Genomic DNA, 57671 nt, shown 5'->3' with positions numbered 1-57671 from the left:
TGAGATTCGCACCCCGATGAACGGGGTCCTTGGCATGCTTCAGTTACTGCAGGATACCCGGCTGGATAACCAGCAGCGCTTCTACATCGACACAATCAGCAAGTCAGGCCACACCCTGCTCACCGTCATCAATGACATTCTTGACTTCGCTCGCCTGGAGTCCGGGCGGGTCAAACTGGAAACAATCGCCTTTGATCCTGAGGAACTGGTGTCCGAAACAGCCAGCCTGTTCACCGCTCAGACGCTGGAAAAGCACCTTGGTCTGTACTGCACCATCTCCCCAGACCTGCCCGAACACCTGATCGGTGACCCCACCCGGCTGAAGCAGGTGCTGATGAACCTGCTCAGCAATGCATTCAAGTTCACCGCAAAGGGGCACGTCAGCGTGTTCGTAACAGGAGTGCCTCGCAATCAGGCACGAGACAGCTGGGATATTCGATTTGAGGTGAGGGACACGGGCATCGGTATCGCCCGGGACGCCCAGACCAGCCTGTTTGACTCCTTTACCCAGGCCGACAGCAGTACAACCCGGCGCTACGGCGGCACCGGCTTAGGGCTGGCAATCAGCCAGGAGCTGGTGCGCTTGATGGGGGGCTCTATCAGTCTGGACAGTGATGCAGAAAAAGGCACCTGCATGTATTTCTCGGTGCCGCTGGGCAGTTCAAGCAGCGCCCTGCCAAGCGCCCAGTCCAAACGGGCCCTGGTGATCACCAGGCAAACCGAGGCGCGCCAGCACTACCAGTCACAGCTTGAGCGACTCGGGTTCAGCGTTCAGCACAGCGACGCCAGCTCTACCGAGGCGCCGGCCCAGCCGGCAGACTTGGTCATGCTCGACACCCAGGACATCCCCACCGACCGCCTCCAGCAGTTACTGCACCAGTGCGCACAGGAAGCGATCCCGGTGCTGCTGTTGCGCAACGCCGACGATAGTCGCCAGTTGGTCTGGCAAGGGCAGGTAGTGGAGCAGAGCCTTCCGCTGCTACCGAGTCAGTTGCGCAAGACGCTGATACGCTTGAACAATAGCGCCGAGCAGCACACTCCGCCAGCAGCGCAACCCAGCAAGGAACAACGGCGTGGGCGCGGTCACTTGCTGGTAGCAGAAGACAATCAGGTCAACCAACTGGTGGTCAAAACCCTGCTGGAGAAAGCGGGATACAGCGTCGAAATCACCGAAAACGGCCAAGAGGCACTAAGCAGCTACCGCGACGATCCCGATCACTACGACCTGATATTGATGGATTGCGAAATGCCTGAGATGGATGGTTTTGAAGCAACTCGACGCATCCGTGCCCACGAGCAGCGAGAACACCTGCCACGCACGCCGATCGTTGCCCTGACCGCGCATGTGCTCGACACCCACCGCCTAGAAGGCATGGCTGCCGGCATGGACGACTACCTATCCAAGCCAGTAGACAGCGAACAACTGTATGCCAGTCTGCAGCGGCTAATCAGGAGCCGAGCAACCCACTGAGCCCCTCAACCAGCAGCTTGCCACCAGTCAGCAACAAAAACACATAGCACAGACGGTAGATCAGTTGCTCGTTGCTACGCTGCAGCATCCAGAACCCGAGCCGGACCCCAATCGGAGCCAGCGGCATCAATACCAGCGAGGTCAGCAAGTTCTCGCTGGAAAACTGCCCCAGGTAGACATAAGCAGGCACCTTTGCCCAGTTGACCAGGGTAAAGAACACCGCCAACGTCCCCATCAGCAGGGTTTTCTCCAACCGCTGAGGCAGCATGTAGACGTTAATCGGTGGACCGCCGGCATGAATACCAAAACTGGTAAAGCCGGAAAGCAGCCCCCAAAACCGCCCTCGCCAGACACCAGCAGGACGCGCCTCTGACTGTCCCCGCCGAAACCAGGCGTTGAGTACAAAAAGCACGGCAATAGTACCGATAAGCAGCCGAATATGCTCCTCGTTGAGAACCCGGAACGACAGTGCGCCCAAGGCAACGCCGACCATTGCCGCCGGCAATATAATGCGCAGATTGGTCTTGTCCCAGCGCCCGCGGAACGTGCGTATTGCGACCAGATCCATAGCACAGAGAATCGGTAGGAGAATACCGGCCGCCTGCTGTGGAGAAACCACCATTGCCATCAACGGCACCGACAGGATTGCGATATTGCCGCCAAAGCCGCCCTTGGCGATGCCGTAGAGCAGCACCGCCGGAACAGCACAAAGATAGAACAGCGGATCGTCAATCATTATCCAGTTGATACCCTCGTAAAGGGCGCGAGTGTACCATTGCCCCACCTGTCAGCAGAGAAACCAGCGTATGTTGATTCCCTACGAGTTGTTGGAACCAGAAACCCTTGACGCCCTGCTCGAAGATTTTGTGACCCGGGACGGAACCGATAACGGCGACGACAGCAGCCTGCAGCAGCGGGTTGCCCAGGTACGTCGACTGCTGGAACGCAAGGACATCCTGATCGTTTTTCACCCGGATACCGGCGACACCAGCCTGGCCCACCGCCACAGTGTGCCAGCCGAGCTGCTGCAAGCCTTTCTTGCCGATCAGTCCTGAACCAGCCAAACGCCCGCTCGCAGGGCTCCCCAGCCCTGCCAGGCCTGTGACATATCAGCGCATAGCGGCTTGGTACGCAAAGCAGTCAAAACGGCCTTGAGCCAAATCATTCCGCGCATTCCAGCCCGGTTCCGCGCCGCTAATGAGCCTACCCCCCACGCGTGCAAGCGCTTGGAGCTTGGCCCGCGAGCGGCTACCATAGGCGTTTTCTCCTGCAGGTTTGCGAGGTAGTGATGAAACAATATGTAGCCTTGGCCCTGACCGGCCTGCTCGGCTTGGGCAGTTTCTCTGCGCAAGCCTGTACCCCGGAAGAATCCATTGCCAAGGGTGAGTTACTGGCACAACTGATCTATGACCGTACCAAGGATCAACCGGGCAAAGCCGATGAGCTGAACGCTCGCCTGAAGGCGCTGCAGGAACAGGATCCTGCTAATGGCCGCTACGATTCCTGCCAGGGCTACCAGCGCATTATCGACGAGCTGGAAGGCCGCGTGACAACCGATACTCCCGCCGAAAACAATCAGTAAATTCGATATAAAAAACGCATTTTTTGCGTTATAAAATCGATTTTTACCGCCATACAATGGCGCATAGCCTCAACCAAGGAGATGCGCCATGAGCCAATACCGTGACCTGACCGAAGCTGTCGTCGGCCAACCTGCCTCCGATGGTGCAGGCGTGCGCCTGACCCGCGTCTTCGGCGGACGTGATGCCGCGCGCTTTGATCCATTCCTGATGCTGGACGAGTTCGACTCAGACAGCGCCGAAGATTACATCGGCGGTTTTCCTTCGCACCCGCACCGAGGCTTTGAAACAGTCACCTACATGCTGGAAGGCCGTATGCTGCACGAAGACCACTTGGGTAATCAGGGCCTGCTCGGCCCCGGTGATGTCCAATGGATGACAGCAGGCCGCGGCATCATTCACTCTGAAATGCCGCAACAGGACCACGGCACCATGCGCGGCTTTCAGCTCTGGCTGAATCTGCCCGCTGCCGACAAGATGCAGCCTGCGCACTACCGCGACCTGCCTGCTACGGCAATGCCGGAGTGTGAACTCAGCGGTGGCGGCCAGCTCAAGCTGATAGCTGGCCGGCTGGAGCACCAAGGTCAGTCATTGACAGGTCCGATTACCGGCGGCGCCACCGAGCCGCTGTATATCGATCTGCAACTGCCCGAAAATACACGCGTGACGCTGCCCGTGCCCGCAACCCATCGAGTGCTCAGTTATGTTTACGAAGGCAACGTGACAGTGCATGGCGCCGCACGCGCAGCAAACCTGCGAAAGGGACAGCTCGGACGATACGGCGAAGGAGACAGCGTACGTTTAGAGGCAGGGCAGGCAGGGGCACGCCTGCTGCTGCTGGCAGGCCGCCCTATCGGCGAACCGATTGTTCAGTACGGACCATTCGTGATGAACACCGAAGCCGAAATTCACCAGGCAATCAAAGATTATCAGCTCGGCCAGTTGACTGCCTGAGACGCCAGAGCACCGGGCTCAGAGAATCTGGGTTCGGCCTGCCAAGGCATGAGCCAGGGTACCGCCGTCTATGTATTCCAACTCACCACCCAGAGGAACACCGTGGGCGATCCGTGACACTCGGATTCCGCGCGGGCGCAGCAGCTCAGCGATGTAATGGGCTGTCGCTTCGCCTTCCACGGTCGGGTTGGTCGCCAGAATGACTTCGTCCACCGGCCGTCCCTCCAGACAGTCAAGCAACGCCGGCACGCCGATTTCATCAGGGCCCATGCCGTCGATCGGCGACAGGTGCCCCTTGAGCACAAAGTAGCGACCATTGAAGCCACCGGCCTGCTCGACCGCCCAGACGTCAGCCGGACTCTGCAACACGCAAACCAACCGATCATCCCGGCGAGGATCGCTACATAGCGAGCAAATCTCAGTCTCGCTCAACGTACGGCAGCGTTGGCAGTAGCCAACGCCGTCAACCGCCGCCTGCAGGGCATGCGCCAGATGCGCGGCAGCGGCGCGATCACGCTCAAGCAGATGCAATGCCATACGTTGCGCGGTTTTCGGCCCAACGCCCGGCAAGCCGCGCAGGGCGTCGACCATCTGACGAATCAGCGGACTGAAGCTCATCGATCAGAACGGCATCTTGAAGCCATCAGGCAAGTTCATGCCCGAGGTGAGGCCAGACATCTTGTCCTTGTTTGCCTGCTCCAGCTTGCGCACAGCGTCGTTCACCGCGGCTGCAATCAGGTCTTCCAGCACTTCCTTGTCTTCCTGCATCAGGCTGTCATCAAGGTTGACCCGACGCACATCGTGACGCCCGGTCATCACGACGGACACCAAGCCCGCACCGGACTGTCCGGTGACTTCCATATTGGCCAGCTCTTCCTGCATCTTGGCCATCTTTTCCTGCATCTGCTGGGCCTGCTTCATCAGGCCTGCCATGCCACCTTTCATCATGACGCTATCCTCCAGTTTCAGCTCGCGGGTTCGTCAATTGGACGAATGGTATCCGCACAAATTTCCGCGGAAAACTCCGCGCACAATCGTTGGACCATCGGGTCGCTTTGAATACTCAGCTCAGCCGCCTTCTGGCGTGCGGCCTTGCGGCGTGCAGCTGCCACTGCCGGCGTCTCCTGGGTGGGCGCATTGACCTCAACCACCAGTTCCACCGTAGCCTGCGTCGCGCCGGCAATTGCCTGCTCCAGGCGCTTGCGATGGTTTTCGTTATAGAGCGCACTATGGCCGGGGTCCAGATGCAGCGTCCAGCGTCCAGCGTCCCGAGCGATCAGCTGGCAGTGTGCCGCGATACTCTGGGTCAAACCACTCAACCCCAGGCGTTCAAACAACCCAAGCCACTCCGCAGCCAACCCCGTAGCCGGCGGCAGATCACTCAGGTTGTCACTGTCGTCTTCCGCGGGCGCCGCAACGGCTTCCGGCTGCCAATCCGCGATGTACTGGCTGACATCGAGTTCTTCATCGTCTTCCTGATCAATACCGCTGTCATCCGGCGGAGGCCCATCCAGCCAGTCTGCCGGCGGCTCATCCTGCGGTGGACGATAGGGCGTCTTCGGACTCAATGGATGAGTGACCGAGCCTGGCGCAGCATCGGGTCCAGCCGCTATCGCAGACGACTCGACGCTCGCGGGGTCAGCAGCAGACGTATCAGTAGCGGCAACCTCCACCTCGCTCCGCTCCGCAGCCGGTTCGACCACAGGTCCTTTCGGCGCGCTGACCGACGCCGAAGAGTCTGCCTGCTCCGCTGCAGGTGCAGGTGCAGGTGCAGGTGCAGGTGCAGGTGCAGGTGCAGGTGCAGGTGCAGCAGGTTGCGCATCAGCAGCAGGAGCGGCAACCGGCTCAGCGGTTGGCGCCTTGGTGTGTGCGGGCTCAGTGCTGGCTGAACTGGGCCCTGTCGACTTTTCCGGCTCTGGCGGCGCTGACCCACTCGGTGGTGCCGCCGGAGTCACTGTGATGCCACTGGAAGCGGCATCACCGAGAGTGCCAGGGCGAAACGCCAACATCCGCAGCAACGCCATCTCGAATCCGCCGCGCGGCTCTGGCGCCAACGGCAGGTCCCGTCGCCCATGCAGTGCCAATTGGTAGAACAGCTGCACATCCTCGGCACTGACCTTGCCGGCCAGCTCCAGCACTCGCTGCTGATCACCAAGGCTATTATCCGTTGCTTCAGGCACGACCTGAGCCATTGCCAGGCGCTGCAAGGTTGAAATCAATTCCGCAAGCACACCCGCAAAGTCGACGCCCTGCTCTGCCAACTGCGCCGCAGCGGCCATCAGGGCCCGCGCATCACCAGCGATCAGCGCTTCCAGCACGCCAAATACCTGACCGTGGTCGATCGTGCCAAGCATGCTGCGCACCTGCTCAACCCGCAGTTGACCGTTGCCAAAGGCAATGGCCTGATCGGTCAGACTAAGCGCATCCCGCATCGAACCATCAGCGGCGCGACCAAGCAGCCAGAGGGACTCTTCATCGAAACCGATCTGCTCCTCGCCCAGAACGTAGCGCAGGTGCTCAACCACCTTCTCCGGCGGCATGTTCTTCAACGAGAATTGCAGACAGCGCGAGAGGATAGTGACCGGCAGTTTCTGCGGATCTGTGGTCGCCAACAGGAACTTGACGTGTTCTGGCGGCTCCTCCAGCGTCTTCAACAGCGCATTGAAACTGTGACTGGAGAGCATGTGCACTTCGTCAATCAGGTAGACCTTGAACCGTCCACGGGACGGCGCGTACTGCACGTTCTCGAGCAGTTCGCGGGTATCCTCGACCTTCGTTCGGCTGGCAGCATCGACCTCGATAAGATCGACAAAGCGCCCCTGGTCAATCTCCTGGCATGCGGAGCACTGACCACAAGGTTCGGAGCTGATGCCGGTCTCACAGTTCAGGCACTTGGCGAGAATTCGGGCAATGGTGGTTTTACCAACACCGCGAGTGCCGGTGAACAGATAGGCATGATGCAGGCGGTTGTTATCCAGCGCATTGATCATTGCCTGCAGCACGTGGGTCTGTCCGACCATCTCACGAAACAGGCGGGGACGCCATTTGCGGGCTAGTACCTGATAACTCATTGGCTCTGTTCGTTTCCGTTGATCGAATGCAAGCGGGTAATGTACCCAAGCAAAGACTACAATGCGAGTGAAAGACGCCATTTCCCGCCCCGCAGGCGGCAGTTGGCGACAGTCCGCAGGACTGGGGCGAAGGCATGCCCGCTAACCCTGTTCGCAGTTGCGAAACAGTTTCCAGCATGCCAGAGGAAGTCCCTGCACTATGCCAGCTCTGAAAAACCTCACCATCAAACTACGGCTTACCATCCTGACCGCGTTTGCCCTGCTGCTGCTGGTCATCCTGAGCGTCATCTCGGTCAGTGCGATCAACAAAGCCGCGCAGTCACTGGATACGGTCTACCATGACCGCCTAATCCCGACCGGCCAGCTCGGACGCATTCAGCAAGAACTGCAAAATGTCCGAGCCGAACTGCTGCTATCGTTTCAGCACGACCCCAGCCAGCCGATGAGCAACAGCCACGACCACCCTGTCAACCAACACCTTGAGGAAGTCAACGGCTCACTCAAGCGCGTCGACACCGACTGGAAGGCCTACCTGTCGACATATCTTACTCCGGATGAAAAACAACTTGCGGACAAGGCCAGTCAGCAGTTGAGCACGCTACTGAATCAGGGCGTCAACCCGACACTAACCGCCCTGCAGCGTCAGGATTACGCCAACGCAAACCGCACCTTGCTAACATCCCTGCAGCCTGCAGCCAGCGCACTGGACGGAACACTGGAGCGCATGCTCGCCCTGCAGGTCGGTATTGCCGAGCAGGAGTATCAAAAGGCAGAGCAGAGCTACCATCACACCCTGATGATCGACATCGCTACCACACTGGTAGCACTGGCAGTATTGACGCTGCTCTCCTGGAGCATCATTCACGGCATCAGCGCCGCCGTTACCAAACTGGAGCAAGCCAGCACCAGGCTTGCCGACGGCGACCTGTCGGCCCGTACCCACGATCGTAGCAGCGATGAACTGGGCCGCATCAGCAACGCATTCGACCGCATGGCTGAGCGCTTTCAACAGACCATCAACCAAGTCGCCGGCTCCAGCAGCCAACTGGCCGCTGCGGCCGAAGAAACCTCCGCCATCAGTGTGCAAACCGGTACTGGGGTGCGTCAGCAGCAGCACGAGATCGAGCAGGTCGCAACGGCAATGCACGAGATGACTACCACCGTGCAGGACGTTGCACGCAATGCCTCGTCCGCAGCCGAATCCTCACGCCAGGCCGAGCAGGAAGCGCAACAGGGGCGGCAGCTGGCGACACGCACCATCGACGCCATCCAGTCACTGGCCGAAGAAGTTGAGCGCGCCGCTCAGGTGATTCAGCGACTGGAGCAGGAAAGTGACAGCATCAGCTCCGTGCTGACCGTGATTCAGGGGATTGCCGAACAGACCAACCTGCTGGCACTGAATGCCGCCATCGAAGCCGCACGAGCCGGCGAACAAGGCAGAGGCTTCGCCGTCGTGGCCGACGAAGTCCGGGCGCTGGCTTCACGCACTCAGCAGTCCACCTCGGAAATTCAGAACATGATAACCCGCCTGCAGGACGGGACCGGAGAAGCCGTCAGCGTCATGCAGGTCAGCAGAGAGAAGGCACGACAAGGTGTTGACGCCGTCGGCCTGGCCGGTGACCGCCTGCTGGCGATTACCGACGCAGTAACCCACATCAGCGACATCAACGCCCAGATTGCATCAGCAGCCGAAGAGCAGTCCTCTGTCGCGGAGGAAATCAACCGCAACATTACCAACGTCAGCGATATTGGCCGCCAGACCAGCACCGCATCGGAACAGAGCGCCGTTACCAGCCAGGAACTCGCGCGTCTGGCCGCTGATCTGCAGGAACTGATCAGTCACTTCAAGGTTTGACCTGTGCCTGCGGTGTCGGCCTCGTTGCAGGCAGACACCGCACTCCCCTCACCCACCATTACCTGCCTGCCGGCGACACGAACAACGGGCCGCCACCAAAGGTGCGTGCCCAGCGGCGCCAGACACACCAATTTAAACTCCGCAAATAACACACGCGCAAAAAATCACCGCCGCGGCTAAAGGCAGAGCAGTATGCAAGGAAGAGAAGAGAAGAGAAGAGAAGAGAAGAGAAGAGAAGAGAAGAGAAGAGAAGAGAATATTGAGGGAGAGAGATTTGGAGGCAACCCCACCAGCCACACCCCGGCACACGATATGACCGCTGCGGCTGCTCCCTTCCGGGCCTGACCGGGTTCACTGCAACCCTTGATTTAGAGCCTTCTGCCACTTCAGGCAGGAACGAAAACAAGTTATCAGTTAATAGTAGAAAGATTACCAACAGACGATTACTTGTACCACTGTTTGTACCACCTCTTGTGCCACCAACGCGGCTAGCCAACCTCACCAACAGACGATAGACTCAGCGACGAATAATGTTTGCTGGGAGCCTTATTCATGCCTGAGGCCTTGACCTCAAACGGCAGAACACATACCTCTCCGAGATTTGAAAAACATCTCTTCCCCCACCAGCATAAAAACCGCTCCGCTTCCGAGATTACCTTCCGACTTGTCGCAATATGTTCGGAACCGTATCCACTTTGTGCAGCCACCTCTGCAGCTGAAAGTCGTCTCCGACTGCTTCTGAACAGACTTCCCTTCCAATGGTCCCCCGACCAGGCGTGCGCGTGGGCGAGTCTCAAGCAGTTCCTGAGAGTAGCGGAGCTTACCCCCAAAAGCCGGAGGCAAAAGCTGTGACAAAGAAAGCCAATAAAACCCTGCAAGAAATCTTTGACGAGTACATCGCTTTACGTCGTCCGAAGCTGTCGACAGCGGCAGACTATCAAGCTCTGCTCAACCGCTACGCCAAGGATTGGCTACCAAAGCCATGGTCAGCACTGACTTCGGACGTCTTTGAAAAGCGCTTCGCTGAAGTCAGTTTGAAGTCACCCGCACAAGCGAACTATTTCGTACGCGTGATGGGCGCTATTTGGAAGTTCGCCACAATCAAATACGAAGTGAACAAGAGGAATCCGACAGATCGTATAAAGGCTCTCGGAGCACTGAACAAAATCAAGCCGAGAGACAACATAATCCACGACATAATCCAGCCAAAGTGGTGGTCTGCTGTCCAAAAACTGGACAACCAACACCTTACTGCAGCCCTGATTTTTCTGGCGCTCACAGGCTGCCGCAAAAGCGAAGCCCTAAAGCTGCGTTGCTCAGATATTGAGTGGCAAGCACGTGTCGTCACTTTTAGTGAAACCAAGAATGGAACGATTCACAGACTTCCACTTTCAGACCGCCTGCACTCCTATCTATATCAGCATTGTAAAGGCAGAAGCGGGTCAGTCTTCGCGGTATCTGACCGAAGTATCAACTACGTAGCAGCAGACATATCAAAGCGAATAGGCTTCAAGTGGACTTTGCATGATTTGAGGCGGACCTTCGTCACCGTAGCTCAGCGCACACTCAACGACCTAGCCACAGTGAAACGCCTCGTAAACCACTCAACTGGCGGGGACGTGACAACGAAACACTACCTGAAGCTGACCGTTGATGACCTGCGAAAGCCAATGCAGCAAGTTGAGGATGCCTTCGGGAACTTGGCTAAAGAGCGCCCTCTCGACTTGCCCCCGGCCGACTGAACGAGAAATACGAGCATCGACAAGCGCGCCTAAATAGAAACCTGAGAACGTCGCTGCCCCTCAAGCGAAGGGCAGGACGTCACCGCATATTAACTGGTATGGCAGAGGGGACTGCAGAATGCGCAGCCATTTGATTGCGTGTAGTACCGTTTGGCCGCTTGCACTGCGGAGAAGCACCCGGAATGGTAGCCAAGCGCGATTGGGCTTATGGGCATCCAGCGGCAACCACGCTTGTGAACCTCATGGTCGCCATTGGGCTGTGCGTTGGTATTAACGAAATACTCTTCCATTGCTGATTACCTCATCGTCTCTCGGTTTGAGTGGTACGCGGATGTTTCCGCGCATACTTCTCGGTCACGAATTTCCCGGAGATAGAACTCCGATGAAGGACTCGCTTGCTGCTACGTTTGGTACTCATAAACACCTCGGTGTCATCAAAGCTGAGCGCAGCGCATCGACCGACAGACACTTCTAAAACCGGGACGAACGGCCTTGTACATCAATCAGCCTCCGGCTATATTCCGTCAACCAATGCGCACGACAGCGTTTTGGAATGTCTAACGGCACCGTTTCCAGGCGACAGCCAGTCAGACGAACGCAGCTCCATTCTCTCCATTGGAGGGTCTGGAGCTTTTTTATGGGCAAACCGCACCCATAGCTGCTTTTTTATACAGTATAACCAGCCACGTCAAGCGCAAAAAACACTATATCTAGTGATAATTTAAAAAAACAAACACTACTAAACTCCTATTACCTCTGCCTACCCACTTTCGCTACCGTCGTCACACCAACACCAAGCCCCAATTCCGCAAAAAATCTGTGGGCCTTTAATAGATAATGGCTTCCAACCTGTTCCCCCCGTACCGGGTGGGGGTCACGTTTTTCGCCAACCTCTCCCGCAAACTTGAGCGCACCAAGCAAACCCACCGCCCACTCTCCTCGGCCTCAGGCCAGCGCTCTTCCGCCGTTTCGTTTGGGTATACCTTCACTACAACACCCACCGACCCTGAAAGTGTTGTCATCTTCTCGCCCTTGACCACTTAAAATACAACACGCATGATTACAACACTTTGACGACAACAGAGAGCAGCTGCCCATGTTCATCCGTGCATACCTCAGGGCATCCACCTCCGAGCAGGACGCTAACCGAGCGCGCTCCGCCCTAGACACCTTTGTCCAAAGCCATGGCCAACATATCGCCAGCTACTACACCGAGAATGAGAGCGGCGCGTCTCTGCAGCGCCCTGAGCTGTTTCGCCTGCTGACCGATGCCAAGCCGGGAGACGTTCTCTTAGTCGAACAGGTCGACCGCCTGAGCCGTCTAACCGATGGAGGCTGGCAGCAGCTCCGGGCAACCATAAAGACGAAGGAAGTGCGCGTCGTTGCTCTCGACTTGCCCACCTCCCACCAGTTCATAGCCAGCACCAGCAACACGGCAGCTGACGCCTTCACCTCTCGGATGTTGGCAGCCATCAATGACATGCTCCTCGACATGCTCGCAGCCGTCGCACGGAAAGACTACGAAGACAGACGCAGGAGACAGAACGAAGGCATTGCCAAGGCCAAGGCGCAGGGGGCTTACAAGGGGAGAGGCGTCGACAAGGAAAAACACGCCAAAATTCGCGCACTGCTGAACAAAGGGGCAGGCATCAGGGAGACAGCCAAGCTCTTGGGCGTCAGCACCAGCACTGTGCTAAGAGCGAGGGACAGCGGCAAAGAGGACGCTACATTACAGCGGGCCAAGAATAGAGCGGCAGAGTCAGCGGCAGGCTGACACCAACATCATCACCCGCGAATACAACAGCAACGTCTTCCACTTCCGCGAGGACGGCTACTTCAACATGACCAGGGCCGCGAAGGCATCAACGCCTCAGAGCACTGCTCTTCGGTTGGGATATCAGCGCCGAGCATGCTGAGCTATTCTGACATCCTTGATGTTGAGAGGAAACACAAATGACGCTGGACAAGGACGACTACAAGGCGAGCATACTAGAGCAAGTTGCAGCTCATCCGACGGTCACTGCTGCTGCGACAGCTGTGGCTGCTGGGGCATCTTTTGGCGCAGCCATATTCCTTCCTGTCCTGACTGGCACGCTCGCAGCGCGGCGACATGAAGAGCGTTTAGCCAAATTCATCAATGATGTCAGCGAGGAGCTGAGGCTTCAGGAGCGAAGACTCGATGAGCTGAGTGATGCCCAGTACCAACTGATCGGGGACGCTGTTGCATGCGCTCTTCAGACTGTCAATCAAGAGAAGCTTGATTACCTTCGGCACGTCATCAGGAATAGCCTGAGCGTGGATATTAACTCGGTCAATCATGCCCATCTGGCTCGAGTTATCCGGGATATTTCAGGAGATGAGGCTGGCTTGCTGATGCAGACCAGTGTCAAACCGAAGGTGATGACTCTGAGTGCCCTTAAACCAAAACGTATGTTTACGCTGGATTCTAGACACCATAGCTACGCTCTTTTGAGTGGGCTTATATCGCTTGGTTTGGTAGAGAAGTACACCGACGGTGACGCCAATGCGCATGGAGGCGTGTACGCCTGGACCCCTCTTGCCGAGGTCCTGCATAAGTTGCTTTCGGCATAGCTGTTTTGAAATTACTTTGTCATAGCGCAACAACTTGTTCAGCTGCAAAAATGGCGCACGCGTCCGCCACATATTGCGGGGCGCTACAACTACCGTTGCACAATTTCCCCCAGAGCGCCGCACCACCCAGAGCCCCCCACACACATCCACCACCAACACCCTCACCATGTCCAGCCGCGAGATTGCCGAGCTGCTGGGATGCCGCCACGACAGCGTGAAGCGGACCATGGACACACTGGCAGCCAAGGGTTTGGTGGCTTTTACACAGACTGTGGAAAAGGGTCTGGGACGCCCGGTCACCCTCTACCACGTCGGCAAACGAGACAGCTACGTCATCGTTGCCCAGCTCAGCCCGGAGTTCACCGCTCGACTGGTCGACCGCTGGCAGGAACTGGAAGAACAGGTCGCACAGAAGCCTGCGCTGCCGTGGTGGACCCGAAGGACGGCTCAGGCATTCTGACATGGTATAACACCTATCACGTTCTCAAGGATATGCATGCAAGGAGCACTCAAATGGCACTCAGATTCCAGCGCCGAATAAAGATTGCACCCGGCCTCAGACTCAACATCAGCGGCAGCGGTATCAGCACCACAGTCGGTGGTCGTGGACTATCTGTGACCACCGGCCGGAGAGGCACATACGCAAACTTCGGACTACCCGGAACAGGTATCAGCACTCGCCAAAAGCTAAGCGGCGGGAAGACTGCAAAGCGTAGGGCAACCAAACCAACGCCATCCACAGTCCGCTTTGTCGCTGATGATGAAGGCAACTGTTTCCTACTGAATGCCGAAGGCCAGCAGCTAAGCACTTCAGAAGCGGCAGCAGTCAGAAAAGCGCATGGCGAGCGCCTGAGAGAGTCGCTGCAAAAAGCCTGTGACGAGAAGAACACCCTCCTCCATGCAATTACTTCAGCGCACCTTGAGACGCCCTCACCCTCGACAACACCAAGCTACGCGGTCGAAGCCTTCCCCATAGCGGAGCCACGCCAGAGCATGTTCCAGAAATTCCTGTCCGCTCTGCTAAAGAGTCACAAGGCCAAGCATGAGCAACTTGTGCAGGACTGGCGCTCGGAAAAAGCAGAGTGGGATAAGGCCGAACAGGAGCGATTCGAGGAAGAAACTCAGCTTGTCTTCACGTCCATACCTGCAATCGACTCCACACTGTCACGCTACTTGTCCGCCATAGAATGGCCGTCACCACCAGCTGTCAGCTACGACGTAGGCGACAACATCCACACGATAGCCTTAGACGTCCAACTACCAGAAGAACAGGAGATGCCTGAGACTGAATGGACTGTTCCTGCTCGACAGTACCGCTTATCCGCAAAGAAGCTGACAGCGACCAAGCAACGTCAGCTGTATCGAGACTACATCCACGGCATTGTCTTCCGACTGGCTGGCGAAGTGTTCGCAAGACTGCCAACCATCGACAAAGCTGCTCTCTCCGCATACCGGGAGATACCCAGTCCTGCGACTGGAAGCACGACAGAACAATATGTCTTGTCAGTCATCATCACTCGGTCAGCCTGGGAGCAGATCAACTTTGCAGCTGTTGAGCACATCAAGCCTGCAGAGGCTCTCGACCGCTTCCTACTCCGGCGCAAGATGACTTCCACCGGGATATTCAAAGAGGTTGTTCCATTCACGTCCGAAGAGCTGGAAGACGCCTAGATTACCCATACTTTCTCAAGGGGTTCTTTGCGGACACAGCATCATTGTGCTATCACAAAGACTCCAACAGGAATGATGCGACAGGAGTCATCATGAAAGCATTAGCCGCAGCCGCAACACTCGCCCTGCTGTTTGCAGCACCAACAACAGCCGCCCCTATCAGCAGCTCTCAGACGCTCCAAGAGTCAGGCCCAGTGATGCACGGAGGGGGATGCCGCAAAAGCTCACCACCAGGCCAGTGTTGCCACATGGAAACCCGCACAGGCACCGTTCACTGCCACTGAGTCACCATGCATCGGTAGGTTTACCCCCAGTCCTTGTGGAACTCACCACGATGACTGAAAGGAAAATCTACCGATGCAACACCGCCACAACATCCCCCCTACCCTCGTCCGCTTCCGCATCCACATGCGCCGCGACCATGCGGCACAGCTAGTCGCTCTGGCTAATGCCTTGGCTGCTCTCAAAGGACGCGATACGCGCCTAGGAGAGGCTCTTGAGCTGGTTTTGAAGGCAGGTCTTGCCATGGACAGAGAACAGCTCCTGAGGCTCTCTGAGGCCGATACAGCCACATCGCACTGGCTGCAGCTTGGCCCAGTCCACCGCCATGGTGGGAAGGCTCTCACACCCCGTCAGCTGAGCAACTGAAGGGGGACGCATGGAACAAAAAACGCAAGCAGCGCCGAGCGACGCTGATGTCGAGGCTGAAGTTTCACGCATGCTGGAGAGTGGTTGTTCTCAGCGAGAGATATCCAGCTCACTGGGCATCTCACGTAGGCAGGTTAGGAAGCTGATAGACAGCCACAAGGACGCCTCTCTGCAGCAGAAGTCGTCAAAGAGCAAACTATCTAAAGCACGAAGTCAGATTCTAAGCTTGAGCTTACGAAGCATTGGAGTAAAGCGGTCGGAGCTGCATGACATCTTGCGCGAGACATACGGCGAACGGGCAAGTCCAACTACCGGCCAGCGGGAGCTAGATATGACCGAAAATCAGTACCAATACCTAACCAAAACGGTCAAGGAGAAGGCTAGACGAGAAGGGCTAGCAGCTCTCTTCGTTCCTGAATGGATGCCAACTGAGAATGCAAAACAGGCGAACTCAATGCTGGTGAGCCTTGCCGGAGAGCTGCATCAACGAGCACAGGAGATGACACAAGATTTCCTATGCCATTTTCCCGAGTGTCACTCTGGACTTGTCCTAAAAGAGTTAGTCGCTCTTGCCTTTCCTCAGCCCGGTAAAGAGCCCGTTGAGCTTCGCTGCGAAAGAAACCAAGAAGCCGCCTCAGAGCTGGAGAAACGGGCAAAGCCCCAACAGTCAAAACGCAGCAGACCAGCATCTAACATTGCCATCTACTGCGACGCCGAATTTGAAGCCTTGTGCTTTTGAGCGTAGCGGCGGACCACTTTCAAACAGATATACAGGCTGGAACGGTCCAGTCCTTTGGCAGCTGAAAAAGACACTCTTTCATTGTGTTGTCTATTTACCTCCCCCTCACCAAGCCTTCACGCCTCGACACCTGACAGCCTCATTCCAAGCGCCAGCAAAGCGCACGTCAGGTCACGAGGCCAGTCACTTATCAATCTACCTGACAGGAAATCACCAACAATGACTGCAATCATGGTCTTCACCGATGGAGCTTGCTCCAACAATGGCAACACCTCTGCCCAAGGCGGCTGGGGAGCTGTTCTCATCAATGCTCAGGGCCAGCGTCTTGAGTTAGCCGGGCCGCTGTCTGGAGACAACCAGACCAGCAACAGAGCGGAACTCACGGCAGCAATCGAAGGACTGTCTGCGTTGAAGCGCCCCTCCTCCGTCATCCTCACCACCGACAGCCGCTATGTGGAGCAAGGCTGCAGGGAATGGCTCCCCAAGTGGCAGAGCAACGGATGGAAGAGCAGCAACGGAAAGCCGGTGAAGAACCAAGACCTATGGCAGCAGATGGCCGAACTGCTAAAGCTGCACACCGTCGAGCTGCGCTGGGTCAGAGGCCATACCGGCCACCCAGAGAACGAAAGAGCGGACACGCTTGCAACTATGGGCGCAGCAGGCAAGCGCATCAGGCGTCGGAGCAAGCCGAAGGCGGCATAGGCAGCAAGCCAAGGGGACACCAAGGCAATGGACAGGGGACGTCCAGACCAACGGGGGACGCAGGCATCTGCTCCCCTGTCGTTTTCTTCAGGCCGCCATTGAGCATTCAAAGACTCTCCAAGGTGATTGCCTCCACTACGGGCAACAGAGTCTCCGGGCGATAGTCCTTACCGTAGCGGCTGAAGGTAATACCCTGTGACTGATGACCCAATAACCCTGCAACCAAGGACTCAGCTATCCCCTTCTGCTTGAGGTGGTCAGCTACGGTATGCCTGAAGCTGTGGAAGTCCTTCTTCTCTCCCTGCTCTTTGAAGCCCAATGCCTCACGCATCCGAGCGAACCACTTGGAAGGTGCATGTCCGTACCCATGCTTGCTATGCCTGGTCAGCTCTGCGAACACCCTTGAGTGGCCAGCTGCACGCTGCTTCTCGATAAACTCAATGAATCCCAACGCCTTCAGGCGTGGGTGAATCGGCAATAGCCTCTCCGATGCTGGTGTCTTCAGTCTCTGGTCTGGTCGTTTGTCCTGAATGTGTAGGCAGGCAATGCCATTCACAGTAACCACATCGTCCAGATACAGCTGACAAAGTTCGTTCAGTCTCGCGCCTGTATAGAGACCCAGCAACGGAAGCCAATACTTGTGCGGCCTATCATCGTTGGCCGAAGCATACGTGTCAGCCTGGAACAGCTTGCGAAGGTCCGCCTCGGTAAACACCGAGCGCTCTTGGCTTACCTTCTTTCTGGTGACCGTCTTCATACCAAGAAAGGGATTCAGAGAGCAGTAGCCTGCCTTAACGGCAAAGCTGAACACGCTTGCAAGCCATTTGATGTAGTTGTTGAGCGTGGTCACGCTGATTGTCTTGCCCGTGCGGGTGCTACCCCGTGACAGCTTGCGCCGGGGCTGGCCGCTGGTATGTGGGGGCAGCTTCGCCGCAGCTTGCTTGAACGCCAACGCATCCGCTCTGGTGTAGGCATCTATCGGCCTATCCCCTGCCTGCTCTACAAACAGGGCGACCACAGCAGCCTTATCATCGAGAGACTTGAAGGAGACACCCTGCGCCTCCTGAAGCGATGCCATTTCGGCTGCGACTTGGGACAACTTCGGAGCGCCTGATTTGGAGACCTTCGCAGCATCGCCGCCCCCTTTGGGGCCTTCCCCTACCGCCGTTGCCTCAGTATCCAGCAAACGCTGCTGCCGCAACCATGCGGCCCAGTTGTTACTGCTTTCGCCCGCCCCAGACCATGACCCTTTCAGGGTATCAGGAGACGGAGATTTGCCAGCAACGGCTTTAGCGAAAAGCAGCTGCGCTTTGCACAACAGCTCATGACTGCGCATTAAGGCTTCACGACGACAGCGGGTATTGAGCGAACGACGAATCTCGCGTCTGCCAATGACCGGACGCAACGATTGCGGCACCGCAACACGGCAGTAGAAGACAGAGTGACGGGAAAGCTGGAGATATGAGGGTAAGGCCTGCATGTACCACCTCTTGTACCACCTGCACAAGAAACGGCAAAAAGCCTTATAAATCAAGTATTTGGAGGCAACCCCACCAGCCACACCCCGGCACACGATATGACCGCTGCGGCTGCTCCCTTCCGGGCCTGACCGGGTTCACGGCTGATCATTGCGAGGGGACCGGTGGGGTCACCATAGCGACCTGAGCATGCTCAGGCCGCGCTATTGTAACGGCTTACGCTCAAGTTACAACCCGAATATCAGGTTTTAAAGCGACCAACCTGTTGCTGCAGGTTGGCAGCCAGGCGAGCCAGCGTGTTGCTAGCATCGCGACTTTCCTGTGAAGACTGGGCAGACTGGTTGGAGAGGTCACGAATGCCGCTGATATTGCGGGCAATATCCTCGGTCGTCTGACTCTGCTCCTCACAGGCGGCCGCAATCTGCGCAGCCATATCGTTGATGCGCATGACCGATGCCGAGGTTTCATTCAGTGATGACTCGGTCGTGCCCGCCTTCTCAACGCTTTGGGCTGCCAGCTCGGCCCCACGCTGCATAACGGAAACAGCTTGCCCCGTGCCACTCTGTAGCTTCTGGATCATCTGCTGAATGTCACGGGTGGAGTCTTGGGTTCTTGCAGCCAGGGCCCTTACCTCGTCGGCCACGACAGCAAAACCGCGACCCTGCTCACCAGCACGGGCAGCCTCAATGGCGGCATTCAGTGCCAGCAGGTTGGTCTGTTCGGCAATCCCCTCAATGACACTCAGTACGCCACCGATCTTGTCGGTATCCTGCTCCAGGTTGTTGATCACGCCAGCCGCTTCTTCCACATCGGCCGCCAGGCGGCGCAGGTCGTTCATCGTTGCTGACACGACCTCAGACGCAGAGTGCCCCTGACGATCTGCCTCACGGGCCGCATCAGCGGTGCTGTGGGCGTTGTCGGCCACTTCATGAATGGCGGCGCTCATTTCGGTTGCCGCGGTGCTGACCTGATCTACCGCCATGTGCTGCTCGTTGACCAGTTTCTCTTGCCCGGTGGCGATCGCACTCATCTGCTCTGCCGCAGAGGCGACCTGCAAGGTCGAGTCGGCAACGTCGCGAATCAGCGTCTGCAACTGTTCAAGGAAAGCGTTGAACGCTCGGCTCAGAGCGCCCAACTCATCGTTGGAGTGAACAACGACCCGCTGGGTCAGATCCCCTTCACCGTCGGCAATATCCCGAATACGCTGCAACAACTCACGCAGCGGGTTAGTAATCAGGCCGGGAAAAAACGCAATCATGAGCAGACACACCACAGCACCAATAACCAGCACCACCGCAACCCGCGCATGACTGGCCGCGACGTCATCCGCCGCTTCAACCGCTTCAGTTTCAGCCTGCTGATTCATCCGTTCGGTCATCTTGTTGATCAGCTCCCGCGCCTCGCTGAACTGCTCATAACCCTGACCATAACTGATGGCACTGGCTTTGGCCGTGTCGCCAGACCGGGCCAGTCGGACATTCTCGAGGGAGGTAGTCTTCCAGATAGCAAACGCCCTGGCAAAGTCCTCCGCCAACGCGCGCCCCTCCTGCGTTTTGGTCGCAGCGGCGTAACGCGCAATGCGGTCGCTGGCCTGCTGCATATTATCGGTGAGCTCGGCATCAAGACCGGCCGAGCTCACGCCCTCAATGATGGATCGCTCTGCGACGAGTGCCTGATACATGTCGCGGTCAGCCTCAAGCACTAGCGAACTGCGCGGCAACAAATCAGATGAAACACGGACCAGACGCGATTCCACCTTGGACACCGCCCAGATGGCGGAGACCCCAAGCACAGCAAACAGCAGGGCCAGAATCACGATGGGCAGGGTCAGTTTCCAACGGAAACCCAGATCACGGAAAAGACTAAGCATGGCTAGTATTCACTCTTGTCGGCACGGCAGGCAGGACCCTAAATCGAGTCGCGGTTTATCCATGGAGGCAGGCTCGGCGCAGAGAACAGTGCTCCTGCCGACAACAGCCGAAGTGCCTGTATTGGTGCACTTCTTCAACGCTTCCTATATACAAGTATCGACCATAGAGGCCGAACCATTAGCATTTTTTAGTCATTTTTCTCATTAAAAACAAAGCCATTACAAAGGAATCTCAAAATGACATTAATTCGTTTTCGCAAATAGCCACGCACTCATCAGGGGTATATACACCAGCGCGACCAGCGTGCTCAGCAAGGCGGTTCCTGCCACCTGTCTGGGATGGGAGTCGAGCAGCGTTGCGATCACGACGGTATTGGCGGCGATAGGCGTGATGGATATCAACAAAATGGCTTGGTAGACCGCCGTGTCATACAGCTGCAAAACATGGCTATCCAGCCAACAGAAGGCCAAGGCTACCAGCGGCCAACTGATGAACTTGCCGGCCAGCGCCAGCCCGGTAAAACGCAAATCACCGGCCAGACCTTGAAAACTAAGGATGCTCATCCCGATGATCATCATGCCAAACACACTGTAGGCGCCACGCAGATTATCGAACAGAGGCGCGAATGCCTCCGGAATGGATAACCCCGAACTGTTGAGAGCAACCGCCAAGAAGAACGCATAGAGCGACGGCAGGCGCGCGACCTTCAACAGACAGTCCCGGATACCGAAGCGGCCGCGGGCTGCGAGATAGAACCCCACTGAGGTTTCGAACAGGGTAGTACCGAGCATGCAGACAATGTAGATAGCAAGCCCCTGCTCACCAAACAGCAGCAACGCGACGGGAATGCCAAAGTAACCGGTGTTTCCCGTTCCGACCGCGAGCGGGATCATGTTGGCGCCAGCCTCGGGAAACCAGCGCCGTGCAATCTGCAGATGCAGCCAGCCAATCAGGCAGCACAGCGTAAAGGTCAGGAACGGTAACAGGATGACCTCTGGCGACAGCGGCGCACGCATCACACCAGCAAAGACGACCGAAGGCGTGACGATGTACATCATGATGCCGGCAATGTGCTTACCACTGGCATCAAGATAACGGCCAGCCAACCAGCCAAGACCGACAGTCACATACAACGGCAATAATTTGTAGAGCAAGGCAAAGGCGGCCAGCATGTCGGCTCCGCAGAAATCAGGCAGGGCGACAGTCTAGCAGCCCGCAGCTACTCAGTCGGCGATCAGATACACCCGCTCAACCAAAGAGCGCATACCCTGGCTGGCAAACACCGCATGGTCGGCAAGCACATCGGATTCCTCTAGCAGCTGAATATCGCAGCCAGCGTACAAGCGACGCACCTCTGCATCAGACACGCTGAAGGGCGGCCCCGGCCGCTGCTCCTGGGGATAGTCGAGCGTCACTAGCAGCATTCGCCAGCCTCGCGGCAAAAGGGCACGCTGATGCGCCACATAAAGCGCCCGCATCTCCGCCGGCAAGGCGATCAGCGCCGCCCGGTCATAGACAGCTCTGATGCCCACCAACTGATCAGGGCGGAGCGCAAAGAAGTCGCCGCAGAACAGCTCAAAACCGGCGCCCTCGGCAACGTCGAACTCACCCGCCTGACGCCAGGAGAGGTTCAGGTGGTGTTCGGCGGAAAAGGCCTCAAGCGCGCTGCGCGCCAGCTCTACTCCGACTACAGGATGACCCTGGCTGCGGAGCCACAGCAGGTCCAGTGATTTACCGCACAAAGGAACCCAAACCGGCTCAGCATTGTTCAGCTCAAGACGCGGCCACCAGCGCTGCAACAACGGATTGGTTGAAGCCTTGTGAAACCCGATTTCTCCACGCTGCCAGCGTGTCTGCCAGAACTCTGCGTCCATCCTGCCTCCCAAACTTTGCAATACGTTGACTATACAGCAATTTTTTTACCGCTCCGGGGCAGAAACGATATAGTGGAAGCGTTCCGCCCATCCTCCCGAGCTGCTCTTCATGGATTACATCAACACCCTGTTTCTGATCGGCGCCGTATTACTCTGCTTCAGCGTGCTGGCCAGTTCGCTGTCGTCGCGTCTGGGCATCCCGCTGCTGCTGATCTTCCTGATCATCGGCATGCTGGCCGGGGTGGATGGAATCGGTCGCATTCAGTTCGAGGACGCCAACACCGCATTTCTGATCGGCAGCCTTGCATTGGCAATCATCCTGTTGGACGGCGGGATGCGCACACGGGTCGAAAATTTCCGGGTAGGTCTGTGGCCCGCGGTATCGCTGGCCAGCTTTGGTGTCCTGATCAGTGCAGCGCTGACCGGTGCATTGACCGCCTGGCTGCTGGAGCTGCACTGGCTGCAGGGCTTGCTGCTCGGTGCCATTGTCGGCTCCACCGATGCCGCTGCCGTGTTTTCGCTGCTGCAGGGCAAGGGGTTGAACCTCAAGCAGCGTGTCGGTGCCACACTGGAGATCGAGTCCGGCTCGAACGATCCCATGGCGATTTTCCTGACCATTACCCTGGTCGAAATGCTCGCCAGCGGTCAGACCAGTTTCAATTGGTCCTTTGCCCTGCTGCTGATTGAGCAGTTCGGCATCGGCGCGCTTTGCGGCCTCGCCGGGGGCTTCGCCCTGGTCTGGCTGGTCAATCGAGTGACCTTGCCCGCCGGCCTGTATCCGCTGCTGATCACCAGTGGGGCCATCATGGTGTTTGCCGCCACCAACAAGATTGGTGGCAGCGGCTTTCTCGCGATCTATCTGACCGGCCTGGTCCTCGGCAACAAGCGGGTGCGCAACCTGCAGAACATCCTGCAGGTTCAGGATGGTATGGCCTGGCTCAGTCAGATCGGCATGTTCCTCATGCTGGGTCTGCTGGTGACGCCGAGCGAGATGGTCATCATCGCTCTGCCGGCCGTGCTGATCGCGCTGTTCCTGATCTTCATCGCGCGCCCGATTGCGGTAATGATCTGCCTGATTCCGTTTGTGTTTTCCTGGCGTGAGCGGTTGTTCATTGCCTGGGTGGGTCTGCGCGGCGCGGTGCCGATCATCCTCGCTATCTTCCCGCTGCTGGCCGGCCTGGAGCAGGCGCAGCTGCTGTTCAATCTGGCCTTCGTCGTGGTACTGGTATCGCTGCTGCTGCAAGGCTCCTCGCTGCCACTGGCCGCGCGGCTGTGCAAGGTTGAGATTCCGCCACAGCCAGAGCCGTTGCAACGCACCAGCCTGGACACCGCGATTGAGGGCGACTTCGAACTGCTGATCTATCAGCTCGATAACGCGAACTGGTGCGTTGGCGTAGCACTGCGCGACCTGAAAATGCCGGACGATACCCGCATTGCCGCACTGTTTCGCGGCAACCATTTGCTACACCCTACCGGCAGCACACAGCTAGCGCTGGGCGACGTCCTCTGCGTGGTCGGACGCCCGCGCGATCTGCCGGCGCTGTCCAAACTGTTCAGCAAGGCGCAACCACCACGCTATCTGGAAAACCGCAGCTTCTTCGGTGACTTCATTCTGGAAGGCGAAGCCACCCTTGGTGACGTCGGCAAGTTCTACGGCTTCGCCGTGCCGGAAGACATGCGCGAGCAGAGCCTGGCTGCCTTCTTCAGCCGCCAGTTCGGTGGCCATCCGGTGGTTGGTGACCAGATTGAGTGGGAGGGCCACACCTGGGTGGTCGCGGCAATGGACAACGACTGGATCCTCAAGGTAGGTCTGAAACTTGGTGCAGGAACCAGCCCACCCTTCGGATTCTGAGCGGCTGACAACAGGACTTGACTCTGACATCGTGTCAGGGTTGAGGATAGATGCACCTGATCCGTAATGGAGCCGCCCCATGTCTGAATTTACCCTGCACATCAGTGGCATGCACTGCGCCAGCTGCGTTGGTAGGGTTGAAGCTGCGCTCGCCGATGTCGCTGGCGTCGAGCAGGTTGCCGTCAACCTTGCAGCAGAAACCGCCCGTATTCGGATTGCCGCACCCGCAACCCTGATCAGCGCCGAGCAGGCACTCGAGCAGGCTGGATACCCTGCCCGAACACAGGAAGCCCAATTGCAGTTACAGGGGCTGACGTGTGCAGGCTGCGTGCGCCGCACCGAGCAGGCGCTCCTGGCCGTCGACGGTGTGCTCTCTGCACAGGTCAACCTGGCAAGCCAGCAAGCCCGCGTGCAGGTACTCGACGGCACCGATCAGGACAACATACTCCGTGCCTTGCGCGAAGTCGGCTATCCCGGACACTGGCTGGACGATGAACAGCCAGCCACTGACAGCGGCCCCGATCTGCGGGGTGAGCGCCGCTGGCTGATTGGCGCCGCGTTGCTTACTGCCCCCATGCTGTTGGGCATGATCCCGGCACTGCTAGGTGCCAGTCACTGGATGCTGCCGGGCTGGTTACAGCTGATTCTAGCCAGTCTGGTGCAATTCGTCTTTGGTGCCCGTTTCTATCAGGGCGCCTGGCACGCCCTGCGCAACCGCAGTGCCAACATGGATCTGCTGGTCGTGCTCGGCACCAGTGCCGGCTGGCTGCTCAGCAGCTGGAACCTGTTTACCAGCGGCGGCCACTCGCCTCACCTTTACTATGAAGCCTCGGCGACCATCGTTACCTTCATCCTGCTCGGACGCTATCTGGAAACCCGTGCCAAGGGCCAGACACTTGAGGCAATCAGAGCCTTGACCTCACTGCGTCCCGACGTGGCGCGACTGCGTGACGCCGACGGCGAGCGGGAAGTCCCGTTGAGTCAGGTCATCCCCGGAGACCAACTGATCGTGCGTGCCGGCGAGCGCATTCCGGTCGACGCCGAGGTGCTTGAGGGCAACAGCCACATTGACGAATCCATGCTGACCGGTGAGAGCCTGCCGGTCGACCGCAGCCCCGGCGATTCGGTCCGTGCGGGCAGCCTGAATCAGGACGGTCTGCTGGTGATTCGCACCGACGCAGTCGGCAAGGACACCCTGCTCGCCCAGATCGTACGCATGGTGGAAAACGCACAAAGCTCCAAGGCCCCGATACAGCGGCTGGTAGACCGTGTGGCGGCAGTATTCGTGCCGACGGTGATCGTCATTGCCCTGCTCACCTGGGCCATTGGTAGCCTGCTGATCGGCCCGCAAGCGGCTCTACTGAATGCCATCGCGGTATTGGTCATCGCCTGTCCCTGTGCTCTGGGCCTGGCCACACCCACGGCGATCATGGTTGGCACCGGGGTCGCTGCGCGGCATGGCATCCTGATCCGTGACGCCGAAGCCCTCGAACGAGCACGCCTGGTCAATGCCGTGGTATTCGACAAAACCGGCACACTGACCCGCGGCAAACCCAGCCTGACGCACATCGAAGCCGTAAACAGCGCCGATACCGAACAGGTGCTGCGCGTCGCCCTGGCGATTCAGCAACAGGCCGAGCACCCGCTGGCCCGCGCGGTCTGTGACTACGCTGCCGAGCGGGGCGTACGCGTCGACGCCGCGCAAAACCTGCAGGTACTCGCCGGACGCGGTGCACGCGGCCAGATCAATGGCCAGACCACCTGGCTGGGCAACGCCCGCCTGATGGAAGAACAGGGGCTGGACCTGTCGCCTTACACGGAGCAGGCTCAAGCCTCACAGGCAGACGGAGCCAGCCTGTCGTGGCTGGCTCAGGGTGACCAAGTGCTAGGCATGCTCACCTTCGCCGATAGTCTGAAGGACAATGCAGCGCAGACCGTAGCCCGGCTCCAGCGCCAGGGCATTGAGACCCTGCTGATCAGCGGCGACAGCCAGAATGCCGCCGACCACATCGGCCGCCAGCTGGGCATTGATCAGGTCCGTGGCAATGTACTGCCGGCCGATAAGGTGGGTGAAATCGAACAGTTGCAACAGCAGGGTAAGATCGTCGCCATGATCGGTGACGGCATCAACGACGCCCCGGCGCTGACCCGCGCCGATGTGGGCATGGCGATGTCGACTGGCACCGACGTGGCGATGCACAGCGCCGGTATTACCCTGATGCGCGGTGACCCGGCACTGGTGCCGATGGCGCTGGCCCTCTCGCGGCGTACCGGCAACAAGATTCGCCAGAACCTGTTCTGGGCCTTTGTCTACAACTGTCTGGGCATTCCACTGGCCGCCGCCGGCCTGCTCAACCCGATGATTGCCGGCGCGATGATGGCGGCAAGCAGCGTCTGCGTGGTCAGCAACGCGCTGCTGCTCAAACGCTGGAAGCCGGAGGACGCATGAATATCAGTCAGGCCGCAGAGACCAGTGGGCTCAGCCCGCGGATGATTCGACACTACGAAAAAATCGGCCTGCTGCCGGCGCCACCGCGCAGCGAGGGCGGCTACCGCCAATACAACGAGCGTGACCTGCACACCCTGGGCTTCATTCAGCGCGCGCGTCGGCTTGGCTTCAGCATGGAGCAGATCCACCGACTGCTGCAGCTCTGGCAGGACCGGTCACGCACCAGCGCCGAGGTCAAGGCGCTGACCGCCGAGCATCTTCGGGAACTTGAAGATAAAATACGCGACCTCCAGGCCATGCGTGATACCTTGGCCCGGCTGGCCAGCTGCTGCAATGGTGACGACCGACCGGATTGTCCGATCATCCACTCACTGGCCAATGACTGAATCAGCTATCGAGGAAGCTGCATGGAGCTGAAATCGCTGCGCCACTTTGTGGCACTGGTAGAGCATCAGGGCTTCGCCCGCGCTGGCGAAGCAATTGGCCTGAGCCAACCTGCCCTGAGTCGCAGCATTCAGAACCTAGAGCAACGCCTTGGCTGCGAGCTGGTGAGCCGCTCTGGCAAAGGTATCGAGCTCACGCCTCAGGGCGAGCTGGTGCTGGAACACGCACGCAGGCTGATCGCTGGCAGCACGGCCATGCGCAATGCGCTGCGTCAATTCAATAACCTGGAAGCCGGTGAGCTGCTGATCGGTGGCGGCCCCTTCCCGGCTGCCGGTCTGCTGCCGCGGGTGTTGGCCGCGTTCAATAGCCGCCATCCCGGCGTCAAGGTTCGGCTTGAGGTGCAGCACTGGGTGGCCCTGCGAGAGCAGCTACTGGAGGAAACGCTGGAGTTGTTTGTCGCCGATATCCGAGAGCTGCAGAACGACCCGCTGCTGAAGGTAACCCCGTTGCAGCAGCAGCCCAGCCGCCTATTCTGCCGGGCCGGTCACCCGCTGGCCAATCGCAGCGATCTGACACCTGCATTGCTGGCGCAGTATCCGTTGGCCTGTTTTCGGGTACCCGATGCCCTCTTGCAGGACCTGCGTCGAACCCTGCCACGCGACGATCCGCAGATCAGTCTCGAATGCGACAACCTCGATGTACTGAAACGAATGGTCCAGCATTGCGACGCACTGAGCATCGGCAGCCAGGACACCCTGCAGGATGAAGTGGCCGCCGGCACACTCGTTTTACTGGACTGGCCGGACCTGATGCCGGGCACCAGCTTCGGCCTGGTAACCCGGGCCCACGGGCCGCTGTCACCGGCGGCCGAGGCCTTTATTGAGCTGTTGCAGGTTAACGCAGCAGATTGAACAGGTTCAGGCTACTAACCTTCACAAAACTCTGCTGAGACGCCTCCAGGACCACCGACTGCAAACTGAGGCGGCTGAGCGCTTCGGCATAATCCAGATCTTCCAGCTGCGAGGTGACGGTCGTGTTGATCAGGGCGACTTCCTCATTCTCGTTCAAGGTAGACTCGATCACGTTCATTCGCGCGCCAATAGTGGTCTGCACACTCAACACGTTGTTGACCGCGTTATCCATGTTTTCCAGCGTCACGCCAATCAGATCACGACGTGCCAGTTTGCCCTCGGTCGTCATATCACCGTTATTCAGGTTATCTCGCAATAGCGCAACGGTTTCCAGGATACTGCGGGACTCGCGATTGGTGCTGGTGGGACTACTGTCACCGGTGGTGATAGTAAAGCTGTCACCCGCTGCGGGCACGCCATCGAGGGTTACGACAACGCCCGCATAGCGCACGGTATAGCCACCTTCGTCCCCTGGCTCAAGGTCACCAGTCACCGGCGGAACCATCGGGTTACCCCCACTGTCAACGATTTCGTAGGTGTCACCAGCAGCGCCAATGACAATGCCGACGCTGCCTTGGGGATAGAATGTGGAGTCGTACTCGCTCTTGTTCTCCACTACGCCGAGTGAGATACGTCCCGTGCCCGTATTTGCAGCATCAGCGGCGGTATTCACGCGATTGACATTGGCAATATTGACGAACAGGTCCTTGCCGTTGTCGTTGATCGCTACCTGTTTGGAGCCGGCTATCTGCACCGAGCGCTGCCCTTCATCACCTTGATAGCTATAGGTGCCATCGGCGTTCTTTACGAAAGGCGGCTCGCTACTTTGATAGCCACCAAACAGGTACTCGCCACGGGCATTACGGCTGTTGAAGAGATTAAACAGCTCCTCTTCGCGCTGCTCCAGTTCAGTGCCAAGCGCGGCCAGGTCCTCCGGCGTCTTGGAGCCGTCACCCGCCTCAATGGCGATTTCCCGAATACGCCCCATGGCATTGTTGACCGAATTGAGGATGCTCTCTTCCTGGACCAGGCTGTTATTGGCTGCCGTCATGTTGGTGCTGTACTGCCCCAGGCGGTTCGACTCCTGGCTTAGTTGCAGCAGACGCACCGTGGCCACCGGATCATCGGCAGGGGTCAGAATGCGCTTGCCGGAACTAATCTGTTCCTGAGTGCGGGTAGCATTGCTGTAGTTGTCAGAAATACCACGCACGCCGCTGTTGAACTGCTGAATAGTTGAAATGCGCATGGAAGGCTACCCGTTATCTAATGGTGCTGATCAAGGTGTCAAAAATGGTGCGCGCCACCTGAATGATCTGAGCCGAGGCATTGTAATACTGCTCAAACCTGATCAGGTTGGCGGCTTCCTCATCCAGACTCACCGCCGATACCGAATTGCGGTTGTTGGTTGCCTGCACCAGCACCGATTCGCTGGACTTTGCCTCCGTGCGCGCCTGGGCCGTGTAAGTGGCAACCCGCTGGACCAGATCGCCGTAACCATCGACAAAGGAGAACCCTTCTGCCCCATTGGCCTGGCCCAGTACCTTGGCGCTCTGCAGCTCGGACATGACCTGCGCATTGCGGTTATCGGCAACACCGGTATTGAAGTTGAGACTGAAGTTGTCACCATCCTTCGGAGTACCGGTCAGACTCATGCTGAACGTATAGGCACCAACGGTGACTTCGACACTGTTGCTCTGGCCAGGGGTAACGACCAGTGGCGACGGGTTCAGCGTTGCGGTACCGCCAGTCACCTGCAGCTCACCGGAGGCTGCGTCGTAACTCAGCTCGACCGGCAGCAAGCCTTGCAGGGCAGCCGGATCAATCGGCGCCGGGCCATTGATCAGCGTCGGCTGACTCATGGTGCCGGTACCGCGGTTATCCAGGTTAGTGTCAACCGAAGCCGGCGCGGCAAAGGCCAGCTCCTGCGGTTGATCCATAACCACTTCCATGCCCGCTGCAGCAAAGCGCGTTGGCGTCAGCAGGAAACGGTCACCGGCCGCGATGCCGCCGCTGTCCAGCTCGATGGTGAAACCATCCAGCTCCGGCGGCGGAACGCTGGTCAGGTCATACGGCCCGGTGACGCTATCGTCAGAGGTGCGCCGCACGGTGAACTCGGTGGCACTGGTAAACACCACTTCATAGTCAGAGGTGCTCAGCTGAGAGGTGTCACTAACCAGCACATTCAGCTTGGCATTCGGATCGCTGTTGTTGGCTCTTGCCCGGCTGCGCCCTTCGACCAGCTCAGCGCTGTTGATGTCATTGAACAGCCCAGAACCGGCATTGCCGTTCAGGTCTAGCCCCTGCCCCTGCTGTTCATTGAGCTCGCTGGCAATCGACAGCGCCAGCCGGCCGATGGCATTCATCGCCGGATCCAGCACATCATCACGGTACTTAATCAGGCCGCCCAGCTCACCGCCGCTGATCAGCGAGGTGACGTCCTGGGTCGAATTACCGCTAGTGAGTACGATCTCGACGCGAGACGGATCAGAAGCACCCATCCGGGCCGATAGCCTCGACGCTTCATTGCCGACGACCAGAGGTTGGCCGGAGCCGACAAAGATATTGACTGAGTTGTCGCCCTGCGGAACAACCGTGATACCTACCAGCTCACTCAACTGGCGCACAGCCTCATCACGGGCATCTAGCAAATCATTGGGCTCTGCGCCGTTTGAGGCAGCAACAGCAATACTGTCGTTGTACTCGGCAATGGAGGTCGCCAGACGGCTGGCCTGATCCGCCAAGGTACCGACCTGCTGACTGATGAACTGGTTCTGGCTAGCAAGACTGCTCTGCACTGTGTTGAAGCGAGACGCCAGCCCTTCGGCCTGCGACAACACCAGCTGACGGGCTGGCAGGTTAGCCGGGTCCTCGATCGCCGTCTGCAAGGCGTCAAAATAACTTTGCAGGCCCGGTGTGATCCCCGTGGCGCTGCTGGAAACCAGGGTGTTGAGCTGCTCCAGCTGCGACTGGAATGCCTTGACCTCAGAGTTGGTCGAGGTGGCCGTACGCACCTGATTCGTCAAAAACTGGTTATAGATCCGCTGGACATCAACCACCTTGGTGCCGTTACCGATATACCCTGCACCAGTGAAGCTGGGAACCTGCGTCGACTGCAACGCCGACTGGCGGGTGTAGCCCGGCGTGTTGACGTTGGTAATGTTCTGACCTATCACCGCCAGCTGAGTCTGCGATGCTTTCAGGCCAGTCAGTCCGATACCGAAGAGATCTGCCATGATCAGGCCCTACTGCTGGAATCAGTGGATGCGTCGCTTGCGGCAACACGTTCATCGCTGCTGGTAATCAGCTGGCGGGCTATTTGCGACACCTTGCGCGCATACTGTGGGTCGGTGGCATAGCCAGCGTCCTGCAGCTCGCGGAAGAAAGCGTCCGGGTTAGCGGTGCTGTTCAGCGCCTTGTTGTAGCGGCCATTGCTCTCGAGGAAGCTGACATAGTCTTCAAAGCTCTGCTCCCAGGACTCGTAGCTGCGAAAATCGGCTCGCTCACTGGTACGCACGCCATCGCGATACTCGCTCGTAGCGACGTTGGCACTGTCGCCCTGCCAGCCGCCGTGCGCTTTGATGCCAAACAGGTTATGGCTGGAACTGCCGTCAGACTCGCGGATAACCGACTTGCCCCAGCCGGTTTCCAGCGCTGCCTGGGCCACCAGATAATGCGGATCGACACCCAAACGCGCAGCGGCCTTTTCCGCCATGGGCAGCATGGTCTCGACAAACTCCTGACTGTTCGCGAAGCGGGTGCGCTGGGCTGCTTCGGGGTTCAACGCGGCGGCAGTAGAGCGGCCATTGCGCAAGGCCTCAATACCACGCAGCGGCTGCCAGTTATCGCTGTCACTGGCGGCCGAGCGCTGGCCTTGCTCAGCCTGGGCGAGGCGATCCGCCCAGGCGCTGTAATCTGCCGAGACCTGCAGGCGGCGGCGCGCCAGCAATGCTGACTGATCAACAGCAGGCGCAGCGCCCCGCTCGCGGCCCGAAGCGGCGTTAGACTGCGGTGCCAGCTGGCGTACCAGCGCATCGGTGAGCCCCAGTCCACGCCCTTCGGACAGATGAACCGACATCTGCCCGTCGTACATTTCCTGATAGAAACGGGTCTGCGGAGTATTAAGCGGATTGCCTTCGGCAAACACCGCGTTGGCGTCACGCATGCTCTTGATCATCATGTTGGTGAACAGCGACTCGAACTGCTGCGCCACCTTGCGCACGTTCTCAGGGCTGTTGGCGTTGGCGCCGGACTTCAGCTGATTGACCGTGTTGATGTCGGTGTAGCTGATATTGCTGCTGACATTCATGAGCGTATCCCCGTCAGATAATGACCAGATCGGCGTTAAGAGCACCGGCCTGTTTCAGGGCTTCAAGAATGGCCATCAGGTCACCGGGAGCGGCTCCCACCTGATTGACCGCGCGCACGATTTCATCCAACGAAACACCGGGGCGGAAAACAAACATGCGGCTGTCGCCTTGCTCAATATTGATCTGCGAGCTGGGGGAGACAACAGTCTGGCCACCGGAAAGGACGCCGTCTGGCTGGCTGACCTGAGGATTCTCGCTGATGGTCACGGTCAGCCCGCCGTGGGTAACGGCCGCCGGCTGCACCCGCACGTCCTGGCCGATAACGATGGTACCGGTCCGCGAGTTGATAATGACCTTGGCAGCCGCGTTGCCCTGCTCCACGGTCAGGTTCTCGACCATCGAGATGTAATCGACGCGCTGATTGGGATCGATCGGCGCGCGGACTCGCACCGAACCACCATCCAGCGCCTGCGCCACGTCGGGACCAAAGGTCTCGTTAATGCGGTCAACGATGCGCTTGGCAGTGGTGAAGTCGGGACGGTGTAGATTGAAGGTCAGATGATCGCCGGAGGTGAAGGGACTAGCCACCGCACGTTCAACCGTCGCGCCATTGGGAATACGGCCCGCACTGGGAATATTGACGGTGATGCGCGAACCATCCGCCCCTTCTGCGCCGAAACCACCCACCACCAGGTTGCCCTGGGCGATGGCGTAAACCTGACCGTCGATCCCCTTGAGCGGGGTCATCAACAGCGCCCCACCGCGCAGGCTCTTGGCATTACCCAGTGAAGAGACAGTCACGTCAATGGTCTGGCCAGGGCGGGCAAACGCTGGCAGGTCGGCATGAATCGCTACCGCAGCCACGTTCTTCATCTGGATGCGCGTGCCCTGCGGCACAGTAATGCCGAACTGACTGAGCATATTCTCAAAGGTTTGCACCGTGAATGGGGTCTGGCTGGTCTGGTCACCCGAGCCATCCAACCCCACCACCAGGCCATAGCCGATCAACTGGTTGCTTCGCACGCCAGCAATACTGGCGATATCCTTGAGACGGTCGGCCAGCGTCAGCGGACTGATCAGCAACAAGGCGAGACAGAAAATCAGGCTGCGCATGACAATACTCCTGTCAGAACGGCCACAACGGGCTGAGGAAGAATTGACTCAGCCAGCCCGGGCGATTGGAATCGGCAAAGGCACCCTTGCCGGAATAGGTGATGCGCGCATCGGCCACGCGAGTTGAGAGCACGGTGTTGTCGGGACCAACATCGTCCGCGCGCACCAGGCCACTGATGCGGATCAGCTCGTCTCCCTGATTGAGGGTGATCCACTTCTCGCCGCGTACCGCTAAAATACCGTTGGGCAGCACTTCGGCAACGGTCACCGTAATAGAGCCTGACAGACTGTTGCTCTGGTTAGCGTCTGAGCTGCCGTCAAAGGCGCGCTGACCCGACATGCTCACGCCAAGATCAAGCCCCTTGAAGCCCACGGCATTGCCCAGCAGGGTCGGGTTGGTAATGGTGGTCGAGCTGGTTTTGTCAATTTCGTTCTCGGCCTTCTTTTGCGCCGCGGTGCGTTCGGTCAAGGTGATCGTGATGATGTCACCGACCCGGTGCGCCTTGCGGTCGTTGTAGAGGCTCATTTCAAAACCGGGCTGATAGATCGCTCCGTTGTTCAGCTCCTGTGGCAACGGCGTGCGCGGCAACACAGGCGCATACGCCGGGTCGTCACGCATCGGCGGAGCCTGCATGCAGCCGATCAGGCTGAGCGGCACCAGCAGCATCAACACCTTAGCCAAGCGGATCATGATTCCGAGCTCCCGTCAGAGGTTCTGACTGATGTACTGCAGCATCTGGTCTGCGGTTGATATGACCTTGGAATTCATTTCGTAGGCGCGCTGAGTGGTGATCATGTTGACCAATTCCTCTACCACGCTGACGTTGGAATTCTCCAGGGTGTTCTGCAGAACCGTCCCCAAGCCGTTCTGACCAGGGTTGCCGGTCTGTGGTGCACCGCTTGAAGCAGTCTCAAGAAACAGGTTATTACCGATGGCCTGCAGGCCGGCCGGATTAATAAAGTCGGCGGTCTGGATGTTGCCAATCTGCTGTGACGCAGCATTGCCGGTAGTGGTAATACTGACCGTACCGTCTTCGCCAACAGTGAACGTTTTTACGTCATCGGGCAGCACGATACCTGGCTCCAGCGGAAAACCGTTGGAGGTAACGATCTGGCCATCAGCATCCAGATGGAAGCTGCCATCACGGGTATAACCAATGCTGCCGTCCGGCATCAGGATCTGGAAAAAACCACGTCCGTTAACCGCCATGTCAAGCGGTTGCTCGGTGGTCTGCAGCGTGCCTTCGGTAAATATCTTCTGAGTGCCGACTACCCGCACACCGGTACCGAGCTGCAGACCGGACGGCAACTGGGTGTCCTGGGTGCTCTGACCGCCCGGCTGGCGCTTGATCTGATACAGCAGGTCTTCAAACTCGGCTCGATCACGCTTGAAGCCGGTGGTCGAGACGTTGGCCAGGTTGTTGGAGATGGTCGACAGCATGGTGTCCTGTGCGGACAGCCCCGTCTTGCTGACCCAAAGTGCCTGGAGCATAGCTATTCTCCTCGCGTGTCAGTTAGTTGACATGCCATTGAATTAACTCATCTGCAGAATGCGATCAGTCGCCTGCGCATTCTCTTCCGCGGTCCGCATCATCTTGATGTGCAGCTCAAACTGACGCGCCAGCGACAACATGGCCGTCATTTCTTCAACCGCGTTGACGTTACTGCCTTCCAGAAATCCGGTAGCGACCTGAACAACGCCGTCCGCCACCTGAGGCAAGCCATCCTTGGTCCGCATAAGGCCATCCGCGCCCTTCTCCAGCGTCGCTGGGTCCGGGTTGACCAGCTTCAGCCGGTCGACTTCGGCCATCACCGCCGGGCCTTCACCCAACGCGCGAATACTAATGGTGCCGTCAGACCCAATCTCAACCTTCTCGGCAGGCGGAATCGCAATCGGGCCACCGTTACCCAGCACCGGCAAGCCGCTGCTGGTGCGCAACACACCGAACGCGTCAATATTCAGGCTTCCCGCGCGGGTGTAGGCCTCAGACCCGTCAGCTGCCTGCACGGCAATCCAGCCTTCACCCTGAACAGCCACATCCAGCTCCCGGCCGGTTTCCATCAAGGCACCTGAAGACAGGTCCGTACCCGGGCGCTCCGTCATGGCGTAGGCGCGGGTTGCATAACCATCGCCGAATACCGGCATTGAACGGGCCTGCTCAAAGTCGCGCCGGAACCCGGTAGTGGACAGATTTGCCAGATTGTTGGCATGCGAACGCTGGGCCAACGCGTTCTGGCTGGCCCCTGTCATGGATATGTATAGCGATTTGTCCATGCCCTGCTCCCGAATCACACAGCGACAAGGAATTGCCGCTTACGTACTTTCACAGGATTAAATGCAGAGATCATGCCAAACAGGGAGAAAATAAAATAAGTCTTTATTTTCAAATAGATACTTACTGAAAAGAAAAACCAAAACGGCAATATCGTCAAAACCACTTGCCGATATTGCCGCTTGGGACCGTCGCTGAAGGCGTCGGCATTATTACCTCAGATTGATGATCGACTGGGTAACCGTGTCTTCAGTCTGAATAGTTTTTGAGTTTGCCTGATAGTTGCGTTGCGCGACGATCAGGTTGATCAATTGCTCGGAGATATCCACGTTGGACTCTTCCAGCGCCCCCGACTGAATACTACCCAGCGTGCCACTGGTAGGCGCACCAATCACCGGTTCACCAGATTCGTATGACTGAGCCCAAGCAGTGCTACCGAGCGGCGTCAGACCTTGCTGGTTAGCGAAGGTTGCCAGCACCACCTGGCCCTGAATCCGGGTTTGGCCGTTGGTATAACGAGCCACCAGCATCCCCGACTTGTCGATTTGCAGTCCCGCCAGTTCACCCGTGGTAAAGCCATCCTGCGTAACAGCCGTCACGGCGAAGCCGGATGAATACTGGGTAGAGCCAGTCAGGTTGATGGTGATATTACCGACCGGCGAGTCAGCCCCCGTCGGCTGCCCCGCATCATCCAGAGGCACCCAGCCGGTTAGCGCCAGAGGCTGAGGCGTGGTCAGCTCACCAACGGTATTGAAGTCCAGGTCGTAGCGCGTAGTGGTAGTCGGATCAAAGGCAGGATCACTTGCCTCAACGCCAGTCTGCGGATCACGCCCATCAATGAGCACATACATGTCCCAGCTGTTGGCATCGTTTTTGACAAAGTACTTGGTCATGACGTGGGAGTTACCCAGGCTGTCATAAATATTGACCGACGTGGAACTGTTATACGTTGCAGAGTTGGTCGGATCAAAGGTGGCCTGACCCGCCGCCTGGCCTGCAGCTTCCGCGGCAGCGACTTCCGCCGGGGTAGGGTTGGCCGGGTCAGCCGCAGTCGCAATCGATGCTGCATAGGCGGCATCATATTGCTGGGTCCATACCTCAGGACGTGTCTGCTTGGAGTTCAGGTTCAACGTCGAAGCGATCTCGGTAGTTGCATTCGGGTCAGCGGAACGCGTATCAACTCGCAGATCCGTCCTCACCCCCTGGTTGATCAACCCAGACACCGGGTTAACACCAAAGCCCTGCAGGCGCTCACCAGCATTGTTGACGATATAACCATCACTGTCGGTGCCAAAGTACCCCGCCCGCGTGTAGCTGAGCGCACCGTTATTGCTGGTCACAAAGAAGCCGTTGCCATTGATCGCGAGATCAAGGCTGTTCTGTGTGAAACTGATATTGCCCTGCTTGAACAACTGAGCCGAATTGGCCAGCGCGACACCACTCCCCGTCGCATAGCTGCCGGAACCAAGCACTGATGCGGCATAGACATCCGCAAACTCGGCACGCGAACTCTTGAACCCGACGGTGCCAGCGTTGGCGATGTTGTTACCCGTGATATTCAGATCAGAAGCTGCCGCCCGAATACCACTCAAACCGATATTGAAAGCCATGGTTGTTTCTCCTCGCCTACTCTATTCGGACGACTGTTATTGGATCGAATACACACTGGACAGAGCAATGCTGCCCAACCCGGCCACATTGAGCAGCAGGCCTCCATCCTCGGCCCCACTCAACGTCACACTATCCACATTGGCTGGCAGTAACGTGGCCAGCTGCACGTCCTCACCATCGATCGCGGCCATGGCCTCGAATCGATAAGCACCAGACGGCATATATTCACCATCTGCATTTTTGCCATCCCACTGGAAGTCGTGCATGCCTGCTTCCTGGCTGCCCATATTGACGGTATCGACCAGCGTACCCGCCTCGTCATACACGTTAACAAACACATTTGGACTGCTCGCCGGCAGGGCCAGCTGCCCCTCAAAGCCGAGAGTCGGATCGACCATAGCCTGATCAGATGGAACGATCACCGTGCGCCCAACCAATGACGATGCCTGCAACGCCTGGGAGGACTGATAGCCACCAAGCAGCATTTCCATTGAGGCGTTGAGGTTGCCAATCCCTTCGACAGTACTGAACTGCGCCAGCTGTGCGATGAACTCACCATTTTCCTGCGGTGAAAGCGGGTCTTGGTTTTTCATCTGAGTAACCAGCAGTTCGAGAAACTGCTCTTTGCCAAGCTCGTTACTTGACTCAAAGCGGTCGTGGTCAATCTTGTAATCATCCAGTACGCCGCTGCCGGTTGAAACATTGCTGATGCTCATGGTCTATTTTTCTCCGTTCACTGACCCAGCGTCAGAACGCGCTGCAGCATGGTCTTAGCCGTATTCATGACTTCCACATTGGTCTGGTAGGACCGGGAAGCAGACATCATGTTGGCCATTTCCTCTACTACGTTCACATTCGGGTAATACACATAGCCGTCTTCGTTGGCCATCGGGTGATCCGGCTCATAGCGCGGCTCAAGACTGGCATCAGACTCAACGATGCCCAGCACCGCAACGCCGTCGCCGGCTTGCTGGTCAGGGCTGAACAACGAGCCGCCGGTAGCCTGTTGGCTGTTGAAAATCGTGGCAAACACCGGGTTTCTGGCACGGTAAGTCTGATCAATACTGCTGGAGACGGTATCGGCGTTGGCGATGTTGCTGGCGACGGTATTCAGGCGCAGAGACTGTGCGCTCATGCCGGAACCCGCAATATCGAACACTTTATCAAGCGACATGATCAGTCTCCCCTGAGGGCTGTCATCAGCCCCTTGAACTTGCTGTTGAGAAACGTAAAGCTGGCCTGAAAGTCGATCGCGTTCTGGGCATAGGCGGCCTTCTCGACTTCGGAATCAACGGTATTGCCGTCGACCGATGGCTGCAGCTGGTTGCGATAGCGCAGACCTGCCACCTGATCTACCAGACTGTCCAGCACCATGTGCCCCGCATCAGTCTGAGCAACCGGCATGCTCTGCCCGTCACCGACCAGCCCGGTGCCCTGCTGGGCTGCGAGCACCGCATTGAAATCCAGATCCCGCGCCTTGTAGTTAGGGGTCTCTGCGTTTGCAATATTGTTGGCTAGCACCTCAGCGCGCTGAGCACGAAACTTCAGCGATTGCTCATGTATCCCGAGGGCGTTGTCGAAACTAATGCTCATTGCCACTTTCCTCGTTTCGGTCCGTCGACCAAAAACCGTCATTGGAGGCAACAAAGCAATCAGCGTGCCAAAAATAAAATCACTTTGATTTCAAGGATTTGCAAATAGTCGCGTCAGAAAAGCGGCAACGTCTTACCGGCAAACGGCAAGAGCAGGAGCGCTTGATTGGCAAGCGGCAAAAGAAAAGCCGGCAGAGATATGCCGGCTTACCAGAAGAGGGTCGCAATAAATCAGGAGGGATCAACGGGCCTTGTAAACGATACCCGGACTGCACTGCACCATCTGATACAGCTCGGGAAGACCGTTGAGTGCCTCGGAAGCACCGAGCATCAAATAGCCGCCGGGCTTCAGCGTCGCGTGAATGCGTCGCAGGATGTCCTTCTTTACATCGGCAGAGAAGTAGATGAGCACATTTCGACAGAACACGAAGTCAAACTTACCCAACATCGAATAGCTGTCCAGCAGGTTCATGGCGCGGAACTCGACGCGATTGCGAATTGCCGGTTTAACCGCCCAGCGACCCGGGCCAAGCTGGTCAAAGTAACGCGCAAGGCGGTCCTGCGACAGACCACGGGCCACAGACAGACTATCGTACTCCGCGCTTTTGGCCGCATTCAGGATGCCACCAGAAAGATCAGTTGCGACAATCTGGGCACCGCCACGCAACTGCCCCAGGTTGCTGCGTTCAAACTCATCAATCGCCATACTCAGGGAGTACGGTTCCTGACCTGATGAACAGGCAGCCGACCAGATTCGCAGACGCTGTCCTGGCGCGCTCTTGATGAACTCCGGGATCAACCGCGTTTTCAGCACCTCGAACGGGTAGACATCCCGAAACCAGAGCGTTTCGTTGGTCGTCATCGCGTCAATCACAGACTCACGCAGACCACCACGGGGCTGCGCCTGAATCCGCTTAACCAGCTCGCCGAGACTGGCAATACCCTCCTGCTCAAGCAGGCGGTTGAGTCGGCTGGACACCAGATACTGCTTGTTGTCCCCCAACACAATGCCGCAGGCCTTTTCCAGAAAGTCTCTGAACAGCTGAAAATCCTGATTCGCCAAAGTCACGAAGCCTGCCTTGTATCAATTAAACCCATAGTGCTAGGCCTGGTCATCTACGTCGCCGCGCAAAGAACGCAATCGCTCTATTACCCGTTGAGCCAGATCATCCGGCTTGAACTTGGCCAGAAAATCATCCGCGCCGACCTTCTTGACCATCGCTTGGTTAAACACCCCGGAGAGCGAGGTATGCAACATGATGTGCAGTTTATTCATGCGCGAATCGTTGCGCACTTCGGCGGTCAGAGTGTACCCATCCATTTCCGGCATCTCGATATCCGAGATCATCATCAGCAGCGACTTACTGACATCTTCACCTTGATCGGCCCGAGCCCTCAGCCAGTCCAGTGCCTGACGCCCGTCGTTCAGTGCCACGATCTCGACACCGATTTCCTGCAGGCAACGCGCCACCTGCTTGCGGGCAATCGATGAGTCGTCAACGATCAGAACCGTCCGGGCTACTGCATCCGCCTGGGATTCTGCATCAATAACGCCATCGGAAATCTTCTCGTTGGTCGGAACGACCTCTGCCAGCACCTTTTCCACGTCAATAATTTCGACCATCTGATTATCGACGCGAGTGACCGCTGTCAGATAATGCTCACGCCCCGTGCCCTTTGGCGGCGGGTGGATCTCGGACCAGTTCATGTTGACGATGCGCTCGACCGACCGCACCAGAAAACCCTGAACCTTATAGTTGTATTCGGTGATGATCACGAAAGCCGTTTCCAGATCATCCAGACCAGGCCCGCCGGTTGCACGATTCAAATCCAGAATCGGCAGGGTGCCGCCGCGAATGTGCGCTACACCTCTGACCACCGGATGCAGCTTCGGCATCGCAGTCAGGCGCGGGCATTGCAGCACTTCCTTCACCTTGAATACGTTGATGCCGTACAACTGATTACCGGCCAGCCTGAACAGCAGCAGTTCGAGTCGGTTCTGGCCTACCAACTGGGTTCGTTGGTTGACTGAATCCATCACACCAGCCATGGACTGCTCCTCTTGTTTGAATCGGGTGAAACGGCATGTTTCGTGCTAGTCCATCATCAGACGGCAGTAAACTGACGGACATCACCCAACTGTTTGTAGGTAATTGTATGCGTTTTATCACCGGGTGCGCGGTATTGGCGATATTTTTTTCCGCCAGCACACACGCCAACCCGCTCATTGATCAGCTTATCGGCGTCACCAACCAATATCTTGAGCGGGAAGTAAGCGAATATGCACGCTCGCTGGGCGGCGAACCTCGCCACGAAATTCGGCTCAGCCGGCTTGATGCACGCCTGCGCCTGCCGCTCTGTGCCGAGGACGCCCTCTCCGCCCAGCTCGAGAGCCCCGACGTCCCCATCGGCCGGGTAACCGTGCGCGTCACCTGCAACGGCCCGTCCCCTTGGAGACTCTTTGTGCCGGCACAGGTCAGCCTCTATCAGCACGTGGTGGTGAGTTCCCGGCCGCTGCAACGACGCGACGTAGTCAGCGCCCAGGACGTCCGCCTGGCTGAACGTGACACTGGCCTGCTGGGCAACAACTACCTGCTGGACCCGGCCCAGGCCATCGGCATGCAGCTGAAGCGAAACGTCAACGCAGACACCGTGCTGGGGCATACACAGCTGGAACGGAACCGGTTGGTCCAGCGCGGCGACAAGGTTGTGATCAGCGCCGGCAACGCCAGCGTCGACGTCCGCATGCCGGGCGAAGCCCTGGAAGATGGTACACTTGGCGCGCAAATCCGGGTCCGCAATACCCGCTCCAACAGGGTAGTCCGGGCCAGAGTCACCGGCCCTGGACAGGTCGAAGTTGGAATGTGATGATGCACTCAGGAGTGCTTTACCCGTTGCTAAACGCAGCCATTCACCCCGTGACGATCTTCACACTATTTTTTCCTAAAGTTTTCCTTCCAGCTGCCGTTAAAGCAGCTAGAGAAGATTTTACAGTTTGAGGAATTCATCATGGTCATCGACTTCAACTCGCCCAACGGCCCGAACGGTGCCGGTCGCAGCAGCCAGACTACTGGCACCGCTGGCAAGCGCGAAGCCGGCTCGGTTGGCACTTCAGCCCCGCAGGCTGACGCAGCACAGACCAAACAGACCGAAAGCACTTCATCGGTAAACCTCAGCGCACAAGCTCAGCAACTGCAAGCAATCGAAGAAAAGCTGCGCGATCTGCCCGAGGTAGACAGCGAACGCGTCAACCAGATCAAGCAGTCTATCGCCGATGGCAGCTACAAGTCAGACAGCAGCCGCATTGCCGATAAGCTTCTGAGCTTCGAAAGCTGACAGCCAGTAGTCAGAAATGATCGCTGGCTGTACTCTTTGACTACTCCCCGCCCGGGACAGCTACAGTCAGGAGACACGCCATGCACGCTTTGCAAGAACGCTTCCAATCGGCTGAACACGACTGCCGGCAGTATCTGAACCTGCTGGATCAGGAACGCGACGCACTGGCAAAACAGGACGTGGAAGCACTGGAGCAGCTTTTGGAACAAAAGCGCCCCCTTACCGATGCTCTGATAACTCACGACCAGCAAATCCAGCGCTACTGCCAAGCCAACCAGATCTCCCCAGAGGGGTTGGGCGAGCATATCGCCCAGAGTGGCGACGCCACCCTAGAGCACCAGTATCAGCAATTTCTTGCCGCCCTGGCAGAATGCAAACAAGCCAACGAGCACAACGCCCGCCTGGTCCACCACAGCCAGCACAGCACCCGCACGATACTCGACCTGCTGCGCAATCAGGGCGAACCCAGCAGCGGCATCTACGACCAGCTTGGCAATCGAAGCCGATCCGGCATCACTCGCGACCTCAGCAAAGCCTGATCACAAATATCATTGCGACCAACGTCGCGGTATAGTTACGCCTGCTATTACGAACTATAACGAGAAGCTGACGTGTCCAACCTATTCTCACAAGAAACTGGTCCCCAGCCACCCAGAGAAGTACGCGCCCCGGTCGAAATCCTGTCCCTGTTACGGACTCTGATGCAGGCACGTGACACTCTGACTGTTACGTTTACCGACCGCTCACAGAAATTTCAAAGTTTCATTGTCAATCTGGATTCCGACAAGGGCGCTATCTGGATTGACGAACTGATACCCCGCGAAGGCGACCGCTACGCCAATCAGGGCGAGTCGTTCCGAATAGACGCCTGGCATGAAGGCATTCACATGCGCTGGAACTGTCCCGGGGCGAGCCAGGTCATGCTGGATGACGCTCCTGCATACGCCATCCCACTGCCAGCAGAGTTGATTTATCATCAGAAACGCGGCGCCTTTCGAGCCAGCGTGCGCCGCACCGCTGACATTGCAGTGGAAATGGTCCACCCAGAACGGGACCGGCGCTTTACCTGCTACCTGATGGATCTGTCCGCAACCGGCTGCAAGGTGCGCCTGGAGGGCGACCAGAGCAAGTCGCTGAAGCCAGGAGAAGAGTACCCAAACAGCGTGCTGCACCTACCCGATATGGGACGTGTCGAGGTCAACGTAGAGGTGCGCCACGTGGTCTTTCGTGAGGACGCCAACGAAACCCACCTTGGCCTGATGTTCAAGCTTCAATCAGCACAAGCGCAGCGGAGCATCGACCGTTTCGTCAACCAGCTGCAGCGCGAAGCACGCCGACTCGAGAAGGAAGACCTGTTCTAACCCGGTCTATGCTCTTCCTGATCCGCATCCGCATATCCATCCTCAGCAGGCTGCTCTTCCGGCGGTAGCTCATCCTGCATCTGCTCAATCACGGCGCTCTCCTCTACCCGCGGGTCAATCGCCGCGGCAAGCGGCGAGCTGGCGAGGTTACCGGCCGCAGGCATGAACTGCAGAGGCGCCTCCTCGACGAGATTATCCCCTGTGACCATCGCCGTGCGCACTCGGAAGACCAAAATGGCGCTGCATGCAGCCATGAAGATATAGAGCATGTTGGGGCCAAGCCACTTCATCAGCCCTGAGCTGATCAGCGGGCCAACACTCGCCCCCAGGCCGAAGGTAACCAGCAGCATGGCAGAGAGGGGGACTCGATCATCCGGCTCGACGTGATCGTTCGCCAGCGCAACCGCCATGGGATAGAGAGTGAACACCATCAGCCCGAAAATTGCCGTCAGAAAGATGAGCCCGCCGCTGGGTATCAGCCCAATGGCCATCACCACGGATACTGCCGTCAACACCATCGCATTTATTTGGATCAGCTGACTGCGGTCAACCCGATCCGACAGCCACCCGGCCGGCCATTGTGCGGCAAGCCCTGCACAGATAGTTACCGCCATAAACATACCGATCTCGGAGGTTGGCAACCCCATTGATCTGGCAAAGACCGGTGCCATCCCGTAAAACGCCCCCATCATCAAGCCCGCCACACCAATGGTGGTTAGCGCCTGAGGGATGCGCTGGAAGAACATCCGAGCCTTTAGCGGCGCAGGACGCATTGGTGCCGGGTGAATCTGACGGGTCGTCGCTACCGGCACCAAACACAACGAAAAACACATGGCGACGTATAGCAGGTGATCCAGCGACAACTCCGGCTTGAAGGCGAATACAACCTGGCCCAGCACCAACCCCAGATAGGTCACCACCATGTAGCTGGCAAAGACCATGCCCCGCTGATGCGACTCGGACTGCTCGTTCAGCCAGCTCTCAAGCACCATGAACTGACACATCATGGCCATACCGACCAGCACGCGCAGCCCAAGCCACGCCAGCACGTTGTCAAACAGCGCATGACACAGAACAGAGGCCGTTACCAGACCCGCACTGGCTACAAACGCACGAATATGCCCGACTCTGGAGATCAATCGGTGACCGACCGAAGCTCCCATGACCAGACCGCCGTAGTAGCCTGTCATCAACAGACCAATCCAAAGCTCACTTACCCCGTTCGCCGCCAGCTGAAGACCCAGGTAGGTGCTCAACAAACCACTGCCCAACAGCATCAGCAAGGTAGCGAAGTACAACGAGGAAAAAGCAGTTAATGCGCGAGACATTCAGACTCCCGTTACAATCCTTGGCGGTAGCTAACCGACGATAACGCCAGCTAATGACAGAACAGTCGACACGTCAACAAGCGAAGCGTTCCTGCCTCCCCGGACCAGGCCGAGATTGACCGCGTCGAAGTGCGGCCCTGAGAGATGGTGCGCGAGCCCGGATTCGAACCGGGGACCTACCGCTTAGGAGGCGGTTGCTCTATCCAGCTGAGCTACAAGCGCAAATACGACACGGGTAACCAGTCAACCCGCTGAATTTCCTTGGAAGACCCGAATCTTACCCGAAGCCTGAAGCGAATTTCCACCGATGCGACGATAACGGCAGAACAATAGCAAAACGCCATTCGTCGTAAACCCGTCACATTTTGGAGACATTTTTTTGTCACCCTATGGCATGAAACACAAAAAACAGGTCTACTAGGGCACTAACAGTGTAAACACTGTCTAAACATTAGATATCCCAGATGTTTAGACAGTCTCATGGCCCTGGCCGCCCCACCGCACCGCTCCGCGGCACTTGGTCAGCATCGATTTTTTCAGCCAAGCGATTATTATTGCCCCATGAAAACAGCTACCCAACACTACACCAGCCGAACTGCTGACAAATTTGTGGTTCGTCTGCCCCAGGGGATGCGCGACCGCATCGCTGATGTTGCCAAGCAACACCACCGCAGCATGAACTCAGAGATCATCGCACGGCTGGAGCACAGCCTGCTGGATCTACCGACGCTGCCAGAGCAAAACCAGCCCTCTCGCAAGATGCTCAATGCCCAGGATGGCGAGGGTCTGAGCAGTCCTGAACGAGAACTACTGGTTCGCTTCCGCGACATGAGCCGACGCCAGCAAAACGCCCTTCTTGCACTGCTGGCCAACGAACAGGCCTAAACCGAAAACTGCATTTTGGCAGCGGCATGCAACAACTAGCCAAGTGCATAGACACAAAAAACCCGCTCAGTGAGCGGGTTTTTTGTTGGCTGGCGATCAGCCCACGAAGTTGAGCAGAATACCTGCCGCCACCGCGGAGCCGATTACACCCGCCAGGTTCGGACCCATCGCATGCATCAACAGGAAGTTGTGCGGATTGGTTTCCAGCCCGACTCGGTTGGATACGCGAGCAGCCATCGGCACTGCAGATACACCGGCAGAACCAATCAACGGATTGATCGGATTCTTGCTGAACAGGTTCAGCAACTTCGCCATCAGGACACCGGCAGCAGTACCAGCACAGAACGCCAGCATGCCGAGCACCAGAATACCGAGCGTCTTAAGCTGCAGGAACGAGTCTGCTGACAGCTTGGAGCCTACAGCCAGACCCAGACCGATGGTCACAATGTTAATCAGCGCATTACGGGTGGTGTCAGCCAGACGCTCAACCACGCCGGATTCGCGCATCAGGTTACCGAAGCACAGCATACCGACCAACGGCGCCGCATCGGGCAACAGCAGGGCAACCAGCATCAGCAGCAGCAGCGGGAAGATGATCTTCTCGGCCTTGCTGACAACACGCAGCTGGGTCATGACGATGCCACGCTCCTTCTGGTTGGTCAGCGCCCGCATGATCGGCGGCTGCAGCAGAGGTACCAACGCCATATAGGAGTAAGCAGCCACGGCAATTGGTCCCAGCAGATCCGGTGCCAGCTTGGAGGTCACGAAAATGGAGGTAGGACCGTCCGCACCACCGATGATGGCAATGGATGCCGCCTCTTTCATGCTGAACTCGAAGCCCGGAATACCTGCCGCAGTGAGCGCCAGCGCGCCCAGCAGCGTACCGAAGATACCAAACTGCGCAGCGGCACCAAGCAGCAGCGTGCGCGGGTTGGCCAGCATCGGACCGAAGTCGGTCATCGCACCTACGCCCATAAAGATCAGCAGCGGGAACACGCTGGTCGGCAGACCAACTTCGTAGATCAGGTGCAAAATACCCGTTCCGTGAGCCATATCGGCCACCGGCAGGTTAGCCAAAATACCGCCGAAGCCGATCGGAATCAGCAGCAGCGGCTCAAAGCCCTTGCGAATCGCCAGGTAGATCAAACCAAAGCACACAACAATCATCACTGCCTGGCCCCAGGCCATGTGATAGATACCCGTGGTGTGCCACAGCTGGAGGAGCTTATCCATTAGTCTCCCCCTTAGCCGATGGTCAGCAGCGTGTCGCCGACGGCTACCGCGTCGCCAACCTTGACGTCAACAGAGACCACACTGCCACCGCGGACGGCGCGCACTTCGGTTTCCATCTTCATCGCCTCGAGAATCATCACCACTTCACCCTCTTCGATCTGATCGCCCGGAGCAACCAGCACCTTGAAGATGTTGCCAGACAGTGGCGCCCCCTGCGGCTCACCGTCGCCGGCCGGTGCAGCACTGGCCGCAGCAGGCGCTGCTGCATCACCCAGCGGCTTAATACCGGAGATGTCACCGCCCTCGGAGACCTGTACAACGTACTCCTTGCCGTTAACACTGACGGTGTAGGCTTCTGGGCCTGCCGCCTTGGCGCCCGCCGGCAGCTCGTTACCAGTCGGCACCGGTTCGAACGCATCCGGGTTGCCGCGATTTTCCAGGAACTTGAGACCGATCTGCGGGAACAGTGCATAGGTCAGAACGTCGTCGATTTCGTTCTCGGCGAGTTTGATACCCTTCTCACCAGCCAGCCCCTTGAGCTCGGCAGTGAGCTTATCCATTTCCGCTTCCAGCAGGTCTGCCGGACGGCAGGTGATAGCTTCAGCACCGTCGAGAACACGCGCCTGCAGCTCAGCATTGAACGGCGCCGGCGCTGCGCCGTACTCACCCTTGAGCACACCTGCAGTTTCCTTGGTGATGGACTTGTAACGCTCGCCAGTCAGCACGTTAATCACCGCTTGGGTACCGACAATTTGCGAGGTCGGCGTTACCAGCGGAATGAAACCCAGATCTTCACGCACACGCGGAATCTCAGCCAGAACGGCGTCAAACTTGTCGCTTGCGCCCTGCTCTTTCAGCTGGTTTTCCATGTTGGTCAGCATGCCACCCGGCACCTGAGCAACCAGAATGCGCGAATCCACGCCCTTGAGGTTGCCTTCAAATTTGGCGTACTTCTTCCGCACTTCACGGAAGTAGGCAGCCACTTCTTCCAGCAGCTCCAGATTCAGACCGGTATCGCGCTCGGTATTCTGGAAGATCGCAACCACGGACTCGGTCGGAGAATGACCGTAGGTCATGGACATGGACGAGATAGCGGAGTCGACGTTGTCGATGCCCGCCTCAGCTGCTTTCATGATCGCGGCAGTCGACAGACCGGCAGTGGCGTGGCACTGCATGTGAACCGGAATGCTCAAGGTGGACTTGAGCTGGCTGACCAGGTCAAACGCGACATACGGGTTCAGAATGCCGGCCATGTCCTTGATGGCAATGGAGTCGGCCCCCATGTCTTCGATCTGCTTGGCCAGATCGACCCACATCTGCAGGGTATGCACCGGGCTGGTGGTGTAAGAGATGGTGCCCTGCGCGTGTTTGCCTTGGTTCTTGACGGCTTTGAGCGCCGTCTCCAGGTTGCGCGGGTCATTCATCGCATCAAATACACGGAACACGTCGACGCCGTTGACGGCAGCGCGTTCAACAAACTTCTCGACTACGTCGTCAGCATAGTGACGGTAGCCCAGCAGGTTCTGGCCGCGCAGCAGCATTTGCTGACGGGTATTGGGCATCGCCTTTTTCAGTGCGCGAATACGCTCCCACGGATCTTCGCCCAGATAACGGATACAAGCATCAAAGGTCGCCCCGCCCCAGGATTCAACGGACCAGAAGCCTACCTGGTCGAGCTTGCCAGCGATGGGCAGCATGTCATCGAGGCGCATACGGGTCGCCAGGATGGATTGGTGTGCATCACGCAGGATGACATCAGTAATGCCCAAAGGCTTTTTGGTATCGGTCATAGTGTCATGGCCTTTATTTGATTTTTAATGGTGAAAACCGCGAAACGGATGAATCAGGAGCGTTGACGCGCACGGTGTTGCTTGATGGCAGCACCAATGGCGGCGACCACATCGGGGTCTACACTGGCTGGAGCAGCGCCCGCCTTTTTGCGCACCGGCTTCGGCGCGGGCAAGGCTTCAGGGAAATAACGTGACAGGATGAACGACATGATGCTGGTACAGGCGACCAGCAGAACAAGGAAGCTAAATACGGCCCCCATCCCGAGGAGCATCAGCTCAACGCCTTCAAGAACCAGGTTATTAGAATCCATTTTCTCTCCCGCAACTCTGGGCATGGTTAATCCATGCTGCTTATATAGCTGGCAAAACATCAGTGGGTGCTTGGCAGATCAGCCTGTCTGCCGACAGACCTCCCACACGAAAAAACGGCCTAATGTATCCTGATGTGACATTTTAGGCAATCAAAGCGACACCCGACTGGCGAGAAAGACGGCAGTGCTAAAGCAGGAAAATAGTGGCAAGACCGAGGAAGATAAAGAAGCCGCCACTGTCTGTGATCGCGGTAATCAGCACGCTGGAGCCCAGCGCCGGGTCCCCTCCCAAGCGCAGCCTTATAAGAGGAATGAATACCCCCATACAAGCCGCCAGCAGCATATTCAGCGTCATTGCGGCCATCAACACCACCGCCAACGGGAGACTGCCATACAACAGCAAGGCAATCGCAGCCAGGACCACACCCCAGAACACACCGTTGATCAGGGCTACGCCGGCTTCCTTACGCAACAGGCGACGCCCGTGTGCAACTTGCACCTGGCCGGTGGCAATCCCGCGCACGATCATGGTGATGGTCTGATTACCCGAGTTGCCACCAATGCCCGCCACGATTGGCATCAGCGCAGCGAGAGCAACCAATTGTTCAATGGCGTTTTCGAACAGGCCAATCACACGCGAGGCAATCAGCGCAGTACAGAGGTTTACCGCCAGCCAAGCCCAGCGGTTGCGGACCGACTTCCAGACCGATGCAAAGATATCTTCCTCTTCGCGCAGACCTGCAGCATTGAGCACCTCCGCCTCACTCTCTTCACGGATGTAATCGACCATCTCATCAATGGTCAAACGACCACAAAGCCGACCGAGATTATCGACCACCGGCGCCGAGACAAGGTCATAGCGCTCGAACGCTTGCGCCGCGTCACCGGCATCATCGGCCGGGTCAAAGATCACCGGATCGTCCGACATGACATCCGCGACCAACGCATCAGGCGAACTGACCAACAGCTTCTTGATCGGCAAAACCCCTTTCAGCAAGCCCTCGGTATCGACCACGAACAGCTTGTCCGTGTGGTCCGGCAGCGCATCGAAACGGCGCAGGTAGCGACTCACAACCTCCAGGCTGACATCATCACGAATGGTCAGCATGTCGAAGTCCATCAGCGCGCCGACCTGATCCTCGTCGTAGGACAACGCCGACTTCAGGCGATCACGCTGCTGGGCATCCAGACTGTCCATCAGCTCGCGCACGACATCGCGCGGCAGATCGGGAGCCAGATCCGCCAGTTCATCAGCATCAAGGGTGTTGGCAGCCGCGATAATCTCGTGGCTGTCCATGTCGGCAATCAGGGTTTCACGAACCGCGTCAGAAACTTCAAGCAGGATATCGCCGTCTCGTTCGGCCTTGACCAACTGCCAGACGGCAAGCCGCTCATCCAGAGGCAAGGATTCGAGAATGTAGGCGACGTCTGCCGGGTGCAACTCATCCAGCTTGCGCTGCAGTTCAACCAGGTTCTGCTGATGCACTAGGTGCTCGACCAGCTCCTGATGCTGCCCCTCTTGCTTGTGCACCAGATCTTCCACCAGCCGATGCCGACTCAACAGGTCCTGCACCTGCTCCAGACGATCCTGCAGGCTTTCCGGCGATTTTCTGTTGAGATCCGACATGGCAAGGCTTCCTGACCCACCCCGGCGCGGGGTGTTTACCAATCGACGCCTCCCATGGACTGGAGGCCACAACGACTTGCCGAACAAGCCTATCAGGCTTTGCACGACAGCTCAGCTCTAGTTTCGTTACGGCAAAAAAAAACCACTGAAATCAGTGGTTTTCTTGTATGGCGCACTCGGGAGGATTCGAACCTCCGACCGCTCGGTTCGTAGCCGAGTACTCTATCCAGCTGAGCTACGAGTGCGTTAAGGGTGCGCATTATAAGCGCTTTTCTCGCGTTGTCATCAGTCTTGACCGGTGACAGAAAAAACCACTGATTTCAGTGATTTTTTATATGGCGCACTCGGGAGGATTCGAACCTCCGACCGCTCGGTTCGTAGCCGAGTACTCTATCCAGCTGAGCTACGAGTGCGTTGTGGGGGCGCATTATACCCATTTTTCTCGCCGTGTCATCAAGCATCAGCTTTTCGAAGACGAAAAAAAACCCACTGAAATCAGTGGGTTCTCTATATGGCGCACTCGGGAGGATTCGAACCTCCGACCGCTCGGTTCGTAGCCGAGTACTCTATCCAGCTGAGCTACGAGTGCGTGTGGGGGCGAATTATAGGCTCTTTTGCTGCTTCGTCAAATGTTTTTCTTTTAAATTCAGAAACTAACGTTTGACACAACCTATAAATCTGAAAATGGCGGAGAGGGCGGGATTCGAACCCGCGATACCCTTTTGAGGTATACTCCCTTAGCAGGGGAGCGCCTTCGGCCTCTCGGCCACCTCTCCGAACACGCGGGGAATATTACCCGCGCAATTTTATTATTGCAACGAAAAACTCAATAAAATTAGTTATTTGGTTCTTCGTCCTTTTCCTTCTGGATACGCTGGTAAATTTCCTCGCGGTGAACCGCGACTTCTTTGGGCGCGTTCACGCCTATACGAACCTGGTTGCCTTTGACACCCAGAACAGTCACGGTCACTTCATCACCTACCATCAGGGTCTCACCGACCCGTCGAGTCAGAATCAGCATTCCATTTCTCCTTGCTAATGATCAGGACACAGCTCTGCAAAAAACCGGCTAGAAGCCTGACGAGCCACTTCGGTGACAGCGCAGGCGGACACGGCAGCCAGAGACCGTGCCCTTGGGGCGGATCGCATCAAGCGCTCCGCCAACCCTCGGTAATGCCTGTCAGGCATCGCTGGCGGCAGGCGCATCCAACCCAAACGCGGTATGCAGCGTACGCACCGCCAACTCCAGATACTTCTCGTCGATAACCACCGACACCTTGATTTCTGAGGTCGAGATCATCTGAATGTTGATCCCTTCCTTCGCCAGCGCCTCAAACATGCTGCTGGCGACACCGGCGTGGGAGCGCATACCCACACCAACGATGGAGACCTTGGCAATCTTGTCGTCTGCCGCCACTTCGCGCGCACCGATATCGGCCGCTACCTGCTTAAGAATAGACTCTGCTTTGCGGAATTCATTGCGATGTACAGTAAACGTAAAGTCGGTGGTGTTATCCATCGACACGTTCTGCACGATCATATCGACTTCAATGTTCGCCGCACTCACCGGGCCGAGAATCTTGAACGCCACGCCGGGAGTGTCCGGCACGCCGCGGATAGTCAGTTTGGCCTCATCACGATTGAACGCGATACCGGAAATGACGGGTTGTTCCATTGATACGTTGTCCTCAAGGGTAATAAGGGTGCCTGGGCCTTCTTTAAAACTGTGCAGCACACGCAAAGGCACGGAGTATTTGCCAGCAAACTCGACCGAGCGGATTTGCAGCACCTTCGAGCCTAGGCTCGCCATTTCCAGCATTTCTTCGAAGGTGATACGGTCCAACCGCTGAGCACGCTCAACAACGCGCGGGTCGGTAGTGTAGACACCGTCGACGTCAGTATAGATCTGACATTCATCAGCCTTCAGCGCCGCCGCCAAGGCTACCCCGGTAGTATCAGAGCCGCCACGACCCAATGTAGTAATCGCGCCAGTCTCATCTGCACCCTGGAAGCCGGCAACGATGACAACGCGACCCGCTGCCAGCTCGCGGCGCATGCGCTCGTCATCAATCTGCTGGATGCGCGCCTTGCCGTGCGCGCTGTCTGTCAGAATACGCACCTGCGGGCCGGTCATCGAGACCGCCTCAACACCGATCGACTTCAGCGCCATGGCGAGCAGACCAATGGTGACCTGCTCGCCGGTGGAGACGATGACGTCCATCTCGCGCGGATCCGGATCAGCCTGAATCTGTTTAGCCAGATCGATCAGACGATTGGTTTCACCGCTCATGGCGGATACCACCACAACCAGATCGTCGCCACGCTCCTTGAAGCCCTTGATTTTCTCGGCGACCTGCTGGATTCGCTCCACGCTGCCGACCGAGGTACCACCAAACTTCTGGACAATAAGCGCCATTTTGCTACGTCTATCCTCACCCAGAGGCCGGTTCCCCGACCATTGCATCAGCGCTCAGCCGAGCGCTGCCCTTATTGCTGACCGACCCAGCTGACCGCATCGGCGAGGGCCTGGTCCAGTGCCGCAACATCAGTGCCGCCGCCCTGCGCCATGTCCGGGCGCCCACCGCCCTTGCCGCCAACCGCCTGGGCCGTGGTACGAATCCAGTCACCGGCTTTGAGCTGGCCGGTCAGATCCTTGGTTACGCCAGCGACCAACACAACCTTGCCGTCACTCTCGCCACCCAGCAGGATCGCCGCAGAGCCCAACTTGTTCTTCAACTGATCTACCAGCGTCATCAGGCCCTTACCGTCCTGACCATCAACCCGCTGTACCAGCACCGTGCGACCGCCAACCTGTTGCGCTGCGGCTGCCAGATCCGAACCTGCTGCGCTGGCAGCCTTGGCCTTGAGCTGCTCAACTTCCTTTTCCAGCTGGCGACTGCGCTCTACCAGCGCTGCCAGCTTGTCGAGTACGTTGTCACGGCCGCCTTTGACGGTAGCAGCTGCCTCACGCAAACGCTCCTCGGTCTCGTTAACCCAAGCCAGTGCGCCAGCGCCGGTAACCGCTTCGATGCGACGCACGCCGGAAGCAATGCCGCTTTCTGCGGTGATCTTGAACAAACCGATATCGCCAGTCCGCGACACGTGGGTGCCACCGCACAGCTCGACAGAGAAGCCGTTACCCATGGTGAGCACACGCACTTCATCGCCGTATTTTTCACCAAACAGGGCCATGGCGCCCTTGGCCTTGGCCGATTCAATATCAGTGACTTCCACGCCAACCGCCGAGTTCAGACGAATCTGCTCGTTGACCCGGTCTTCCAGAACGCGCAGCTGCTCGGGCTTGATCGCCTCATAGTGGCTGAAGTCAAAGCGCAGACGCTGACTGTCGACCAACGATCCTTTCTGCTGAACGTGATCACCTAGCACCTCGCGCAGCGCGGCATGCAACAGATGGGTTGCCGAGTGGTTCAGCGCGGTGGCCTGACGCACACCAGCGTCAACCTTGGCCTGCAGTGCTTCGCCAGCACGCAGAGTGCCTTGCTGAACGATGACATGGTGCAGATGTGCATTACCCGCCTTGGTGGTATCCGACACCTCAGCGCGCAGGCCGGAGGCCGACAGGTAACCGGTGTCACCAACCTGACCACCAGATTCAGCGTAAAACGGGGTCTGATCGAGCACGACCACACCCTTGTCGCCTTCGTTCAGCACCTCGACCGGCTCGCCGTCGCGGAACAGCGCAACAACGGTGCCCTGCCCTTCCGTCCCGTCGTAACCCTGGAAGCGGGTTTCGATATCGACTTTCACCAAGGCGTTGTAATCCAGACCGAACTGACTGGCGGAGCGGGCGCGCTCACGCTGCGCTTCCATCGCCGCCTCAAAGCCGGCCTCATCAATGGTCAGATCGCGTTCACGGGCGATATCACCGGTCAGGTCAACCGGGAAGCCGTAGGTGTCGTACAGCTTGAACACAACTTCGCCGGGGATTTCGCTGCCCTTCAGCTCGGCCAGATCCTGCTCAAGGATCCGCAGCCCCTGATCCAGCGTCTTGGCGAACTGCTCTTCTTCGGTCTTCAGCACACGCTCGATATGGGCCTGCTGCGCCTTGAGTTCAGGGAACGCGTCACCCATCTCGGCAACCAGTGCTGCCACGATCTTGTGGAAGAACACACCCTTCGCGCCCAGCTTGTTGCCGTGACGGCAGGCGCGACGAATGATGCGGCGCAGCACGTAGCCGCGGCCTTCGTTGGACGGCAGTACGCCGTCGGCAATCAGAAAGCTGCAGGAACGAATATGGTCTGCGACCACTTTCAGCGAGGCGGCGTTGTCCTGCGGGCAACCAATGGCTTCGGCCGCAGCAGCCAGCAGGTTCTGGAACAGATCGATCTCATAGTTGGCGTGCACGTGCTGCATGACCGCACTGATGCGCTCCAGCCCCATGCCGGTGTCAACGCTCGGCGCAGGCAGCGGATGCATCTCGCCATCAGCAGTGCGATTGAACTGCATGAAGACGTTATTCCAGATTTCGATATAACGATCACCGTCCTCTTCCGGCGAGCCCGGCGGGCCACCCCAGATGTCGGCGCCATGATCGTAGAAAATTTCAGTGCAGGGACCACAAGGACCCGTGTCGCCCATCGCCCAGAAGTTGTCCGACGCGTAGGGCGCGCCCTTGTTGTCACCAATCCGCACCATGCGCTCAGCCGGCATACCGACTTCCTTGGTCCAGATATCGTAAGCTTCGTCGTCGCTGGCGTAGACCGTGACCCAGAGTTTTTCCTGCGGCAGGTTCAGCCACTTGTCCGAGGTCAGAAACTCCCAGGCGTAATGAATGGCATCACGCTTGAAGTAATCGCCAAAGCTGAAGTTGCCCAGCATTTCAAAGAAGGTGTGGTGACGCGCGGTGTAACCGACGTTCTCCAGATCGTTGTGCTTGCCGCCGGCACGCACACACTTTTGGCTGCTGGTGGCGCGGGTATAGGCGCGCTTCTCCAGGCCAAGGAAGCAGTCCTTGAACTGGTTCATGCCTGCATTGGTAAACAGCAACGTGGGGTCGTTTGCCGGGATCAGCGAGCTGGAGGCAACGCGGGTGTGGCCCTTTTCTTCAAAGAAACGGAGGAAGGATTCACGGATTTCTGCGCTTTTCATAATTCCCTTACCAGAGACGGGTCGGCCAGCTGAACGTCGGGAGCATGTCGCGATCTGCGCCGCGTGGAGAAGTTGCCCCGAAAAGAGCGCGCAATCTGGCAAAGAGCCGCATTATATAAGCATCAGAGCGCACTATGCATTATCTGCTCCGTTGATATTAACTATGGCAACCATAGTTTCAGACCGGCACAGACGCCAACAGGTTCAGTGCAAGTGCATGCAAGGGCAACGCAAGCCGATTCAACTGGTCAGCGAAACGGCTCTGACCAAGGTGCCAGCACGCAATTTCAGCCGTTCTGCAGACTCGGCAGCCACCACCAGGGTGCCAGCAGCAACCCGAGCTGGCGCAGAAATCATCCGACAGTTTTCTCGGCCACGGTTGGAAATAAGATAAGGCTGAGCCTCGTCACCCGGCGTGCCAATGGCCAGTAGCAGCGTTCGGCTGTCGCGGATCGCGCGAATCTGCCCCCGTTGCGCTTCCAGGGTGGCACCACCGTCGAAGATATCGATATAGCCCTGATAACGCATCCCCTCCTCTTCCAACACCAGTCGCCCGGCCTCGGAATCGGGGTGCACCTGCCCGATTGCATCACGTGCCGCCTGACTGAGGAAGCAGGCGTAGAGCGGGAATTTGGGCATCATCTCGGCAATAAAGGCCTTGTTGCCGATACCGGTAAGGTAGTCCGCACGGGCGAAATCCATACGGAAGAAGTGCTGTCCCAAGCTGTCCCAGAACGGTGAGCGCTCATCGGCATCGGAAACCCCGCGCATCTCAACCACCACCCGCTCGGAGAAATCCTGTGGCGCATCTGCCATGAGCATGAAGCGCGCCTTGGAAAGCAAACGCGGGAAGTCGCCGCAGCGAAATTCCGGCACCAGAAAGTAAGAACACAGCGCAGTGGCGCCAGTCAGGTCGTTGACCAGAAACAGGGTCGGATGCTGCCGATACACGCCCAGTTCGCTGCTGGCTGCGACTGTCAAACCCATCCGATAGCTGTACCAGGGTTCACGTAAACCGGCGGCACCCAACATGCCACTGGAACCAACGATGCGGCCATCCGGCGCTTCCATGACCAGCAGGTAGTCAGCATCAGCTTGCATCGCCGCGCCGGCAAAACTGCGCTCGATCTGAACCAGGCGCTCGTGCAACTTCTCTTCACTGGCCGGCAACGAGGTCAGACCACCGCCAGCACTGACCGCCAGCGCCACGAGCCCCTCAAGATCCTGCTGACAGGCTGCTCTTACCAGCATTTCAACCTCCCCTGACCAGGCGCAACTGATCGCCGGTCGACACCTTGAGCACCTGCGCCATCGCAGCGCTCAAGACCACCGGCTCACCCGGTTGCCAGCGCAGTTGCAAGGCGCAGGCACGAAAATCACACACCTTGGTATTAGCAACCAGCCACAGCGTGTCGCCCTCTTGCACCTCACCAACCTCAACGACCGCCAGCTCGCTGTAACGCACGGTACTGAGCAGCGCCGTCTTGGCATGCACGACCGGGCCGCCATCGAAGATGTCGACATAGTTGTCGGTCTCAAACCCTTCATCCATAAGGATGTCGAACACATCCTGTACTGACGGATTGACCTGACCAATCACCTCCTGCGCCTCATCGGACAGCATCGGCACGTAGATCGGGTAACCCGGCATCAGCTCCGCCAGATAGCCACGACCGCGTTCGCTGCCGATGCGCTCGGCCTCGGCATAGCTGACGGCGAAGAAGTGCCGACCGACCGCATCCCAAAACGGCGCATTGCCGTGCTCGTCACTGATACCAACCACCTCGACCGAGGTAGATTCAGCGAACCGTTGGGGGTGACTGGCCATGAACAGCAGACGGCCGCGCGCATTGAGCTGCATGACGTCTGGCTGGTGATACTGATCAGACAGGTGATAGCCGACTAGCAAACTGTGCCCCGTCAGGTCATGGCAGAGCGACAGAACGTGAAT

50 protein-coding genes, 5 tRNA genes, 1 other RNA gene and 2 pseudogenes (2 of these 58 only partly in view) are annotated in these 57671 nt (G+C 57.9%); 21 read left to right on the top strand and 37 right to left on the bottom strand.

All coding sequences use genetic code 11. The annotated features are described in order from the left end of the window. On the top strand, nucleotides 1-1471 hold the 3' portion of the coding sequence (locus ACKPCU_RS08830; protein ID WP_321351488.1) for a hybrid sensor histidine kinase/response regulator. It extends 1256 nt beyond the left edge of the window; the window shows 1471 of its 2727 coding nt (coding positions 1257-2727); its start codon lies off the left edge, out of view; the stop codon is at nucleotides 1469-1471. On the opposite strand, the gene ACKPCU_RS08825 is transcribed toward ACKPCU_RS08830, so the two are convergent. Next, a complete protein-coding gene (locus ACKPCU_RS08825) occupies nucleotides 1449-2207 on the bottom strand; it encodes a sulfite exporter TauE/SafE family protein (protein WP_104739824.1) in 759 nt (252 codons plus the stop codon). The genes ACKPCU_RS08830 and ACKPCU_RS08825 overlap by 23 nt on opposite strands. A 70-nt stretch (nucleotides 2208-2277) precedes the next feature. On the opposite strand from ACKPCU_RS08825, the gene ACKPCU_RS08820 reads away from it, so the two are divergent. The 3 genes from ACKPCU_RS08820 (at nucleotide 2278) to ACKPCU_RS08810 (ending at nucleotide 4005) form a co-directional block, all read left to right on the top strand. Continuing rightward, nucleotides 2278-2526 carry a YheU family protein gene (locus tag ACKPCU_RS08820; RefSeq protein WP_104739823.1) on the top strand — a complete coding sequence of 83 codons (249 nt, stop codon included), beginning with the start codon at nucleotides 2278-2280 and terminating at the stop codon, nucleotides 2524-2526. Nucleotides 2527-2759: 233 nt separating this feature from the next. Beyond that, entirely contained in the window at nucleotides 2760-3053 is a 294-nt protein-coding gene (locus ACKPCU_RS08815) for a hypothetical protein (protein WP_104739822.1), read from the top strand. 88 nt (nucleotides 3054-3141) lie between these two features. Then, on the top strand, nucleotides 3142-4005 hold the full coding sequence (locus ACKPCU_RS08810) for a pirin family protein (RefSeq protein ID WP_321351485.1): 864 nt from the start codon (nucleotides 3142-3144) through the stop codon (nucleotides 4003-4005). 18 nt (nucleotides 4006-4023) lie between these two features. On the opposite strand, the gene recR is transcribed toward ACKPCU_RS08810, so the two are convergent. From recR to dnaX, 3 genes are read right to left on the bottom strand one after another with little or no spacing between them, the layout of a single operon-like run. Next, entirely contained in the window at nucleotides 4024-4623 is a 600-nt protein-coding gene (gene recR, locus ACKPCU_RS08805; RefSeq protein WP_104739820.1) for a recombination mediator RecR, read from the bottom strand. A gap of 3 nt (nucleotides 4624-4626) precedes the next feature. Continuing rightward, nucleotides 4627-4953: a YbaB/EbfC family nucleoid-associated protein gene (locus ACKPCU_RS08800; protein ID WP_104739819.1), complete on the bottom strand. Its 327-nt coding sequence runs from the start codon at nucleotides 4951-4953 to the stop codon at nucleotides 4627-4629. Nucleotides 4954-4970: 17 nt separating this feature from the next. Further along, a complete protein-coding gene (dnaX, locus tag ACKPCU_RS08795) occupies nucleotides 4971-7076 on the bottom strand; it encodes a DNA polymerase III subunit gamma/tau (protein WP_321351482.1) in 2106 nt (701 codons plus the stop codon). 199 nt (nucleotides 7077-7275) lie between these two features. Between dnaX and ACKPCU_RS08790 the strand changes: the two genes are divergently transcribed. From ACKPCU_RS08790 to rnhA, 8 genes and pseudogenes are all read left to right on the top strand, one after another. Beyond that, nucleotides 7276-8931 carry a HAMP domain-containing methyl-accepting chemotaxis protein gene (locus ACKPCU_RS08790; RefSeq protein ID WP_104739817.1) on the top strand — a complete coding sequence of 552 codons (1656 nt, stop codon included), beginning with the start codon at nucleotides 7276-7278 and terminating at the stop codon, nucleotides 8929-8931. 848 nt (nucleotides 8932-9779) lie between these two features. After that, a complete protein-coding gene (locus ACKPCU_RS08785) occupies nucleotides 9780-10673 on the top strand; it encodes a tyrosine-type recombinase/integrase (RefSeq protein WP_321351480.1) in 894 nt (297 codons plus the stop codon). A 1096-nt stretch (nucleotides 10674-11769) separates the two neighbouring features. Beyond that, nucleotides 11770-12447, top strand: coding sequence for a recombinase family protein (locus tag ACKPCU_RS08780; protein WP_321351478.1), 678 nt, complete (start codon nucleotides 11770-11772; stop codon nucleotides 12445-12447). A 179-nt stretch (nucleotides 12448-12626) separates the two neighbouring features. Further along, nucleotides 12627-13265 carry a hypothetical protein gene (locus tag ACKPCU_RS08775; protein ID WP_321351476.1) on the top strand — a complete coding sequence of 213 codons (639 nt, stop codon included), beginning with the start codon at nucleotides 12627-12629 and terminating at the stop codon, nucleotides 13263-13265. Between the two features lie 166 nt (nucleotides 13266-13431). Next, a pseudogene (locus ACKPCU_RS08770) lies at nucleotides 13432-13692 on the top strand (Rha family transcriptional regulator); the annotation flags it as partial. A gap of 86 nt (nucleotides 13693-13778) precedes the next feature. After that, nucleotides 13779-14936: a DUF4236 domain-containing protein gene (locus ACKPCU_RS08765; protein ID WP_321351472.1), complete on the top strand. Its 1158-nt coding sequence runs from the start codon at nucleotides 13779-13781 to the stop codon at nucleotides 14934-14936. A 979-nt stretch (nucleotides 14937-15915) separates the two neighbouring features. Further along, the gene (locus ACKPCU_RS08760; RefSeq protein WP_321351469.1) at nucleotides 15916-16323 is read left to right on the top strand and encodes a hypothetical protein; all 408 of its coding nucleotides are present in this window, start codon (nucleotides 15916-15918) and stop codon (nucleotides 16321-16323) included. A 219-nt stretch (nucleotides 16324-16542) separates the two neighbouring features. Then, a complete protein-coding gene (gene rnhA / locus ACKPCU_RS08755) occupies nucleotides 16543-17025 on the top strand; it encodes a ribonuclease HI (RefSeq protein ID WP_321351467.1) in 483 nt (160 codons plus the stop codon). 106 nt (nucleotides 17026-17131) lie between these two features. Here rnhA and ACKPCU_RS08750 read toward each other — a convergent pair whose 3' ends face one another. The 5 genes from ACKPCU_RS08750 to ACKPCU_RS08730 all read right to left on the bottom strand — a co-directional run bounded on the left by ACKPCU_RS08750 (nucleotide 17132) and on the right by ACKPCU_RS08730 (nucleotide 22248). Next, nucleotides 17132-18505, bottom strand: coding sequence for a tyrosine-type recombinase/integrase (locus tag ACKPCU_RS08750; RefSeq protein ID WP_321351464.1), 1374 nt, complete (start codon nucleotides 18503-18505; stop codon nucleotides 17132-17134). Nucleotides 18506-18573: 68 nt separating this feature from the next. Then, an RNA gene (gene ffs, locus ACKPCU_RS08745) (signal recognition particle sRNA small type) lies at nucleotides 18574-18670 on the bottom strand. Nucleotides 18671-18744: 74 nt separating this feature from the next. Continuing rightward, nucleotides 18745-20373, bottom strand: a complete 1629-nt coding sequence (locus ACKPCU_RS08740; protein WP_321351462.1) for a methyl-accepting chemotaxis protein — start codon at nucleotides 20371-20373, stop codon at nucleotides 18745-18747. 243 nt (nucleotides 20374-20616) lie between these two features. Then, a complete protein-coding gene (locus ACKPCU_RS08735) occupies nucleotides 20617-21546 on the bottom strand; it encodes an AEC family transporter (protein WP_104739760.1) in 930 nt (309 codons plus the stop codon). Nucleotides 21547-21597: 51 nt separating this feature from the next. Continuing rightward, entirely contained in the window at nucleotides 21598-22248 is a 651-nt protein-coding gene (locus tag ACKPCU_RS08730; protein WP_104739761.1) for a thiopurine S-methyltransferase, read from the bottom strand. A gap of 109 nt (nucleotides 22249-22357) precedes the next feature. On the opposite strand from ACKPCU_RS08730, the gene ACKPCU_RS08725 reads away from it, so the two are divergent. The 4 genes from ACKPCU_RS08725 to ACKPCU_RS08710 all read left to right on the top strand — a co-directional run bounded on the left by ACKPCU_RS08725 (nucleotide 22358) and on the right by ACKPCU_RS08710 (nucleotide 27844). Beyond that, nucleotides 22358-24100 (top strand): potassium/proton antiporter, encoded by a 1743-nt coding sequence (locus ACKPCU_RS08725; RefSeq protein ID WP_321351459.1) that lies wholly within the window; start codon nucleotides 22358-22360, stop codon nucleotides 24098-24100. Between the two features lie 79 nt (nucleotides 24101-24179). Next, nucleotides 24180-26549: a heavy metal translocating P-type ATPase gene (locus ACKPCU_RS08720; protein WP_321351457.1), complete on the top strand. Its 2370-nt coding sequence runs from the start codon at nucleotides 24180-24182 to the stop codon at nucleotides 26547-26549. Continuing rightward, nucleotides 26546-26935, top strand: a complete 390-nt coding sequence (cueR, locus tag ACKPCU_RS08715; RefSeq protein WP_104739764.1) for a Cu(I)-responsive transcriptional regulator — start codon at nucleotides 26546-26548, stop codon at nucleotides 26933-26935. The genes ACKPCU_RS08720 and cueR overlap by 4 nt, the downstream gene beginning before the upstream one ends. Before the next feature lie 21 nt (nucleotides 26936-26956). Then, nucleotides 26957-27844 carry a LysR family transcriptional regulator gene (locus ACKPCU_RS08710; RefSeq protein ID WP_321351453.1) on the top strand — a complete coding sequence of 296 codons (888 nt, stop codon included), beginning with the start codon at nucleotides 26957-26959 and terminating at the stop codon, nucleotides 27842-27844. Here ACKPCU_RS08710 and flgL read toward each other — a convergent pair. The 13 genes from flgL to ACKPCU_RS08645 all read right to left on the bottom strand — a co-directional run bounded on the left by flgL (nucleotide 27828) and on the right by ACKPCU_RS08645 (nucleotide 40790). Then, complete coding sequence (gene flgL / locus ACKPCU_RS08705; RefSeq protein ID WP_321351451.1) at nucleotides 27828-29090, bottom strand: flagellar hook-associated protein FlgL; 1263 nt, start codon at nucleotides 29088-29090, stop codon at nucleotides 27828-27830. The genes ACKPCU_RS08710 and flgL overlap by 17 nt on opposite strands. Before the next feature lie 13 nt (nucleotides 29091-29103). Next, on the bottom strand, nucleotides 29104-31077 hold the full coding sequence (gene flgK, locus ACKPCU_RS08700) for a flagellar hook-associated protein FlgK (protein WP_321351449.1): 1974 nt from the start codon (nucleotides 31075-31077) through the stop codon (nucleotides 29104-29106). A gap of 2 nt (nucleotides 31078-31079) precedes the next feature. After that, entirely contained in the window at nucleotides 31080-32150 is a 1071-nt protein-coding gene (gene flgJ, locus ACKPCU_RS08695; RefSeq protein ID WP_321351447.1) for a flagellar assembly peptidoglycan hydrolase FlgJ, read from the bottom strand. Nucleotides 32151-32163: 13 nt separating this feature from the next. After that, nucleotides 32164-33264, bottom strand: a complete 1101-nt coding sequence (locus tag ACKPCU_RS08690) for a flagellar basal body P-ring protein FlgI (RefSeq protein ID WP_104739769.1) — start codon at nucleotides 33262-33264, stop codon at nucleotides 32164-32166. A gap of 13 nt (nucleotides 33265-33277) precedes the next feature. Further along, nucleotides 33278-33955, bottom strand: a complete 678-nt coding sequence (flgH, locus tag ACKPCU_RS08685; protein ID WP_104739770.1) for a flagellar basal body L-ring protein FlgH — start codon at nucleotides 33953-33955, stop codon at nucleotides 33278-33280. Nucleotides 33956-33970: 15 nt separating this feature from the next. Further along, nucleotides 33971-34756 (bottom strand): flagellar basal-body rod protein FlgG, encoded by a 786-nt coding sequence (flgG, locus tag ACKPCU_RS08680; protein WP_104739771.1) that lies wholly within the window; start codon nucleotides 34754-34756, stop codon nucleotides 33971-33973. 42 nt (nucleotides 34757-34798) lie between these two features. Further along, complete coding sequence (flgF, locus tag ACKPCU_RS08675) at nucleotides 34799-35539, bottom strand: flagellar basal-body rod protein FlgF (RefSeq protein ID WP_104739772.1); 741 nt, start codon at nucleotides 35537-35539, stop codon at nucleotides 34799-34801. 210 nt (nucleotides 35540-35749) lie between these two features. Beyond that, nucleotides 35750-37147, bottom strand: coding sequence for a flagellar hook protein FlgE (locus ACKPCU_RS08670; protein ID WP_104739773.1), 1398 nt, complete (start codon nucleotides 37145-37147; stop codon nucleotides 35750-35752). A gap of 36 nt (nucleotides 37148-37183) precedes the next feature. Beyond that, nucleotides 37184-37864, bottom strand: a complete 681-nt coding sequence (gene flgD, locus ACKPCU_RS08665; RefSeq protein ID WP_104739774.1) for a flagellar hook assembly protein FlgD — start codon at nucleotides 37862-37864, stop codon at nucleotides 37184-37186. 17 nt (nucleotides 37865-37881) lie between these two features. Beyond that, complete coding sequence (flgC, locus tag ACKPCU_RS08660) at nucleotides 37882-38322, bottom strand: flagellar basal body rod protein FlgC (protein ID WP_088276698.1); 441 nt, start codon at nucleotides 38320-38322, stop codon at nucleotides 37882-37884. Nucleotides 38323-38324: 2 nt separating this feature from the next. Then, nucleotides 38325-38741 carry a flagellar basal body rod protein FlgB gene (gene flgB / locus ACKPCU_RS08655; RefSeq protein WP_321351444.1) on the bottom strand — a complete coding sequence of 139 codons (417 nt, stop codon included), beginning with the start codon at nucleotides 38739-38741 and terminating at the stop codon, nucleotides 38325-38327. A gap of 240 nt (nucleotides 38742-38981) precedes the next feature. After that, nucleotides 38982-39809, bottom strand: a complete 828-nt coding sequence (cheR, locus tag ACKPCU_RS08650; RefSeq protein WP_104739777.1) for a protein-glutamate O-methyltransferase CheR — start codon at nucleotides 39807-39809, stop codon at nucleotides 38982-38984. Nucleotides 39810-39842: 33 nt separating this feature from the next. Further along, entirely contained in the window at nucleotides 39843-40790 is a 948-nt protein-coding gene (locus ACKPCU_RS08645) for a chemotaxis protein CheV (protein ID WP_104739778.1), read from the bottom strand. 107 nt (nucleotides 40791-40897) lie between these two features. Between ACKPCU_RS08645 and flgA the strand changes: the two genes are divergently transcribed. The 4 genes from flgA to ACKPCU_RS08625 all read left to right on the top strand — a co-directional run bounded on the left by flgA (nucleotide 40898) and on the right by ACKPCU_RS08625 (nucleotide 43437). After that, the gene (flgA, locus tag ACKPCU_RS08640; protein WP_321351439.1) at nucleotides 40898-41608 is read left to right on the top strand and encodes a flagellar basal body P-ring formation chaperone FlgA; all 711 of its coding nucleotides are present in this window, start codon (nucleotides 40898-40900) and stop codon (nucleotides 41606-41608) included. Between the two features lie 141 nt (nucleotides 41609-41749). Next, nucleotides 41750-42076, top strand: a complete 327-nt coding sequence (gene flgM / locus ACKPCU_RS08635) for a flagellar biosynthesis anti-sigma factor FlgM (protein WP_321351437.1) — start codon at nucleotides 41750-41752, stop codon at nucleotides 42074-42076. 80 nt (nucleotides 42077-42156) lie between these two features. Continuing rightward, nucleotides 42157-42615 (top strand): flagella synthesis protein FlgN, encoded by a 459-nt coding sequence (locus ACKPCU_RS08630; RefSeq protein WP_104739781.1) that lies wholly within the window; start codon nucleotides 42157-42159, stop codon nucleotides 42613-42615. A 162-nt stretch (nucleotides 42616-42777) separates the two neighbouring features. Next, nucleotides 42778-43437, top strand: a complete 660-nt coding sequence (locus tag ACKPCU_RS08625; RefSeq protein ID WP_321351433.1) for a flagellar brake protein — start codon at nucleotides 42778-42780, stop codon at nucleotides 43435-43437. Here ACKPCU_RS08625 and ACKPCU_RS08620 read toward each other — a convergent pair. After that, nucleotides 43434-44765 (bottom strand): MFS transporter, encoded by a 1332-nt coding sequence (locus tag ACKPCU_RS08620; protein ID WP_321351431.1) that lies wholly within the window; start codon nucleotides 44763-44765, stop codon nucleotides 43434-43436. The genes ACKPCU_RS08625 and ACKPCU_RS08620 overlap by 4 nt on opposite strands. A 145-nt stretch (nucleotides 44766-44910) precedes the next feature. After that, nucleotides 44911-44987 (bottom strand) — tRNA-Arg (locus ACKPCU_RS08615). Between the two features lie 339 nt (nucleotides 44988-45326). Between ACKPCU_RS08615 and ACKPCU_RS08610 the strand changes: the two are divergent. Beyond that, nucleotides 45327-45480, top strand: a pseudogene (locus ACKPCU_RS08610) (Arc family DNA-binding protein); the annotation flags it as partial. A gap of 266 nt (nucleotides 45481-45746) precedes the next feature. Here ACKPCU_RS08610 and ACKPCU_RS08605 read toward each other — a convergent pair. From ACKPCU_RS08605 to ACKPCU_RS08545, 13 genes are all read right to left on the bottom strand, one after another. Further along, nucleotides 45747-46883 (bottom strand): sodium ion-translocating decarboxylase subunit beta, encoded by a 1137-nt coding sequence (locus tag ACKPCU_RS08605; protein WP_321351429.1) that lies wholly within the window; start codon nucleotides 46881-46883, stop codon nucleotides 45747-45749. An 11-nt stretch (nucleotides 46884-46894) separates the two neighbouring features. Next, entirely contained in the window at nucleotides 46895-48673 is a 1779-nt protein-coding gene (gene oadA / locus ACKPCU_RS08600) for a sodium-extruding oxaloacetate decarboxylase subunit alpha (protein ID WP_104737184.1), read from the bottom strand. A gap of 53 nt (nucleotides 48674-48726) precedes the next feature. Then, the gene (locus ACKPCU_RS08595) at nucleotides 48727-48984 is read right to left on the bottom strand and encodes an OadG family protein (RefSeq protein WP_104737183.1); all 258 of its coding nucleotides are present in this window, start codon (nucleotides 48982-48984) and stop codon (nucleotides 48727-48729) included. A 187-nt stretch (nucleotides 48985-49171) separates the two neighbouring features. After that, nucleotides 49172-50611: a magnesium transporter gene (gene mgtE, locus ACKPCU_RS08590; protein WP_104737182.1), complete on the bottom strand. Its 1440-nt coding sequence runs from the start codon at nucleotides 50609-50611 to the stop codon at nucleotides 49172-49174. 168 nt (nucleotides 50612-50779) lie between these two features. Further along, nucleotides 50780-50856, bottom strand: a tRNA-Arg gene (locus ACKPCU_RS08585). 91 nt (nucleotides 50857-50947) lie between these two features. Next, nucleotides 50948-51024, bottom strand: a tRNA-Arg gene (locus ACKPCU_RS08580). A gap of 99 nt (nucleotides 51025-51123) precedes the next feature. Beyond that, nucleotides 51124-51200 (bottom strand) — tRNA-Arg (locus ACKPCU_RS08575). 96 nt (nucleotides 51201-51296) lie between these two features. Continuing rightward, nucleotides 51297-51387: transfer RNA gene (locus ACKPCU_RS08570), tRNA-Ser, on the bottom strand. A 59-nt stretch (nucleotides 51388-51446) separates the two neighbouring features. Next, nucleotides 51447-51632 (bottom strand): carbon storage regulator CsrA, encoded by a 186-nt coding sequence (csrA, locus tag ACKPCU_RS08565; RefSeq protein WP_083724804.1) that lies wholly within the window; start codon nucleotides 51630-51632, stop codon nucleotides 51447-51449. 159 nt (nucleotides 51633-51791) lie between these two features. Next, nucleotides 51792-53027: an aspartate kinase gene (locus tag ACKPCU_RS08560; protein WP_321351422.1), complete on the bottom strand. Its 1236-nt coding sequence runs from the start codon at nucleotides 53025-53027 to the stop codon at nucleotides 51792-51794. A 71-nt stretch (nucleotides 53028-53098) separates the two neighbouring features. After that, entirely contained in the window at nucleotides 53099-55720 is a 2622-nt protein-coding gene (gene alaS / locus ACKPCU_RS08555; RefSeq protein WP_321351420.1) for an alanine--tRNA ligase, read from the bottom strand. A gap of 240 nt (nucleotides 55721-55960) precedes the next feature. Beyond that, the gene (gene astA, locus ACKPCU_RS08550) at nucleotides 55961-56971 is read right to left on the bottom strand and encodes an arginine N-succinyltransferase (RefSeq protein WP_321351417.1); all 1011 of its coding nucleotides are present in this window, start codon (nucleotides 56969-56971) and stop codon (nucleotides 55961-55963) included. Between the two features lies 1 nt (nucleotide 56972). Then, nucleotides 56973-57671 carry the 3' portion of an arginine N-succinyltransferase gene (locus ACKPCU_RS08545; protein ID WP_321351415.1) on the bottom strand. It continues 321 nt past the right edge of the window, so the window shows 699 of its 1020 coding nt (coding positions 322-1020); the start codon falls outside the window, past its right edge — the gene reads right to left on this strand; the stop codon is at nucleotides 56973-56975.

The sequence above is a fragment of the Halopseudomonas oceani genome (assembly GCF_963677335.1).
Classification (GTDB): domain Bacteria; phylum Pseudomonadota; class Gammaproteobacteria; order Pseudomonadales; family Pseudomonadaceae; genus Halopseudomonas; species Halopseudomonas oceani.
This window is presented reverse-complemented; position numbering and strand designations above follow the sequence as displayed.

Bases quoted from the DNA above. Each gene is read 5' to 3' on its own strand.
- ACKPCU_RS08775 (WP_321351476.1), top strand. From the start codon at position 12,627: ATGACGCTGGACAAGGACGACTACAAGGCGAGCATACTAGAGCAAGTT.
- ACKPCU_RS08815 (WP_104739822.1), top strand. From the start codon at position 2,760: ATGAAACAATATGTAGCCTTGGCCCTGACCGGCCTGCTCGGCTTGGGC.
- flgM (WP_321351437.1), top strand. From the start codon at position 41,750: ATGGTCATCGACTTCAACTCGCCCAACGGCCCGAACGGTGCCGGTCGC.
- flgK (WP_321351449.1), bottom strand. From the start codon at position 31,077: ATGGCAGATCTCTTCGGTATCGGACTGACTGGCCTGAAAGCATCGCAG.
- ACKPCU_RS08740 (WP_321351462.1), bottom strand. From the start codon at position 20,373: ATGCTTAGTCTTTTCCGTGATCTGGGTTTCCGTTGGAAACTGACCCTG.
- cueR (WP_104739764.1), top strand. From the start codon at position 26,546: ATGAATATCAGTCAGGCCGCAGAGACCAGTGGGCTCAGCCCGCGGATG.
- ACKPCU_RS08750 (WP_321351464.1), bottom strand. From the start codon at position 18,505: ATGCAGGCCTTACCCTCATATCTCCAGCTTTCCCGTCACTCTGTCTTC.
- flgJ (WP_321351447.1), bottom strand. From the start codon at position 32,150: ATGAATGTCAGCAGCAATATCAGCTACACCGACATCAACACGGTCAAT.
- ACKPCU_RS08735 (WP_104739760.1), bottom strand. From the start codon at position 21,546: ATGCTGGCCGCCTTTGCCTTGCTCTACAAATTATTGCCGTTGTATGTG.
- ACKPCU_RS08730 (WP_104739761.1), bottom strand. From the start codon at position 22,248: ATGGACGCAGAGTTCTGGCAGACACGCTGGCAGCGTGGAGAAATCGGG.
- ACKPCU_RS08800 (WP_104739819.1), bottom strand. From the start codon at position 4,953: ATGATGAAAGGTGGCATGGCAGGCCTGATGAAGCAGGCCCAGCAGATG.
- flgH (WP_104739770.1), bottom strand. From the start codon at position 33,955: ATGATCCGCTTGGCTAAGGTGTTGATGCTGCTGGTGCCGCTCAGCCTG.
- ACKPCU_RS08645 (WP_104739778.1), bottom strand. From the start codon at position 40,790: ATGGCTGGTGTGATGGATTCAGTCAACCAACGAACCCAGTTGGTAGGC.
- dnaX (WP_321351482.1), bottom strand. From the start codon at position 7,076: ATGAGTTATCAGGTACTAGCCCGCAAATGGCGTCCCCGCCTGTTTCGT.
- flgC (WP_088276698.1), bottom strand. From the start codon at position 38,322: ATGTCGCTTGATAAAGTGTTCGATATTGCGGGTTCCGGCATGAGCGCA.
- ACKPCU_RS08825 (WP_104739824.1), bottom strand. From the start codon at position 2,207: ATGATTGACGATCCGCTGTTCTATCTTTGTGCTGTTCCGGCGGTGCTG.
- astA (WP_321351417.1), bottom strand. From the start codon at position 56,971: ATGCTGGTAAGAGCAGCCTGTCAGCAGGATCTTGAGGGGCTCGTGGCG.
- ACKPCU_RS08605 (WP_321351429.1), bottom strand. From the start codon at position 46,883: ATGGATAAGCTCCTCCAGCTGTGGCACACCACGGGTATCTATCACATG.
- flgF (WP_104739772.1), bottom strand. From the start codon at position 35,539: ATGGACAAATCGCTATACATATCCATGACAGGGGCCAGCCAGAACGCG.
- ACKPCU_RS08765 (WP_321351472.1), top strand. From the start codon at position 13,779: ATGGCACTCAGATTCCAGCGCCGAATAAAGATTGCACCCGGCCTCAGA.
- ACKPCU_RS08725 (WP_321351459.1), top strand. From the start codon at position 22,358: ATGGATTACATCAACACCCTGTTTCTGATCGGCGCCGTATTACTCTGC.
- ACKPCU_RS08625 (WP_321351433.1), top strand. From the start codon at position 42,778: ATGCAGGCACGTGACACTCTGACTGTTACGTTTACCGACCGCTCACAG.
- ACKPCU_RS08820 (WP_104739823.1), top strand. From the start codon at position 2,278: ATGTTGATTCCCTACGAGTTGTTGGAACCAGAAACCCTTGACGCCCTG.
- csrA (WP_083724804.1), bottom strand. From the start codon at position 51,632: ATGCTGATTCTGACTCGACGGGTCGGTGAGACCCTGATGGTAGGTGAT.
- flgB (WP_321351444.1), bottom strand. From the start codon at position 38,741: ATGAGCATTAGTTTCGACAACGCCCTCGGGATACATGAGCAATCGCTG.
- ACKPCU_RS08780 (WP_321351478.1), top strand. From the start codon at position 11,770: ATGTTCATCCGTGCATACCTCAGGGCATCCACCTCCGAGCAGGACGCT.
- ACKPCU_RS08595 (WP_104737183.1), bottom strand. From the start codon at position 48,984: ATGGATTCTAATAACCTGGTTCTTGAAGGCGTTGAGCTGATGCTCCTC.
- ACKPCU_RS08620 (WP_321351431.1), bottom strand. From the start codon at position 44,765: ATGTCTCGCGCATTAACTGCTTTTTCCTCGTTGTACTTCGCTACCTTG.
- recR (WP_104739820.1), bottom strand. From the start codon at position 4,623: ATGAGCTTCAGTCCGCTGATTCGTCAGATGGTCGACGCCCTGCGCGGC.
- ACKPCU_RS08690 (WP_104739769.1), bottom strand. From the start codon at position 33,264: ATGCGCAGCCTGATTTTCTGTCTCGCCTTGTTGCTGATCAGTCCGCTG.
- flgA (WP_321351439.1), top strand. From the start codon at position 40,898: ATGCGTTTTATCACCGGGTGCGCGGTATTGGCGATATTTTTTTCCGCC.
- ACKPCU_RS08790 (WP_104739817.1), top strand. From the start codon at position 7,276: ATGCCAGCTCTGAAAAACCTCACCATCAAACTACGGCTTACCATCCTG.
- ACKPCU_RS08630 (WP_104739781.1), top strand. From the start codon at position 42,157: ATGCACGCTTTGCAAGAACGCTTCCAATCGGCTGAACACGACTGCCGG.
- ACKPCU_RS08720 (WP_321351457.1), top strand. From the start codon at position 24,180: ATGTCTGAATTTACCCTGCACATCAGTGGCATGCACTGCGCCAGCTGC.
- ACKPCU_RS08560 (WP_321351422.1), bottom strand. From the start codon at position 53,027: ATGGCGCTTATTGTCCAGAAGTTTGGTGGTACCTCGGTCGGCAGCGTG.
- flgG (WP_104739771.1), bottom strand. From the start codon at position 34,756: ATGCTCCAGGCACTTTGGGTCAGCAAGACGGGGCTGTCCGCACAGGAC.
- mgtE (WP_104737182.1), bottom strand. From the start codon at position 50,611: ATGTCGGATCTCAACAGAAAATCGCCGGAAAGCCTGCAGGATCGTCTG.
- flgL (WP_321351451.1), bottom strand. From the start codon at position 29,090: ATGCGCATTTCAACTATTCAGCAGTTCAACAGCGGCGTGCGTGGTATT.
- ACKPCU_RS08710 (WP_321351453.1), top strand. From the start codon at position 26,957: ATGGAGCTGAAATCGCTGCGCCACTTTGTGGCACTGGTAGAGCATCAG.
- rnhA (WP_321351467.1), top strand. From the start codon at position 16,543: ATGACTGCAATCATGGTCTTCACCGATGGAGCTTGCTCCAACAATGGC.
- ACKPCU_RS08760 (WP_321351469.1), top strand. From the start codon at position 15,916: ATGACCGAAAATCAGTACCAATACCTAACCAAAACGGTCAAGGAGAAG.
- flgD (WP_104739774.1), bottom strand. From the start codon at position 37,864: ATGAGCATCAGCAATGTTTCAACCGGCAGCGGCGTACTGGATGATTAC.
- ACKPCU_RS08670 (WP_104739773.1), bottom strand. From the start codon at position 37,147: ATGGCTTTCAATATCGGTTTGAGTGGTATTCGGGCGGCAGCTTCTGAT.
- oadA (WP_104737184.1), bottom strand. From the start codon at position 48,673: ATGACCGATACCAAAAAGCCTTTGGGCATTACTGATGTCATCCTGCGT.
- alaS (WP_321351420.1), bottom strand. From the start codon at position 55,720: ATGAAAAGCGCAGAAATCCGTGAATCCTTCCTCCGTTTCTTTGAAGAA.
- ACKPCU_RS08810 (WP_321351485.1), top strand. From the start codon at position 3,142: ATGAGCCAATACCGTGACCTGACCGAAGCTGTCGTCGGCCAACCTGCC.